Annotated in this window: 60 protein-coding genes, 4 tRNA genes and 5 pseudogenes (2 of these 69 cut by a window edge); 55 read left to right on the top strand and 14 right to left on the bottom strand. The window is 31.8% G+C overall.

Annotation, left to right across the window (positions count from 1 at the left end; genetic code table 11):
- Together nuoG and nuoH are read left to right on the top strand one after the other, a co-directional pair.
- A protein-coding gene (gene nuoG, locus WOVOC_RS02635; protein ID WP_025264230.1) for an NADH-quinone oxidoreductase subunit NuoG crosses the window boundary here: on the top strand, positions 1-695 show its final stretch. 1,357 nt of this gene lie to the left of the window's left edge; the window shows 695 of its 2,052 coding nt (coding positions 1,358-2,052); its start codon lies off the left edge, out of view; the stop codon is at positions 693-695.
- Positions 679-1,704, top strand: a complete 1,026-nt coding sequence (gene nuoH / locus WOVOC_RS02630) for an NADH-quinone oxidoreductase subunit NuoH (protein ID WP_025264229.1) — start codon at positions 679-681, stop codon at positions 1,702-1,704. The genes nuoG and nuoH overlap by 17 nt, the downstream gene beginning before the upstream one ends.
- Positions 1,705-2,249: 545 nt before the next feature.
- Here nuoH and WOVOC_RS02625 read toward each other — a convergent pair.
- Positions 2,250-2,321: transfer RNA gene (locus tag WOVOC_RS02625), tRNA-Asn, on the bottom strand.
- 167 nt (positions 2,322-2,488) lie between these two features.
- Between WOVOC_RS02625 and WOVOC_RS02620 the strand changes: the two genes are divergently transcribed.
- Positions 2,489-3,688 carry a ribonuclease D gene (locus WOVOC_RS02620; RefSeq protein WP_025264228.1) on the top strand — a complete coding sequence of 400 codons (1,200 nt, stop codon included), beginning with the start codon at positions 2,489-2,491 and terminating at the stop codon, positions 3,686-3,688.
- Here the strand turns inward: WOVOC_RS02620 and coaE are convergent.
- A pseudogene (coaE, locus tag WOVOC_RS04235) lies at positions 3,671-4,258 on the bottom strand (dephospho-CoA kinase). The gene WOVOC_RS02620 and the pseudogene coaE overlap by 18 nt on opposite strands.
- 167 nt (positions 4,259-4,425) lie before the next feature.
- Between coaE and WOVOC_RS02610 the strand changes: the two are divergent.
- The 8 genes and pseudogenes from WOVOC_RS02610 to gmk all read left to right on the top strand — a co-directional run bounded on the left by WOVOC_RS02610 (position 4,426) and on the right by gmk (position 13,062).
- Positions 4,426-5,829 (top strand): NAD(P)H-dependent flavin oxidoreductase, encoded by a 1,404-nt coding sequence (locus tag WOVOC_RS02610; protein ID WP_025264227.1) that lies wholly within the window; start codon positions 4,426-4,428, stop codon positions 5,827-5,829.
- Between the two features lie 1,667 nt (positions 5,830-7,496).
- Complete coding sequence (locus tag WOVOC_RS02605) at positions 7,497-7,976, top strand: demethoxyubiquinone hydroxylase family protein (RefSeq protein ID WP_029784318.1); 480 nt, start codon at positions 7,497-7,499, stop codon at positions 7,974-7,976.
- Between the two features lie 96 nt (positions 7,977-8,072).
- Positions 8,073-8,579 (top strand): inorganic diphosphatase, encoded by a 507-nt coding sequence (gene ppa, locus WOVOC_RS02600; RefSeq protein ID WP_014868687.1) that lies wholly within the window; start codon positions 8,073-8,075, stop codon positions 8,577-8,579.
- A 114-nt stretch (positions 8,580-8,693) separates the two neighbouring features.
- Positions 8,694-8,784 (top strand) — tRNA-Ser (locus tag WOVOC_RS02595).
- 348 nt (positions 8,785-9,132) lie between these two features.
- Positions 9,133-9,387 (top strand): hypothetical protein, encoded by a 255-nt coding sequence (locus WOVOC_RS02590; protein WP_025264225.1) that lies wholly within the window; start codon positions 9,133-9,135, stop codon positions 9,385-9,387.
- Positions 9,388-9,624: 237 nt separating this feature from the next.
- Positions 9,625-10,779, top strand: a complete 1,155-nt coding sequence (locus WOVOC_RS04230; protein WP_081730859.1) for an ankyrin repeat domain-containing protein — start codon at positions 9,625-9,627, stop codon at positions 10,777-10,779.
- Between the two features lie 80 nt (positions 10,780-10,859).
- Positions 10,860-12,445, top strand: a pseudogene (locus WOVOC_RS04225) (pentapeptide repeat-containing protein).
- A 26-nt stretch (positions 12,446-12,471) separates the two neighbouring features.
- Positions 12,472-13,062 (top strand): guanylate kinase, encoded by a 591-nt coding sequence (gmk, locus tag WOVOC_RS02570; protein WP_025264223.1) that lies wholly within the window; start codon positions 12,472-12,474, stop codon positions 13,060-13,062.
- A gap of 30 nt (positions 13,063-13,092) precedes the next feature.
- On the opposite strand, the gene WOVOC_RS02565 is transcribed toward gmk, so the two are convergent.
- Positions 13,093-13,476 (bottom strand): TraR/DksA family transcriptional regulator, encoded by a 384-nt coding sequence (locus tag WOVOC_RS02565; protein ID WP_014868681.1) that lies wholly within the window; start codon positions 13,474-13,476, stop codon positions 13,093-13,095.
- Positions 13,477-13,582: 106 nt separating this feature from the next.
- Here WOVOC_RS02565 and WOVOC_RS02560 point away from each other — a divergent pair, with 106 nt between their 5' ends.
- Positions 13,583-14,230: a heme exporter protein CcmB gene (locus WOVOC_RS02560; RefSeq protein ID WP_025264222.1), complete on the top strand. Its 648-nt coding sequence runs from the start codon at positions 13,583-13,585 to the stop codon at positions 14,228-14,230.
- Positions 14,231-14,241: 11 nt separating this feature from the next.
- On the opposite strand, the gene WOVOC_RS02555 is transcribed toward WOVOC_RS02560, so the two are convergent.
- Both WOVOC_RS02555 and WOVOC_RS02550 read right to left on the bottom strand, forming a co-directional pair.
- Complete coding sequence (locus WOVOC_RS02555; RefSeq protein WP_029784317.1) at positions 14,242-14,835, bottom strand: RlmE family RNA methyltransferase; 594 nt, start codon at positions 14,833-14,835, stop codon at positions 14,242-14,244.
- Between the two features lie 680 nt (positions 14,836-15,515).
- Positions 15,516-16,751 (bottom strand): TolC family protein, encoded by a 1,236-nt coding sequence (locus WOVOC_RS02550; RefSeq protein WP_025264220.1) that lies wholly within the window; start codon positions 16,749-16,751, stop codon positions 15,516-15,518.
- A gap of 130 nt (positions 16,752-16,881) precedes the next feature.
- Between WOVOC_RS02550 and rplM the strand changes: the two genes are divergently transcribed.
- From rplM to WOVOC_RS02535, 3 genes are all read left to right on the top strand, one after another.
- Positions 16,882-17,340 carry a 50S ribosomal protein L13 gene (rplM, locus tag WOVOC_RS02545; RefSeq protein ID WP_025264219.1) on the top strand — a complete coding sequence of 153 codons (459 nt, stop codon included), beginning with the start codon at positions 16,882-16,884 and terminating at the stop codon, positions 17,338-17,340.
- A 10-nt stretch (positions 17,341-17,350) separates the two neighbouring features.
- Positions 17,351-17,797, top strand: coding sequence for a 30S ribosomal protein S9 (gene rpsI, locus WOVOC_RS02540; RefSeq protein WP_044104092.1), 447 nt, complete (start codon positions 17,351-17,353; stop codon positions 17,795-17,797).
- A gap of 152 nt (positions 17,798-17,949) precedes the next feature.
- Positions 17,950-18,261 carry an HU family DNA-binding protein gene (locus WOVOC_RS02535; RefSeq protein ID WP_014868675.1) on the top strand — a complete coding sequence of 104 codons (312 nt, stop codon included), beginning with the start codon at positions 17,950-17,952 and terminating at the stop codon, positions 18,259-18,261.
- On the opposite strand, the pseudogene WOVOC_RS04350 reads toward WOVOC_RS02535, so the two are convergent.
- Positions 18,258-18,960 (bottom strand): annotated as a pseudogene (locus WOVOC_RS04350) (pyridoxine 5'-phosphate synthase). The gene WOVOC_RS02535 and the pseudogene WOVOC_RS04350 sit on opposite strands and share 4 nt — an antisense overlap.
- Before the next feature lie 677 nt (positions 18,961-19,637).
- Between WOVOC_RS04350 and WOVOC_RS02525 the strand changes: the two are divergent.
- From WOVOC_RS02525 to WOVOC_RS04950, 3 genes are all read left to right on the top strand, one after another.
- Positions 19,638-20,747 (top strand): outer membrane protein assembly factor BamB family protein, encoded by a 1,110-nt coding sequence (locus WOVOC_RS02525; RefSeq protein WP_025264217.1) that lies wholly within the window; start codon positions 19,638-19,640, stop codon positions 20,745-20,747.
- Complete coding sequence (lpdA, locus tag WOVOC_RS02520) at positions 20,740-22,128, top strand: dihydrolipoyl dehydrogenase (RefSeq protein WP_025264216.1); 1,389 nt, start codon at positions 20,740-20,742, stop codon at positions 22,126-22,128. The genes WOVOC_RS02525 and lpdA overlap by 8 nt, the downstream gene beginning before the upstream one ends.
- 169 nt (positions 22,129-22,297) lie before the next feature.
- Positions 22,298-22,459: a hypothetical protein gene (locus tag WOVOC_RS04950; RefSeq protein ID WP_369665128.1), complete on the top strand. Its 162-nt coding sequence runs from the start codon at positions 22,298-22,300 to the stop codon at positions 22,457-22,459.
- 2,246 nt (positions 22,460-24,705) lie between these two features.
- Here WOVOC_RS04950 and trxB read toward each other — a convergent pair.
- The 3 genes from trxB to dapE all read right to left on the bottom strand — a co-directional run bounded on the left by trxB (position 24,706) and on the right by dapE (position 27,585).
- The gene (gene trxB / locus WOVOC_RS02505; protein ID WP_025264214.1) at positions 24,706-25,662 is read right to left on the bottom strand and encodes a thioredoxin-disulfide reductase; all 957 of its coding nucleotides are present in this window, start codon (positions 25,660-25,662) and stop codon (positions 24,706-24,708) included.
- Entirely contained in the window at positions 25,663-26,262 is a 600-nt protein-coding gene (locus WOVOC_RS02500; RefSeq protein ID WP_014869318.1) for a peroxiredoxin, read from the bottom strand.
- Between the two features lie 117 nt (positions 26,263-26,379).
- The gene (dapE, locus tag WOVOC_RS02495; protein ID WP_025264213.1) at positions 26,380-27,585 is read right to left on the bottom strand and encodes a succinyl-diaminopimelate desuccinylase; all 1,206 of its coding nucleotides are present in this window, start codon (positions 27,583-27,585) and stop codon (positions 26,380-26,382) included.
- A 42-nt stretch (positions 27,586-27,627) separates the two neighbouring features.
- On the opposite strand from dapE, the pseudogene WOVOC_RS04990 reads away from it, so the two are divergent.
- Positions 27,628-28,967, top strand: a pseudogene (locus WOVOC_RS04990) (iron-containing alcohol dehydrogenase).
- Positions 28,968-30,173: 1,206 nt separating this feature from the next.
- Positions 30,174-30,548, top strand: coding sequence for a ferredoxin family protein (locus tag WOVOC_RS02475; protein WP_025264209.1), 375 nt, complete (start codon positions 30,174-30,176; stop codon positions 30,546-30,548).
- Between the two features lie 1,664 nt (positions 30,549-32,212).
- Here WOVOC_RS02475 and WOVOC_RS04655 read toward each other — a convergent pair.
- Positions 32,213-32,416, bottom strand: a complete 204-nt coding sequence (locus WOVOC_RS04655; protein ID WP_014869315.1) for a hypothetical protein — start codon at positions 32,414-32,416, stop codon at positions 32,213-32,215.
- Positions 32,417-34,975: 2,559 nt separating this feature from the next.
- Between WOVOC_RS04655 and WOVOC_RS04765 the strand changes: the two genes are divergently transcribed.
- From WOVOC_RS04765 to fmt, 4 genes are all read left to right on the top strand, one after another.
- On the top strand, positions 34,976-35,191 hold the full coding sequence (locus WOVOC_RS04765; protein WP_232500368.1) for a hypothetical protein: 216 nt from the start codon (positions 34,976-34,978) through the stop codon (positions 35,189-35,191).
- 148 nt (positions 35,192-35,339) lie between these two features.
- Positions 35,340-35,546, top strand: coding sequence for a 50S ribosomal protein L35 (gene rpmI, locus WOVOC_RS02450; RefSeq protein WP_014869314.1), 207 nt, complete (start codon positions 35,340-35,342; stop codon positions 35,544-35,546).
- Positions 35,547-35,566: 20 nt separating this feature from the next.
- Positions 35,567-35,932: a 50S ribosomal protein L20 gene (rplT, locus tag WOVOC_RS02445; protein ID WP_014869313.1), complete on the top strand. Its 366-nt coding sequence runs from the start codon at positions 35,567-35,569 to the stop codon at positions 35,930-35,932.
- 19 nt (positions 35,933-35,951) lie between these two features.
- Positions 35,952-36,860 carry a methionyl-tRNA formyltransferase gene (fmt, locus tag WOVOC_RS02440; protein WP_025264208.1) on the top strand — a complete coding sequence of 303 codons (909 nt, stop codon included), beginning with the start codon at positions 35,952-35,954 and terminating at the stop codon, positions 36,858-36,860.
- A gap of 97 nt (positions 36,861-36,957) precedes the next feature.
- Here the strand turns inward: fmt and WOVOC_RS02435 are convergent, their stop codons facing one another.
- Positions 36,958-37,446 (bottom strand): hypothetical protein, encoded by a 489-nt coding sequence (locus tag WOVOC_RS02435; protein ID WP_025264207.1) that lies wholly within the window; start codon positions 37,444-37,446, stop codon positions 36,958-36,960.
- 217 nt (positions 37,447-37,663) lie between these two features.
- Between WOVOC_RS02435 and carA the strand changes: the two genes are divergently transcribed.
- The 31 genes and pseudogenes from carA to WOVOC_RS02280 all read left to right on the top strand — a co-directional run bounded on the left by carA (position 37,664) and on the right by WOVOC_RS02280 (position 54,734).
- The gene (gene carA / locus WOVOC_RS02430) at positions 37,664-38,839 is read left to right on the top strand and encodes a glutamine-hydrolyzing carbamoyl-phosphate synthase small subunit (protein WP_025264206.1); all 1,176 of its coding nucleotides are present in this window, start codon (positions 37,664-37,666) and stop codon (positions 38,837-38,839) included.
- Between the two features lie 114 nt (positions 38,840-38,953).
- Positions 38,954-39,036: transfer RNA gene (locus WOVOC_RS02425), tRNA-Tyr, on the top strand.
- Positions 39,037-39,040: 4 nt separating this feature from the next.
- Positions 39,041-39,112, top strand: a tRNA-Gly gene (locus WOVOC_RS02420).
- A 78-nt stretch (positions 39,113-39,190) separates the two neighbouring features.
- Positions 39,191-40,363, top strand: a complete 1,173-nt coding sequence (gene tuf / locus WOVOC_RS02415) for an elongation factor Tu (RefSeq protein WP_025264205.1) — start codon at positions 39,191-39,193, stop codon at positions 40,361-40,363.
- 15 nt (positions 40,364-40,378) lie between these two features.
- Positions 40,379-40,735, top strand: a complete 357-nt coding sequence (gene rpsJ / locus WOVOC_RS02410) for a 30S ribosomal protein S10 (protein WP_014869308.1) — start codon at positions 40,379-40,381, stop codon at positions 40,733-40,735.
- A complete protein-coding gene (rplC, locus tag WOVOC_RS02405) occupies positions 40,732-41,457 on the top strand; it encodes a 50S ribosomal protein L3 (RefSeq protein ID WP_014869307.1) in 726 nt (241 codons plus the stop codon). Before rpsJ ends, rplC begins: the two co-directional genes overlap by 4 nt.
- Positions 41,458-41,459: 2 nt before the next feature.
- On the top strand, positions 41,460-42,074 hold the full coding sequence (rplD, locus tag WOVOC_RS02400; RefSeq protein WP_014869306.1) for a 50S ribosomal protein L4: 615 nt from the start codon (positions 41,460-41,462) through the stop codon (positions 42,072-42,074).
- Positions 42,071-42,358 carry a 50S ribosomal protein L23 gene (locus WOVOC_RS02395; RefSeq protein ID WP_014869305.1) on the top strand — a complete coding sequence of 96 codons (288 nt, stop codon included), beginning with the start codon at positions 42,071-42,073 and terminating at the stop codon, positions 42,356-42,358. Before rplD ends, WOVOC_RS02395 begins: the two co-directional genes overlap by 4 nt.
- Position 42,359: 1 nt before the next feature.
- Positions 42,360-43,184 (top strand): 50S ribosomal protein L2, encoded by an 825-nt coding sequence (gene rplB, locus WOVOC_RS02390; protein WP_014869304.1) that lies wholly within the window; start codon positions 42,360-42,362, stop codon positions 43,182-43,184.
- A 3-nt stretch (positions 43,185-43,187) separates the two neighbouring features.
- Positions 43,188-43,472 (top strand): 30S ribosomal protein S19, encoded by a 285-nt coding sequence (gene rpsS / locus WOVOC_RS02385; protein ID WP_014869303.1) that lies wholly within the window; start codon positions 43,188-43,190, stop codon positions 43,470-43,472.
- 5 nt (positions 43,473-43,477) lie between these two features.
- Complete coding sequence (rplV, locus tag WOVOC_RS02380; protein WP_014869302.1) at positions 43,478-43,828, top strand: 50S ribosomal protein L22; 351 nt, start codon at positions 43,478-43,480, stop codon at positions 43,826-43,828.
- Positions 43,829-43,867: 39 nt separating this feature from the next.
- The gene (rpsC, locus tag WOVOC_RS02375; RefSeq protein WP_014869301.1) at positions 43,868-44,488 is read left to right on the top strand and encodes a 30S ribosomal protein S3; all 621 of its coding nucleotides are present in this window, start codon (positions 43,868-43,870) and stop codon (positions 44,486-44,488) included.
- A gap of 11 nt (positions 44,489-44,499) precedes the next feature.
- Positions 44,500-44,913, top strand: coding sequence for a 50S ribosomal protein L16 (rplP, locus tag WOVOC_RS02370; protein ID WP_014869300.1), 414 nt, complete (start codon positions 44,500-44,502; stop codon positions 44,911-44,913).
- 11 nt (positions 44,914-44,924) lie between these two features.
- Positions 44,925-45,116, top strand: coding sequence for a 50S ribosomal protein L29 (rpmC, locus tag WOVOC_RS02365; RefSeq protein WP_014869299.1), 192 nt, complete (start codon positions 44,925-44,927; stop codon positions 45,114-45,116).
- A 4-nt stretch (positions 45,117-45,120) separates the two neighbouring features.
- The gene (gene rpsQ, locus WOVOC_RS02360; protein ID WP_025264202.1) at positions 45,121-45,354 is read left to right on the top strand and encodes a 30S ribosomal protein S17; all 234 of its coding nucleotides are present in this window, start codon (positions 45,121-45,123) and stop codon (positions 45,352-45,354) included.
- A 9-nt stretch (positions 45,355-45,363) separates the two neighbouring features.
- On the top strand, positions 45,364-45,723 hold the full coding sequence (rplN, locus tag WOVOC_RS02355) for a 50S ribosomal protein L14 (RefSeq protein WP_014869297.1): 360 nt from the start codon (positions 45,364-45,366) through the stop codon (positions 45,721-45,723).
- Positions 45,723-46,040, top strand: a complete 318-nt coding sequence (rplX, locus tag WOVOC_RS02350) for a 50S ribosomal protein L24 (RefSeq protein ID WP_014869296.1) — start codon at positions 45,723-45,725, stop codon at positions 46,038-46,040. Before rplN ends, rplX begins: the two co-directional genes overlap by 1 nt.
- 5 nt (positions 46,041-46,045) lie before the next feature.
- Positions 46,046-46,579: a 50S ribosomal protein L5 gene (rplE, locus tag WOVOC_RS02345; RefSeq protein WP_014869295.1), complete on the top strand. Its 534-nt coding sequence runs from the start codon at positions 46,046-46,048 to the stop codon at positions 46,577-46,579.
- A 17-nt stretch (positions 46,580-46,596) separates the two neighbouring features.
- Positions 46,597-46,905: a 30S ribosomal protein S14 gene (gene rpsN / locus WOVOC_RS02340; protein WP_014869294.1), complete on the top strand. Its 309-nt coding sequence runs from the start codon at positions 46,597-46,599 to the stop codon at positions 46,903-46,905.
- A gap of 20 nt (positions 46,906-46,925) precedes the next feature.
- Positions 46,926-47,321 (top strand): 30S ribosomal protein S8, encoded by a 396-nt coding sequence (gene rpsH, locus WOVOC_RS02335; protein WP_014869293.1) that lies wholly within the window; start codon positions 46,926-46,928, stop codon positions 47,319-47,321.
- A 16-nt stretch (positions 47,322-47,337) separates the two neighbouring features.
- Entirely contained in the window at positions 47,338-47,883 is a 546-nt protein-coding gene (gene rplF, locus WOVOC_RS02330) for a 50S ribosomal protein L6 (protein WP_025264201.1), read from the top strand.
- A 5-nt stretch (positions 47,884-47,888) separates the two neighbouring features.
- Positions 47,889-48,263: a 50S ribosomal protein L18 gene (rplR, locus tag WOVOC_RS02325; protein ID WP_025264200.1), complete on the top strand. Its 375-nt coding sequence runs from the start codon at positions 47,889-47,891 to the stop codon at positions 48,261-48,263.
- A gap of 12 nt (positions 48,264-48,275) precedes the next feature.
- The gene (gene rpsE, locus WOVOC_RS02320) at positions 48,276-48,788 is read left to right on the top strand and encodes a 30S ribosomal protein S5 (RefSeq protein ID WP_014869290.1); all 513 of its coding nucleotides are present in this window, start codon (positions 48,276-48,278) and stop codon (positions 48,786-48,788) included.
- A 3-nt stretch (positions 48,789-48,791) separates the two neighbouring features.
- Positions 48,792-49,262: a 50S ribosomal protein L15 gene (rplO, locus tag WOVOC_RS02315; protein ID WP_044104084.1), complete on the top strand. Its 471-nt coding sequence runs from the start codon at positions 48,792-48,794 to the stop codon at positions 49,260-49,262.
- A 3-nt stretch (positions 49,263-49,265) separates the two neighbouring features.
- A complete protein-coding gene (secY, locus tag WOVOC_RS02310) occupies positions 49,266-50,594 on the top strand; it encodes a preprotein translocase subunit SecY (protein WP_025264198.1) in 1,329 nt (442 codons plus the stop codon).
- Entirely contained in the window at positions 50,591-51,244 is a 654-nt protein-coding gene (locus tag WOVOC_RS02305) for an adenylate kinase family protein (RefSeq protein ID WP_025264197.1), read from the top strand. The genes secY and WOVOC_RS02305 overlap by 4 nt, the downstream gene beginning before the upstream one ends.
- Before the next feature lie 59 nt (positions 51,245-51,303).
- The gene (rpsM, locus tag WOVOC_RS02300; RefSeq protein ID WP_025264196.1) at positions 51,304-51,672 is read left to right on the top strand and encodes a 30S ribosomal protein S13; all 369 of its coding nucleotides are present in this window, start codon (positions 51,304-51,306) and stop codon (positions 51,670-51,672) included.
- 22 nt (positions 51,673-51,694) lie between these two features.
- Entirely contained in the window at positions 51,695-52,081 is a 387-nt protein-coding gene (gene rpsK / locus WOVOC_RS02295; protein WP_025264195.1) for a 30S ribosomal protein S11, read from the top strand.
- A gap of 21 nt (positions 52,082-52,102) precedes the next feature.
- Entirely contained in the window at positions 52,103-53,173 is a 1,071-nt protein-coding gene (locus WOVOC_RS02290; RefSeq protein WP_025264194.1) for a DNA-directed RNA polymerase subunit alpha, read from the top strand.
- Between the two features lie 7 nt (positions 53,174-53,180).
- Positions 53,181-53,637, top strand: a pseudogene (gene rplQ / locus WOVOC_RS02285) (50S ribosomal protein L17).
- 80 nt (positions 53,638-53,717) lie between these two features.
- On the top strand, positions 53,718-54,734 hold the full coding sequence (locus WOVOC_RS02280; protein WP_025264193.1) for a substrate-binding domain-containing protein: 1,017 nt from the start codon (positions 53,718-53,720) through the stop codon (positions 54,732-54,734).
- A gap of 882 nt (positions 54,735-55,616) precedes the next feature.
- Here the strand turns inward: WOVOC_RS02280 and WOVOC_RS02275 are convergent.
- The 3 genes from WOVOC_RS02275 to rlmB form a co-directional block, all read right to left on the bottom strand.
- Positions 55,617-56,153 carry a cytochrome c oxidase assembly protein gene (locus tag WOVOC_RS02275; protein WP_025264192.1) on the bottom strand — a complete coding sequence of 179 codons (537 nt, stop codon included), beginning with the start codon at positions 56,151-56,153 and terminating at the stop codon, positions 55,617-55,619.
- Positions 56,154-56,876, bottom strand: coding sequence for a Bax inhibitor-1/YccA family protein (locus WOVOC_RS02270; protein ID WP_025264191.1), 723 nt, complete (start codon positions 56,874-56,876; stop codon positions 56,154-56,156).
- Positions 56,877-56,944: 68 nt separating this feature from the next.
- Positions 56,945-57,072, bottom strand: partial view of a 23S rRNA (guanosine(2251)-2'-O)-methyltransferase RlmB gene (gene rlmB, locus WOVOC_RS02265; RefSeq protein WP_025264190.1) — the end only. Its footprint extends 643 nt past the window's final position; 128 of the gene's 771 nt are visible here — the last part of the coding sequence; the start codon falls outside the window, past its right edge — the gene reads right to left on this strand; its stop codon occupies positions 56,945-56,947.

The raw sequence follows: 57,072 nt of genomic DNA, 5'->3' as shown, positions 1-57,072 counted from the left end.
ATTCCGAGTCAATTTTAGCTTTAGCCATTTCAATTGCAGAAAAATTTAATATGGTTAAAGATGACTGGAATGGTTTTAATGTTTTACATAAAGCCGCAGCAAGAGTTGGTGGATTAGATATTGGATTTGTCCCTAAAAATGGTGGAAAAGACGTCAACCAAATATTAAAGCAAGCAGAGAGTGGTGAGATAGAAGTTGTTTATCTTCTTGGTGCGGATGAAATTGACACATCAAAGTTAGGGAATACATTTGTAATTTATCAAGGTCATCATGGCGATAGAGGAGCACATGTAGCAGATATTATTTTACCTGGGGCTGCGTACACAGAGAAATATGCAACTTACGTGAATACTGAAGGTCGAGCTCAAAGAACGAATTTGGCTGTACTTCCCCCTGGCGAAGCAAAGGAAGATTGGTTAATCATCAAGAATTTATCCCAATATTTGGGTTTCCCCTTGCCATATGATAGTTTATTTGATGTGAGAAAAAAATTAGATACTATCGGTCCACAGTTTAGGAATGCTGATCAAGTGGTAAAAAACAAGTTAATTTTAACTAATTGCAGTAAAAAAATAATCTTAAGCAGTAAACCTTTTACTTTAAAAGAGTGTAATTTTTATATGACAGATCCAATAAGTCGCGCTTCAAAAATAATGGCAGATTGTACTAAAGCCTTTTATGAGCACGCTAGTTAACATCTTATTCATTTTGGTGCAGCTACTGCTTTCGGTTGCGTATTTAGTGTATTTTGAGCGCAAAGTTATTGGTGCAATTCAACTACGACATGGTCCAAGTGTTGTTGGACCTTTTGGACTATTACAACCATTTGCAGATGCTATTAAGTTACTAACCAAAGAGCCAATAATACCGTCTAGAGCAAATACCATATTATTCATCATGGCTCCGATTCTTACCTTTGTTTTAGCATTAATTGCATGGGCAGTGGTACCATTTGGTGCTAAAGTAATTATAGAAAATGGGCAGCAAGTAGTAATTCCTAAGGCAATGGCAAATATTAATGTCGGAGTGCTCTATGTCCTAGCTATATCCTCCTTGGGAATATATGGTATCATTATTGCAGGCTGGTCTAGTAATTCTAATTATGCATTTTTAGGTAGCATAAGGTCAGCTGCTCAAATGATCTCATATGAAGTTTCAATAGGCCTTATAGCTGCTACAATTGTTATTATAACTGGTACAGTAAATCTCGGAGAAATGGTAGTGGTAAAGCATAATATGCCATTTTGGGTTGATATGTTGTTAATGCCTATAGCAATAGTGTTTTTTATTTCACTTCTTGCAGAAACTAATCGCCACCCTTTTGATTTACCGGAAGCTGAAGCAGAGCTTGTTTCTGGATATAACGTTGAGTATTCATCAATGCCTTTTGCTCTTTTCTTTCTTGGAGAATATGCTAACATGATTTTAGCAAGTGCTATGATGACAATATTTTTTCTAGGAGGGTGGTATCCTCCTATGAAATTTAATTTACTGTATAAAATACCAGGTTTAGTTTGGTTCGTTTTGAAGATAGTTTTACTATTATTCATATTTATTTGGGTTAGGGCAACTGTACCTCGTTATCGGTATGATCAACTAATGCGTCTTGGTTGGAAAGTGTTTCTACCAATATCGGTACTTTGGGTAATACTCACTTCAGGAGTACTTCTCTTTACTAAAAATTTACCAAGTTTAGAGTTATAAATATATTACTGATTTTGATATTGAATTTTTTTGATAAATCTTGTATTATAATATACAAGATTAAGGCTCTTGTGGTTATGGCTCCTTCTAAATTTTTTGATTTAAGGTTGTGATCAGCCTTTTAAAAAGAATTTTTGGTATATAAAAAGTAAAAGTGTTCTTCCTTGATATACGTTTAGTAAGTAATTCAAGTGTTGCTATAAAGAGCTAGGGCAGATTGTAGTTATACAATTCTTCTAATCTACAATTAGATAAATAATGGTGGCTAAAGTCTACTTTTTTCATATTAAATATTAAAAAATCTTAATTAGATTAACTATATTTATGCAGAAAACGGTTCTCCTAGCGTTGCAAAAATTCATTTATTTACTTTCCTCAAAATTGTAAAGAAGCACCTAATTTTCTGAGAAAAACAGTAGAAAATTAACAGATTGTGGAAAGAAGATGGAATTTTTAGCTAGTAATTAAAAGCAGAAGACTGTATGTATAAGCGATGAAAATAAGCTACCGTAACAAATTTATATTTTATTAAAGTTTTAGCATGACTCCCCGGGCCGGATTCGAACCAGCGGCCAATTGGTTAACAGCCAACTGCTCTACCACTGAGCTACCGAGGAATAAACTGTTTTTAATTTATCAGGTTAAGCTTTGATTGTAAATAGTTTTCATGTGCTTTAACTAAGACTTTTATGGGGGAATATAAGCGATAGAAAGTTCTACCAGAAGTCACTGGTTGCAAAAATTTAATTCAAGCGGTAAAATCGCATTATTAAATGAAAAATATATGCTAATTAGCACAATGTCGGATCTGAATAATATATGTAGGGAGCTAATAGCGAAAAAGCCAAAATTTATAGCTGTTGACACAGAGTTCGTTAGAAATAACTTAACCTATTATCCTAAATTGTCATTAATTCAAATTTCTTATAAGGAAAGGAGTTTTGTTATAGATGTGTTAGCGCCAGAGATTGATTTATCATTTGTTAAGAAAGTCATGCTTGATCGAGAAATAATTAAAGTATTTCACAGCTGTCGGCAAGACATAGAATCTTTATTTACTGTATTTAAGTGTATACCTGCTCCCATTTTTGATACCCAAGTTGCTGCTATGTTTTGTAATTATTACTATAATTTTATTGGTTACTCAAAAGTAGTGGAACAATATCAGGGAATAGTGCTGAATAAGGTTAAAGCTAAAAATTCAGACTGGTTGAAGCGTCCATTGTCCGAAGATCAGTTAAACTATGCAGTAAGTGATGTAGTTCATCTATATGATCTACATCAAATATTGCACGATAAGCTTGAAGAAAAGAATAGGATGGGCTGGTTTCGAGAAGAGATGGAATCAGTGGTTGATATAAATAAGTATTTGCAAAGTCCAAAAGATGCATGGAAGAGAATTAAGTTTAATCATGGAGTAAATCCGAGATTAACGTTAACTGTTAAAGCAGTTAGTGAATGGCAAGAGACCTTAGCACAGCGCTATAATACGAATCGTAATAAAATAATTAATTATTCTATAATAGCTGGGTTTATTGAGAGAAACGTAGAGCGTGTTGATGAGATTTTAGAAAATCTCAAGAAGAACGCAAAAAATGTAAAGGAGAAAGATTTGTTAGAATTTGTAGATATTTTCAATGAGAATGAAAAAGATTTTATACAACAAAATTATACTTCGTTAAACAGTCATGATAGGTCTGTGTTTGATATACTTTCAGTTATTCTAGAGAGCAAGTGTAAAGAAAATAACATATCAAGAAAATTGGTTTCTTCAAAGGATGAATTAGTTGGTTCGATATCTGGACAAATGGATAAACTATTTAAAGGGTGGAGGTATGACTTTTTCGGTAAGTCAGTTGAATCATTTTTGAATGCAAGCTCAAAGTTTGAAATCTCGGTAGTGAAATTTACGAATAATATAACTGAAATTCGGAGTAATTTGATAAATACAGGTTGTAAGTTGAAGTCAACTGCTGGAATTTAACAAATCCATTATATTTTTTCTTTGAAAAAGAACATACTCTTTGTTTGTACTGGTATTAATAGCAAAGTCACTTATCCTTCTTTTTTCTTAATGGATGATTGAATATTAGAAATCAGATTCAGGTTTTCTTTGTCTATGTTGTGTTGAATTAGCCTTTGAACTTGTATAATGTTGTCTGCATGGATAAGAACAATAGAGTCGCAATATAAACAAAGTTTTGTTTCTAACAAAAGAGGAATATCCAAAATTAAAAGCTTCTTATCAGTCTTCTTTTCCCGAGCAATAGAGAATCACAGTTCATTTTGCACAGTAGATGAACTAAAGATTGAAATTGCTTTCAATTTTCATCATAAGCTAGAAGATATTTAGATAGTACTGTTTTTTATCTATTTCACCATTTACTACCACTATAGGAAAATTTTCTTCTGTGTAACTTATTATGCCCTTATTTACTTTGTAAAGCTGGTATACGATAAAATTAGTGTCAAACACAACGGCACAAAATTTTTTAAAGCAATTAGCTACAAAACTCTTTCTTACTCCAATTTCACCTGCTAAACCTATAACCATATGCTAAAAATATATTAGTAAAGCTATATATCTACAGTAGTTGTTTTTTATATGTCCATTTAAAACTCAAATTTGTTTGCGTAGACTTTAATTATGTTAAGAGAAAATAAACAGCTATTGTTTTTTTAGTAATTAAGTAGAATAGAACGAAAAATTATGAGGAAGACTTGAAAAATAAGATAAAAAAAATAATGATTTCAGGACAGGAAGTATGGCCAATCATTGAGGGTGGTAAAGGTATTGCAATTAGTGACGGAAGATTAAGCGGGGCGTTTGCTGCGGCTGGTGCTGTTGGTACATTTTCTGGTGTAAATGCTAAGCTTATTGATGACAATGGTGAGTTGGTACCGCTAATTTATAAAGGCAAAACAAGAAATGAAAAACATGAAGAATTGATTGAATATAGCATTGAAGCTGGAATTAGTCAGGCAAAAATAGCGAATGAAATATCACAAGGCTGTGGAAGGGTACATATGAATGTGCTGTGGGAAATGGGGGCAGCAGAACGTGTACTTCATGGCATATTAGAAAAAGCGAGAGGTTTAGTGCATGGTATTACCTGTGGTGCTGGTATGCCTTACAGGCTTGGAGAAATTGCAGCCAAATATCAGGTCTATTATTACCCTATTATTTCATCGGTACGTGCTTTTAAAGCATTATGGAAGCGTGCTTACCAAAAAGTATCTTCTTTTTTGCTTGGTGGAGTGGTGTATGAGGATCCATGGCTTGCTGGGGGACATAATGGGCTTAGTAGTAGTGAAGACCCGATGCTACCACAAGCTCCGTTTGAAAGGGTTGCAGAACTTAGATCTTTTATGAGTGAGGTCGGTCTTTCTAAAGCGCCGATTGTTATGGCAGGAGGAGTATGGCATTTAAAAGATTGGGAACACTGGCTTGACAATTTGCAAATCGGACCAATAGCTTTTCAGTTTGGTACTCGTTCACTTTTGACTAAGGAAAGCCCAATTTCTTTGAAGTGGAAGAATAAGTTGTTAACTTTAGAAGAAGGTGACGTATTTTTAAATAAGTTTAGTCCAACAGGATTTTACTCATCTGCACTGAAAAATAATTTCATACGTGAATTGCAGGAGCGGAACTTACGTCAAGTGAAATTTTCAGAAAATGCCAGTGAAGAATTTAGTAGTGAATTTGTAGTTGGTGCAAGGGGTAGAAAGATCTATTTGACTGCAAAAGATAAAAAACTGGTAAATGCATGGACTGAAGCAGGATATACAAAAGCAATGAAAACTCCAGATACAACTGTTATTTTTGTAACACCAGATAAATTTGCGAAAATAAGACAAGATCAAATTAATTGTATGGGATGTTTGAGTCATTGTTTGTTTAGTAATTGGAAAGATCATGGTAATCATTCAACAGGTCGAAAGCCAGATCCACGAAGTTTCTGTATACAAAAGACACTGCAAAGCATTATGCATGACGGTGATATTGAAAATGAACTCATGTTTTCTGGGCATAATGTATACAGATTCAAGCAAGATCCATTTTATGAAAATGGTTACATACCAACAGTAAGAGAATTGGTGGAAAGAATGCTAACTGGATATTAAATTATATTCAAGTTGATAAAAGAATATTACTTTATTAAAGTAAGTATTTATTAATTTTAGAAAAAGTGTTTACGTTAGTGGATAATAGTACTTTAAAGATATGCGTTAGCTTATGTGAAAAAGTCAGATAGTAGCGATGATGTTCAAAGTTTTTATGGTTTCATGATACGCAAAAACATCCCAGATTGGGATGAGCAGAAAGTTTAGAGGGTTTATGTAAAAGAATTTGCTATGCAGGGCCTAAACTCAACTAATGGACACAGTCCAGGAAATAGAAATGATTAGTATAATGCAAAGAATAACAGGTAACTTGAAAATTTTTAAATTATACATGTATTTAGTGATGAAGATTTAGATTTTTGGAGTTTTTTGTCATTATGATATATTATATTAATTCTTTGTTTGGTAGATATGCTCACATTTTAATATGACAAATTTAACTATGATAATAACAACTATTAAAGTAAAAAAGACAAGAAAAAAGTTTCAAAAGACAGTAGAAAATTATTAGCTTTAGATATATAGCAAGTTGTAGTTAATGTGTTACTTTCGATGGTTTTATATGTATTATTTTCTATCATAGTAGTAAAGAAAAAGCTAGAAAACTAGATTAAGGTAGATTATCTGGATAATGAACTTAAAAGTGTTCAGGAATATAAAAATTGTAGTTGGTATTATTCCTTTACCAGCTCTGATAGATAGGTTGCGTTATTAATTCAGTTTCACTAAAGTGGAGTTTAGTCATTCTTGATGTTAACTCTTTTATATATTTAACTGGTAGCTTTGCTTTTAGAAAAAACGCGATAAAGAGTCTGAGGATATTGAGAAGGCTAAGGAAGTGGTAGAAAGCTATAGAAATTAAAGATCTGAGTTTAATTATGAGTCACTACTTTCTTCTTTCTTTGCCAGCTAAACGCTCTTTTTGTTGACAGTAGCTGAGTTTCTTCTGGTTAGTTTTATAGTTCTGATGTAATAGAACAAGGACTAAAAATTACATAAGGTAGACTTATCCTAAACCTAGAGCTGTAGAGAACATTTTGGTTTTAGTTTACAGGAAGCTACTATTTAGGCAGCAGATACTAAAATCCAGAAAAAAAAAGAAATATAGGTGTTCCAACATCATGCACTAAAATGACACCATTTGTTACGAAAACAAATGTTTTTTTATAATTGAATTGATAATAAATATTAAGGAGTCTACAAAGTAGAAAAAGGTAAAAGAAATTCTATGATCAATGGTTGTTCACTCTAATTATCTTATAAGTTGGTATTCTATAATGTCTTCGATGACTATAAGTGCGTTTTAGTTTGAGAATTTAGAGATCTTTAGGTAAAATTAATAAAGGTATGAGGTAAATATAATGTAAAAAATTATATATAAGATATCAACTGTATAGTATTCTCATCATCAACCTGTGCAGGTTAAAGGTAACTGTAAGCACCTTTAATCTCATGATGAGAGTGGTTGATAAAGATTGTTGAGTGGTTTTATGGACAGACTTGAATTTCTGAAAGTTACAATATTCATGCAGTTGTCACACATGAAATTTTATTTACTCTATAACACGTTTACTTATAATAGTGTTGATACAGAGATAAATAGAGTAAGTGTTGAAAAAAGAAAGTTCTAATATTAAGAAAATAAAAAAAAATTTTTAGAACAAGCAATTAGGGTAAACCATGCTGGCGAGTATGGAGCTATTTGTATTTATTCTGGTCAAAAATTTATTCTTAAAGAATCTTCTATAATCAATAAAATAATTAAAATGGAAGAACAAGAAAAGAAGCATTTTCGCTATTTTAGTGAGAAAATCAAAAAACAAAAAATTCGTCCTACCGTTTTATTGCCAATTTGGTGTGTGTTAGGAGTATCACTTGGTGTTGCAACGGCTATTATGGGTAAAAAAGCTGCTATGGCTTGTACTGCTGCGGTTGAAGAAGTGATCGAAGAGCACTATAAAGAGCAAATTTCACGTTTAGAAGATGGAGAATTAAGAGAAACTATAAGTAAATTTCGCGATGAAGAGCTGGAACACAGGGATATTGCAATTGGGCATAACGCTGAAAGCGCATTCGGTTATAATGTTTTATCTTTATTCATAAAAACAGGCTGCAAAGCTGCTATTTACTTATCTAAATTAATTTAATTGTTTTTTTCTAAGTAGTTTTTTGTTTGCAATGGTATAAATATAATAACTGGGAATATATATTGTATAATATTTATTCTTAGTAAGAGGTAGTTTATGAATTTGAGTAAAATTACTGTAACATCGGATATGATAAGTGTAATAATTGAAATAGGTGCAAATGCTGAACCTGTAAAGTATGAGTTTGATAAGGAATTAGGACTGTTACAAGTTGACAGGTTTCTATCTACTGCAATGGTTTATCCTTGTAATTATGGATTTGTACCAAATACCTGTGCAGGTGATGGTGATCCTGTAGATGTTTTGGTGTTAACCCAATATTCCTTAGTATCTGGTGTTTTAATATCGGTGCGTCCAATAGGTGCTTTGCTTACTAAGGATGAGAAAGGAGAAGATGAAAAGGTGTTAGCTGTACCTATTTCCAGTGTTGATAGTTATTATGATAATGTGAAAAATTATTCTGATCTACCTAAGAAACTGCTAGATAAAATTGCTCATTTCTTTTCACATTATAAAGACCTAGAGGAAGGAAAAACAGTAATAGTTGGAGAGTGGATTGGTGTAGAAGAAGCTAAAAAGATCATTAAGAGTGCTATTAAGTAAGGTTTTTAATATAACTGATTTCCTGTTGTTATTTAGTGTAAAAGTATCGCTATTGAAAGTGTTAGACAGGTTGTGAAGTCTTGGTATTATATGTAAACTTGAAACTTAGGGTTTGGAGAGATGGCCGAGTGGCTGAAGGCGACGGTTTGCTAAACCGTTATATGATTGAAAAGTCATATCGAGGGTTCGAATCCCTCTCTCTCCGTGTACTGTTGATATGATACATAATTAGTCATTTTAGACTATTTTGCTCTTATTTAGATATATAAGTTTACTTAACTTTATTGAAATTTTTGTAGTGCTAGTTTGTGATATTGCCATTGAGTTGTTTACTCTATTTTTATTGATCAAGTTGCAGTAGATTAAAGTGAATGTTAGTATTTTCACATAAAATATGAAAAATATGTGAATATTTTACTTTTTTGCTAAAATATGTGATAGTTAGGCTATATTATTTTTTAATAGAAGAGAATTATAGGATCAAGTAAGTTGAGAGGAGAGGAGATAATTAGCTTTAGCGAATGATAAAAGTAACTTAAATGGTAGTATGTAATTGGAAAAATTTAAACGAAGGATTTGGTTCTATATTAAAAGCGAGAGGAAGGTCAATTTGACGAAAATTACTTATTTACCGAATAGAATAGCTACTTTAGCATATATTGTGAAGAAATTATATATTATATTGTATGTGACTACTATAGTTAGCGCTACAAATTTGGTAAGATCTTTGTTAGAAGTAGAAGGGAATAGTGTTGATACTAAGTGCGGAAATGGAAAGATTGTAGTTATTGTGGATGACTTTAACTAACTACTTACAAGATCTTAAAAAAGCGAAACCTCAAAAGTCTAAGAATAAAAAGTCAAATAATATAACGTCTGATTGTGCTACTGTCTTTTATGTAAAGTATATATTCTACATACCTCAATACACTAAGGAGGTTATGTATATTGTGAAAGTTTCACTACCATCATGCTTGTTTTTTGTTATGGATTAATTATTTGATTATAGTATCATCTTAATTGAACTTATTGCTTAGGGATATTTATGAAGAGTATTTTATGCTTTACGTTGGTATTTATTGTGTTTGGCTCAATTGGTCTATTTGCTATGGAGCAACTTGAAGAAGAGAAATTTAGTTTAGATAGATCAATGGATTCTGTGAGTGAAGATATGGATATAAAGAAAGATCTAAAACAAGGTTTATCACAAAGCATAATCCAGCAGAGGAACAATCTAGAGTCTATCAAGAGCGAAGTTGATAAGTTAAATGTTGAAAAAGTACAAAATATTAAAACTGGAAAAGGAGAAAGTAAAGAAGAGCTACAACATGATAAGAATAAAACTTCTATATTAGAAAAGGCTATGAGTGAAATAGGGAGGAATAGTGAAGATTTGTCAGAACTTAGTGATGATCTGTTAAAGGAAAATAGAGGTGAGGGAGATGAAGTTACTCCGGATTTACCAAATGTGACTGATAAAGAAGTTAATGGAAACCTTATTTTTTCTCCAAGTGTTAGTTTAAGCGAAAATGTAACTGACCTGCAAAAAGATCTACAAGTTAATAAAAAGGTTGATGTAGAGAAGAATAAGCCTTCAGAAAATAATATAGATAAATTATTAGAAGGAAAAAAGTTAGAGGGCCAAGTTAGAAAAGAAAAGGTGAAAAAATTATCTAAAAGCCATAATATAGAAAAACCTATCCTTAAAAAGGATGAAAAAAGTAAACAGGAGAAAGAGAAAAATTTACAAAGGTTGGCAAAGTTAAACAATGAGTCAGTAAAAAAGTGGCATCATAGAAATACACAAGATGAGTTAATATATAAGCGGCAATATAGTAATCTTAATCAGCATCTTCCGGCAACTATATTTGTTGATGACTATAGTAAACGTCTTTTTTATTGTATTAAAAAGAACAACTTGGTTTGTTTGAGAGGGATAATAAATAAATTAGAAAAGCTTGGATTGACAGTTCAAGAGGTGCTTAAGTTTAGGAATAAACTTGGAGATACCCCTCTAATTTATGCAGTTAAGCAAGGTGGGATAGATATAGTGCGCTTTTTCTTATTACAAGGTGCTGATCCTAAAGTGGTCAATTATAATCTTCAGTCTCCCATTGATATAGCGATTGAAAGAGAGCGGGTTGATATGATAAATGCAATTGCTGAAATGATGCCATATTTTTTGGAGTATAAAAAATAATAGGTAATAAAGAAGATCTAGAAATATATAATTGGGTCTGAGGACAAAAGAAGATAGTGAATTGCGGTGTAATAAAGAAAATGATTAGGTTTTTGATATTGATTTTAGTTGGTCATTTGTGTTATGGAGATGAAGTAAATAAAAGAAAAGATCTGGTCAGTGATTTTTTGAACACTTTGCATAAAGTAAAATATGTCTTTTATGACAAAGAAGACTTTGCTAAGTTTCTGGTGAAATGCCACAAAGAAGGTGTGCCAGAAGATTTTGGAAAAGGTTTTGGCCCTAATTTGAATGGAGCTGATTTTAGTCGATTGTACCTAAATGGATCCATTTTTGATGGAGTCAGTCTAATTGGTGCTGACTTTTCTTATACTGACTTGTCAGGTGTATCTTTTATTAATGCTGATTTACGTGGGGCTAATTTTTCTAATGCTAATTTACGGGATATAAGAATAGAAAGTACAAATTTAAGTTTTACAAAATTTGTTTCTGCAAATTTGATGGATATTATGCTTAGCCAGTCTGATGTTAGCCATGCTGAGTTTATTAATTCTGATCTTAAGAAAGTGAGGATGCACAACATGACCGGGTTATATACTAACTTCTCAAATGTAAAAATGAATCTTTCTAGTTTGTTAAGCTCGAATGTTGATTATGTCAACTTTAGCGATAGTGAAATAAGTAATACTGTTGTGCAAAGAAGCAATCTTGATAATGCAAATTTTTTTGGAGTGGATTCATATAAGTTAAAAGTACAATTTTCCTCATTGGAGAATGCTAATATATATGGTGCAGAAATAAAGGAATCAGATTTTACGGGTAGTAATCTTTCTAATGTTTGTCTTAATTCTTCTGCTATAATTAGTAGTAACTTTAATATGGCTAATTTAAGTAATACGCAAATTTCCTATGTAAGTAGTGATAGTTCAAGCTTTGTTCAGTCTATACTGAATAGTTCTAAAGTAAAACACTCGTATGTTTCTGATATAACTCTTCAGGATGCTGACTTATCTAACATTGATTTTAGTTTTAGCGAACTACATCAAGTTAATGTTTCTGATTCTGATATTCGTCATGGGAAGTTTGATAATACTAAAGTTGCAAATTCTAATATAAATGGCTCGTTTTTTGACTACTCATTATTTACTTCTGCAGAAATAAAAAATACAGACCTTTCTACAGTTTCAATGTACAAGGTTAAAGTACAGGGTTCTCAAATTTGTAATAGTAAACTACTTTGTCATAGCATTGATTCTAGTGAAATAGAAAACTCAATGTTTTTTGATTTGATAGCGGATAGCTCAAACTGGTCTAATCTAAAAGTAACTAATTCGAATTTTGTTAAGAATAGTTTCAAGTCTTCTTTGCTTCACGATAATACCTTTAAGAAAACAGGCTTTTTTCTCAGCAATTTCAGTAATTCAGCAATTGATAATACGTCTTTCTATTCTTCAAGAATATATTATGCTATAACCTCGATTAAAGGTTTGCAAGAAGAAATATCGCAGAATAAAAGATCTGATGCAAATTATGCTTACTTTGAATTTAAGGACATGAATCTAGAAAATGCTGATTTTTCTGGTTCAGTGTTGAGTAGAAAAAGTTTGTAAGTGTTAATTTAAATAAGGCAGCTTTTGAAAAAAGTGATTTACGCTATGCTATATAATGTTCTCTTGTTGAGTTATTTTTTTTATGATCACAAGAGGTGAGGGTGTATTGTTAGTTTTATCTTCTCCTTCTGGAGCTGGAAAAACTACTATATTAGAGAGGCTACTTGATCAATCAACTGACCTAGTTAAGTCTGTTTCTGTAACTACGCGTAAACCTCGTTTTGGTGAAATAAATGGAAAAGACTATTTTTTCGTTACCGAAGAGAGATTTCACGAGTTATGCAGAACTGACCAGATGCTTGAGTACGCTAAGGTTTTTGAAAATTTCTATGGTATACCAAAAGATTTTATAAAACAGAATCTAAGTAGTGGAGTAAGTGTTTTGCTTAGTATAGATTGGCAAGGAGCATTTCATTTATTTAAGCTCATGAGGAAAAAAGTTGTAAGCATTTTTATCCTTCCTCCTTCAATGGAAGAGCTTAGGCTGCGTTTGCAAAAACGTAATACTGATAGTGCAAGCGAAATAGAATGTAGGTTGGCTGAAGCTCAAAAGGAGATAAGTAAACGAAATAAATATGATTATATAATTATCAATGATAATATTGATAAAAGTGTCGAAGAGATAAGCTCTATATTAAAAAAAGAAAAGCTTAAAAGATTTAAAAAAAAATAAGTTAACAGTTTTATTAAACATATTTTAAAGTTAATCTTCGATGTTATATGCATTTTTTTCTTTTTCTAATCTCTCTTGCTCTTCAATGCAATATGTAGCAAGCGGATTGGCTTTAAGCCTTTCGGTTCCTATTTCTTCTCCTGTTCTTTCACAATAGCCGTAGGTGCCTAATTTTATTTTTTTTAATGCCTCCTTGATTTTTTCTTTTCTTTCTTTTCTGCGCCTAATTAGTTTTTCATTTCCACTATCTTCATCAGAATAGTATGCGCTGTCTTCTAATTCTTGCTTCTCCATTTCAACAAGCATTGATTGCAATTTTAAGCTAAAGTATTCCAATTGCTTCACGTTCATGTATTCTTCATCCTCTGAAGGAGTATAATCTTCTGGTAATTTTATTTTTGGTAACTCTTTCATAATTGCATTACTTGTTAAATAATAAAACCTGTGTAATTTATGAATAAGAAATTACACTATCTCAAAGTAAACACTATAATTTATAATAAATATTTAAAAGCCTAATATGATCAGCTCAATAAAAAAATTAGTGATAAGTAATAGTGATTTTACCTATATAATATGTATCTTTATTGTAATGTTAAGCTTATCTTCGTTTACACTTGGAAATAACAGTGAACGAGAAATTATGTTAGCATTAATATGGATATGTGCTACTTTTGTTCTGCAAATTTCTACAAGTGATCTATTTTCTTCTGATTATCGTGACGGAATATTAGAGCAAATCTTCATACAGCCACTTTCCTCTAAATTTATAATTGCTTATAAAATTCTTGCTCACTGGATATTATTCGGTTTACCAATTTCAGCAATTTCTTCCATATTCAGCTTTGTAGTTCTGGGCAGTGATATTAAATACTCAATAGTAGCTGGCTTGTCTTTGTTACTCAATATGCTGATAGTAACTAATATTTCAGCTACTGGAAGTGCATTAATGATTGGTCGAAATAACTTAGCATCAGGAATACCACAAATTCTTGTTTTACCAATCATAATGCCAACCTTTGTGTATTTTAAATTACTGATTCAGTTTGAAAGTTTATCTTTGAATATTCATATATTGCTTATTACTGTTTTAGTTTTTGCTATTTTGCTGATTAATAGTACTATAGCTACCCACATAGTATTGAAATTTGCTGTAGAGCAGGACTAGAAAGCTTACCATTACTTTACATAAGATCTGCTGCCGGTAAAGCCTAAACTTACTAAATATATTTCTGTAGATTCAGGTCTACTTGATCTTGGTTTAAAATATTTTGCTGTTTTGAACGTTTTTTTTAGCTCGTTGCAAAAATCTTTGTCAAATTCTCCTTGAAAGATTTTTACTACAAACTTTCCATTATAATTTAGGAAGTGCTTTGCAAGATTTAGTGCTGCTTTACATAGAAACATGATTCTGATATGGTCTAACGACTTTATACCACAAGATTCTGGAGCCATATCAGATAAAATTACGTCAAACTTTTGATCTTTAAACCTTTCCTTTAAAGTTTCAAGTTCATTTATAATATCGCATTGCATATGTTGTACTCCATTAATCGAGTTTACTGGCTTTATGTCAATTGCAACTATATTAGCTCCTTTTTGAGATGCAACTTGTGACCATCCACCAGGGAAAGCACCAAGATCAATGATTTTTTGCCCTTTTTGGAGTAATTTAAATTTATTATCTATCTCTATCAACTTATACGCCGAGCGCGATCTGTAGCCATCTTTATTAGTTTTTTGTACATACTTGTCATTTAGATGACGGTACAACCACTTGGTTGAAGATAATTTTCTGCCTTTAGCTGTTTTTACTCTAGTTTTTATTGTTGGTACCTGTATGTAATCATACTATTGATTATATCTTTTAGCTTTTTTTTGACTACTTCTTTTACTAGTGTATATAAGTATTTGTTAGCCATTCTGATAGCTGGGGTTTTAAAAAAGATGTAACTAACTCTTCAATACTAGTAGTAAGGTTTGCTTTTTTTTATTGCTTATGTTGCAATTAGTTTTTCACCTTTTTAAGAACCTTTTAATCTACTCTATATTTTTCCTTTGAGAACAACTGATCATTATTTTTTGCTTGTGAATTACTATTATCTACTTTGTTATTACTAATTTGAGTATTGTACTTGTAGGTAAACATCTTTTTCCCTTTTTAAATCATGATTGTAGCCGTTAAGTTCATAGTATTATTTTTGAAAACATTTATTTGCTTTGATTATCATTGTTAATATCTTTCTTCTTATTATTCTCCTCTTTACTAGCTTCTTCTAAATTTTCTAAATATTCTTCTTGAAGGTATAGAACATTGTTATCTTCTTTTTCCTTTTCTATTTCTACTTTTTATCATTACTTACATTTTTAGTACTACTTTTATATCTTCTAGAATATCTTTTACGATTGATTATTTTTGTTTTTAGCACTCATAATTGCTAATACCATTAAATTTAGAAATTTATGCTGTTTATTGTAAAAAGCAACTTATAAGCACTGATTGCATAGTTGCTTTTTGCTTCAACTAAATCTGAACGTGCTTTAAATAATGCATCTTCAGTGTTTAAAAGTTCGGTTGTGCTTTTTAAATTTAAGTTAACTTCTTGCTTGACTCCTTCTAATGCTAGAGCTGCTGCTTTTTCAGCCTTTTGACTTGCTTTAATAATAGCTTTTGCTGTCATAACGTTATTCCAAGCGTTCATAACCTCTCTTTCTATGTTTTTTACTGTCTCATAATAATCATAGGCGGATTTTTTTGCATACATTCTAGCTCTATTTATATCAAAAGTATTAATTCCTCTTTTAAAGATTGGAATATCAAGAGTAAAAGTAATATTAGTAGTGCCTAAAAGCGTATCAAGACTAACGCTTTCATTTAAACTTTTACTCGCACTGAGATTTAAAGAAGGTAGCCACTTAGAAGTTTCAGCAATCACTGCCATTCCATCTGCCTTTTTTTTATAAACTGCTGCTTTTAAGGACAAGTTGTTGGTTCTTGCTAGCTGTAAGCATTCGTTTAGATCTGGGATATAGGGTAATTTATCATTAACTTCGGAGAGCTCATCAGGATCTTCGCCAATTAAGTGAAAGTAAGCAACGTTTGCTAATTTTAGTTTACCTTCAGCATCGACTCTTTCCAGCCTTGAAGATGAAAATTTTGCTTTCGCCAGTGAAACTTCAGCATTGGTAACCTCTCCAAGGGAAAGGCGCTTCTTCATTGCAGACAAGTTCTCCAAAGAAACATGTTCTTTGTGTTCTCTCAATTTTAATATTGCTGTCCTTCTTAGAACATCAACGTATACTTTCACAGCGTCAAGTGCAACCTCTTGCTTTGATTGTTGAAAGTGCATCTTTTCTGCTTTGAGAAGATGACTTGATCGGTTGAATGTAGCAAAAGCACTGCCGCCATCTATTATTCTCTGACTTAATGTAACGCATTTTCCAGGTAAGTTATGTTTGTCATTATAAAGATTAAAATTACTATCAAAGTTATATTGTAAATTAATATCTGGCAAAAATCCACTTAATCCTGAAGATTTCAGTTGTTTTTCTGTGCTTTTATACTGATAAAATTGAGATTTTAACTTTAAACTATTTTTTATGGCTTTACTTATAGCTTGTTCGAGATCGATTGCATAGCAACTTATACTACTAAACACGACCATGAACGTAATGATCAATTGAAACACTTTATTCCTATATGTATCAGGATATGCAACTAAATTATTAGTACAAATTGCTTTAATAATCAATAACTAATATTGTTGACTTTGTTTAGAGGTTGGGTGTATCATGACCTACTATTGCGTAGTTAAAATTATGAAGACTTTTTTCTTGAAAGAAAAACAAATCAATAAAAGATGGTTTATTATAGATGCGGATGGGTTAACAGTAGGAAGGCTTTCAGCATTTGTGGCAACTTTATTGCGTGGAAAGCATAAACCTGAGTATACACCTCATATGGATTGTGGTGATAATGTAATTATTATTAACGCAGAAAAGGTGCATTTTACTGGAAAGAAACTTAAAGAAAAAATTTACTATAAACATACAGGTTATCCCGGTGGTTTAAAAAAAACTACTCCAGATAATATCTTGAATAGTAAATTTCCTGAGCGTGTAATAAAAATGGCAGTAAAAAGGATGCTTGATGATGGTCCTATGGCACGTAAACGTTTTGGAAATTTATACGTTTACTCTGGTTCAAAACATAAGCATCAGGGACAGCAACCTAAGGAAATAGATTTTGCTTCTTTGAATCGAAAAAACAAAAAATAATGGAGTGAAGATGGAAAATTATATAATAAATCAATCAGAAATGGTAACTAAGCCAGTAGTTGATTTATTAGGTCGTTTATATGCTACGGGTCGGAGAAAGGAATCTATAGCAAGAGTATGGATAAAGCCAGGCAATGGAAAGTTTAGTATTAATCAGCAAGATAAGTTATTCTCTTACTTTAAAAGAGAATCAGTATGTCAAATGGTAAGGATGCCACTTATTATAACATCTGTGCTAGATAAATATGATGTGTTTGCAACTGTAAGAGGTGGAGGGTTATCTAGTCAAGCTGGTGCTTTAGCCCATGGGATAAGTAGAGCTTTAAGTAAGATAAGTCAAGGCTTGCATTCTGTGCTACGCAATAAGGGATTCCTGACGCGAGATTCACGTGTTGTTGAGCGTAAGAAGTATGGTCAGCATAAAGCTCGTAAAAAATGTCAATTTTCTAAGAGATAGTTATTTTTTAGTGATGCTTTTTGTAGGCGTGATACAAATGTTTAAAGGGTATATAGTTATGGTATATCCTAATTTTCACGGTAAATTTAGTTGACTATCGGTGTGAACTGAATATGCTGTTTGTGTAATTTTTTTCAATATTAAGGTAATTTATGAGTAAAGAAAGTATAGTAAAACAAATGCACGAAGATTTGTCTAATCAGGGTATAGACATAACAATGTTGAATTTGGGCAAAATCCATGATGCGTGGATAAAAAGAATAAAAGGTGATTTGAAGAGGATAGGTAAAGTACGTCTGCATAGATTAGGTACATTGTCTACTGCTGTAAGTCGGAAGAAACAGTGTCGTAATCCTCAAAATGGTAAGATTATGACTGTTCCTGAAAAGATAAGAGTAAGATTTAAAGCAAGCCAGAATCTTTTGGGTCTTTTAAATAAAGAGGAGGAAGAAGTAGTTAGTTAGGATATTATCATTTTCATTGTTTTTACTGTGTTGTGCAAGCTGTAAAATATAGCTTCGCTGATTAAAAGTGACCTACATTAAGAGCTAAGATATGAGATATCTCTTTTATTTTTTTAGCGTGTGTACAGGTTATGCTATGTCCTGCGTGGTACTCTATTTTTAGCTTATTTATGCACTCTATAGCATTAGTAATTAGTTTGAATTTTTTCTCTGATGGACTATTGCAGTAATCTCCCGTGTGAATTTCTATTATGTCAGGCTTTTTTTCTAGTTTCTCAAGATATTTTAGTTGATTGGTGCTTGGATTAATAAACAGTGAAACCTTTATGCCAGTGCTATGCATTTCTTCTATTATGCTAGAAAGTTTATTGTACGTGTTAATTATGTCTAAACCACTTTCTGTTGTTAATTCTTTTCTTTTTTCTGGCACAATACTAATCGAATAGGGTTTTACCTTTTTTGCTATTTTGAGCATTTCTTCTGTGGCTGCAATTTCAAGATTGAGCTCAGTTTCAATGTTTTTTTTAGATTAAACACATCTCCATCCTTGATGTGTTTTCTGTCTTCCCGTAAGTGAACGGTGATAAAATCTTCTCCAGCTTCAATAGCTATTTTTGCTGCTTTTAATAGATTTGGGTAAGAAATTCCCCATGCATTGCGAAGAGTTACAATATGGTCAATGTTAACACCTAATTTCATACCACTCAAAAATCATTTATAGATTATACATGGTATTAGTCTTTTTACATAGTTATTATCTGACTAATCAGTGCAATAAATAAGTAACCGAAAGATGATACTGAAAATTACTTAATAAGTCTTGTTAATTTTCTTATTATAATAATAAAACTATTTAGTAATCTATATGTAGGTTGTGTGATACAAGTATTACATAGTTAATGTTTTATGTATAGTTTTTTGCACTATGTTTACTTCATGTCTTTACTAATTTTATCTATAGGCTTCTAAGCTTTTTAAGCTGAAACGCGCTATGAAAGATGGTATAAGATGTGGTTTAGGGTTAGAAGGTAAATAATTATTTACCGCGGAGGTTTTTTACTTTTATCTTTTTTCACTTAGTAAACTTCTTGATACTTGAATCAAAGGTTAGTTGTAAGAGATCTAATGGATATTTTTACCACTAAAGTGGAACATTATTTTTATTTTTTAGCTTTTTTGAAAATAACGTAAATTAAAGTGGCTGAATTTATCAATGACTTTTAATCAGTTGTTATTCTGGCATGTTAGAAGTGTTTTTACATAACAATATAATTTTCTTTTATAAATGAATGCCTACAATATACAATAAAAATATTTTCGTTGTGGTTGAGATTTCTGATATGTATATTATTAATAAGTCTTGTATTTAACAAGCAATGAAAGTAATGGTTGTTATGATAGTGTTGTTGTGTAGTAGTTGCACAATAGCAAGTGAGTGGATAAACATAGTGGATAAAAAATTATCTCAAGGATATGTGGCTCCAGTTCTTGTAGAAAATAGTGTTATTTTAGTAGACAAGCACGGTACCTTATATTCCGTTGATGTTGATAATTTAAAGGTTATGAATTGGAAATTGCACCTTTCGCACAAAAAAAAAATTGGTAATATGAGTCTATCACCTCATGGAGGAAATGTTTTTTTTATAGCAAATAATATTCTATATGCGATAGATGTAAAAACTGGTGAGATTCAATGGGAAAAGGAACTGAGAGCTCCAATAAGAGGAAAAGCAGTAGTAATATATAATAAATTGGTAGTATTAACTATTGATAATTTTCTATATGCCCTTAATATAAAAGACGGTAGCCCAATTTGGGCTCACCAAAATGGAGTTAGTGAAGTACGAGGTTTATATTCCATATCACCTGTAGTTTCTGATAATAAAATAATAGCGCCATTTTCAAATGGTGAACTAATAGCTTTTGATGAAGGTGGTGAAAAATTATGGAGTCAAAAATTGGCTATAAGCCTTTTAGATACACAGATTACAGATATAACTACTACACCAAGAGTACTCGATAATATTTTAGTTGTTACAAACAGTTCTTATGTTTATGGTATCGATGTAAAGTCAGGGAACATTCTATGGTCAAAACCACTGCAAACAAAAAGTGTATCAAACATTGTGCCATATTATAATTCTTCTATTCTTACAAAAGAGCAAAGAGCCGGTGGTAGAATTTTTTTAATTACTAGAGATAATAAAATAGTTGGCATTGATGTACGAAATGGAAAAACAATCTGGACATCTGATTCAATAGAAAATACGCAGTTGTTTACTTTAATTATGCATGCCAATACGTTATGGATAACAAGCAATAAAGGTTTAATGTTTGCTTTTTCTGAATCTGAAAATGCATGGAAAGCAATCAAAATATCAGGTAATGTGTTTCACACTCCAGTGTTCATTCGTGATAAGATATATATAACGACTGAAGGGAATGGTGCTTTTTATTTAGAAAATAGGTTTATTTTTTATGACTGATCATGATCTGATTATTATAGGCGGTGGTTCAGGTGGTTATAAATGTGCTGTTTTAGCTGCAAAGCTTGGGATGAAGGTTACTTGCATAGATAAGAATAGCATTCTTGGTGGGACATGTTTGCGAGTTGGGTGTATACCTTCTAAAACGTTACTTCACTCTTCTTATGAATATATCCATACGAAAAACGATCTATCAAAACTTGGTATAAAAGTTAAGGATGCAAGTTTTAATCTAAAAGAAATGCTAGAATATAAGGACGCCAAAGTTAAAGAATTGGGACAAGGAATAGAGTATCTCTTTGACCTTCATAAGATTACTAGGATTACTGGACTTGGGAAAATTACTTCTTTTGATCAAGGTAATCTTGAAGTTTCGGTTGAAGGTAAGACGCTGAAAACAAAAAATATAGTAATCGCAACCGGTTCTGATGTCATCTCCTTACCAAGAGTTAATATTGATGAGAAAAACATTATTTCATCCACCGGCGCGTTATCTCTAACTGAAGTACCAAGAAGACTTGTTGTAATTGGAGCTGGAGCAATAGGACTTGAAATGTCTTCTATATGGAAAAGGTTAGGGTCTGAAGTTACTGTAGTAGAGTTTCTCGATAGAATCGCTACAACAATGGATGTAGAATTGAGTAAGTCTTTATTTTCCAGTTTGCAAAAACAAGGAATAAAACTTTTACTTAGCACTAAAGTTGAGGAAATAAAACAAAATAGTGATTTTTTAAGTGTAAAAGTTTGCTCTGTTCAAGGCAGCCAAGTAAATACTATAGAGGCAGATAAAGTGCTCATTGCAGTAGGTCGTAAACCATATACTGATGGTCTTGACATTGATGGCAAAATAGAAAGAGATAGCCGTGGCTTTATTCAAGTTGACAATAAGTATGAGACCAATATAAAAAGAATATTTGCTATTGGTGATTCAATCGGTGGGGCAATGCTTGCTCATAAGGCGGAAGAAGAAGGAGTGGCAGTTGCAGAAATAATAGCAGGGCAGTCACCTCATATTAATTATGAAATTATGCCATTTGTTATTTATACCCATCCTGCGGTTTCTTCAATTGGCAAAACTGAAGAGGAACTCAGAAATGCTGGTTGGAAGTATAAAGTTGGTAAATGTCAGTTTGCTGCAAATGGTAGGGCAAAAATTATTGATGATGCTGAAGGATTTGTAAAAGTACTAACTTGTAGCAAGACAGATACAATACTAGGTGTGCATATCATAGGGGCATATGCTGATACGCTAATTAATGAAGCAGCAGTTGCAATGGCATATGGTGCAGCAGCAGAGGATATATATAGAATTTGTCACTCTCATCCTGATGTAAATGAAACCTTCCGTGATGCATGCACTGATGCATTCTTTAAAAAGTAACTATTGAACTTAGGTTCAATTATTGAAAGTTGATATGAATAGTGAGGTACAAGTCTTGTTTGCTCAACACTTTGTAAAATGATATATGAGAGACCTAAAAGACATGATAAGTTTTCTTAGTACTCACATTGTATGAGAAGTAGGTATTTTCTCTTTGGAAAGATTGAGCGTGCGCGAGCTTAGAAGTTGGCTTACCTTTTGTTATACAAGAGGTGTAAATGTGGGATCGAATACTCGTGCATTGTCAGTAATTAGAAATTTTTTCAAGTATATAAAAAGCAATTGTGAAATAAACAATGAGACTATATTTTCCTTATCTAGGCCAATTTAGAGAAGAACTTTACCAAGAGCATTAATCAATATCTGATGTAAGAACTTTAATGAAAGAATGAAACTGTCTGACCTAGGTGAACCTTGGGTGATAAAAAAAGGAATTGCGATTATTATTCTACTTATATGGCACAGGGTTAAGGATCGGTGAGAAGCATTTAAGGTTAGTAATAATTAATAATGGAAGTTTAACAGTCATAGTAAGGGGGGGGACAAAGTGAAGGCAGGTGTGTTGTTTTTCTCAGTAGTAAAAAAGTGCATGCAAGAGTACGTAAAAGCTTTTCTTTACCTTAGCGTTAATAATGAAGTACGATATCTATTTATGAAACTAAGAGGAAATTGAAAAGAACTTATGTTGTTAATCGTCTAGAAAAAGTAAAGAAAATGTTAAATTTGTCAGAAATCTTATCCACGCATGTATTACGTCATAGTTTTGTTACTCATTTGCTTTAAAAAAACATTGATATAAGCTTAATACAGCGACCTGCTTAGCTATTTAAGGTTTTGAAACTGCTTAAATCTACACTCATTTGAATTATTAAGATGTTTTCAATATGTATAAAGATACTTAATGGAGTTTTAAAAAGAAATAGAAACCTTTGTAACTCTAAAAGAGTCGGTGGTACCATTAAGTTCTACTTCTTTGTTCATTTTTTTATACAAAAAAAGCATCCTGCTTCTAAAATGCCCAATGCAAATACAACAAGAAAAGTGCTTATCGCTTATCTCTAGTATAATTATTCATTATTAAATATACACCTTCAAACAATACAAAAAATGTAGAAGTGAAGTACCTTACACTGGAGCTCTATCTCTGAAGATCTTGGTTTTTTTTTAATCTTGGTTTTGAGCTTAAAGTGGAGTGTTTTTCATTAACGAGTTGAACTTCCCTGATCAGGGGAATTGATCATTGTTTACTGATTTAATTTTTCTTTTTTTATATATTTCTAACTTTTTCCCTTGCAAGTTGAATATCTTTCTCCTTTAAATTCACCTAAAAGGTTCTATGCAAATAGTTCATTATTTGTCTTTCTAGGAAATTTTTTACTTAAGCGTTTTTAATAGTGCTTAATCAGATCGTTAATGTTCCTCAACATAACAGCAATAACTGCATAATTTATGAAACAGCTATCTTTCACCAATTTTTTCATATTACTTAAACCTCTTTACTATAGAAGAAGTTAATTGTTTCTTAATAGCAAGTTTAACTAATTTATCTTAATCGTATGTTTTATTGCTCTATTGTAGGCGTTGATTTTATTTGATAATCTAGATTTTATGTTTTTAAAAGTTTAGTCAATACTTCTTTTTTTATTTTCTATTCTTTCTTCTAATGAGGTCGGAATAGCTTGTGCTTCTTTTGTTTGCACCTCTTTTCCAGAGAGCAGTTAGAGTTAAATGTTTGCTCAGTAAACCCTTACTAGCCAGATATTTGTTTCACAAATCTTGTGCGCTAGATTTAGTACTCCTTGACTCGTCAAAGCTCAGTGTCGACTAAGATTTTCTTAATAAACTTCTGCTCAATAAATTTTCCTTCTTGTGCTTTTAAAGATTTTAATTATATTATATACTTAAACTTTCTTACAGCATGACCTTAGGGCCTTTATTCTTACAATTTCTAATATCAATTTTAATATCTAAGATATACAAGTAATTTTTCCACTATCTCTAGCTCTAATTTGGCAGACAATACATAAAAACTGCATACTAGCTATTTGTGTCTAAGTCCTAAAAATGCAGCACCGCGAAAAGCATTAGTGTACCGTAATTGCTCTCCTCATGTGTAACTTGCTTATTCTGAGTATTAATATTGAATATCATTTTTTCTTAATGTAATTTATCAATTACTACTGGCAGTAATAGATGTTAGAAATAGATACATCAAAAAGCGTCATACCTTTACCTTCTTAGTCAAACGTACCAACATCCGTACTTTTTTTCAGAGGTTGTTGTTTTAAACCTTCCAAGGTCTTCATCATCAATAGCCTAAAATAACTTTTTTATTGGCATATTAAGTGGTTTTTGAAGTTTTTTAATTAAATGTTTGCTATTATATTGTTTACTATCTTAGCAACATTTACTTGCTCTTTCTATATGGTTTTCTGCCTACTGATTAAAAAGATATTCTCTATATTAAACATGTTAAAAATGTTCTTAATGACTTACCATTATTGTGCAACAAAAAAAGAAAATAATAATAAAACTCTCTCTTCTTTTATCGGAGGTACTTCGTATATTTTCTGTTTTTTAACTCTTTACGCTTGTACACCTTAGAAATTTTTCTGCATCAAGCGCAGCCATGCACCCTGTGCCCGCTGCAACTACTGCCTGCCGGTACACCTTATCTTGAACATCGCCTGCAGCAAACACTCCTGTCCTACTGGTTAGAGTTGTACCAGGCCTTGTAACTACGTAACCTTGCTGATCCATTTCAACAAATCCTTTTAAAATACCTGTATTTGGTGTATGCCCAATTGCAATAAATACTCCATCCACTTTCATTTTTTGGATTTTATTAGTCTCTGTTGATTTAATTATAATACCAGTAACTTTTTTCGGATTTTCTTCTCCAAGAATTTGCTCTACAGTATGATTCCATATTACTTTTATCTTATCTTTTCTAAAGAGCCTATCTTGTATTATCTTTTCTGCTCTTAATTTATTGCGCCTGTGTATCAGTATAACTTCTTTGGCAAATCGAGTTAAAAACATTGCCTCTTCAGCAGAGGTATTTCCACCACCAACTACAGCTACGACTTTATTTTTAAAAAATGCACCGTCACAAGTTGCACAAGCTGAAACTCCATAACCTTGAAATTCTTTTTCACTCTTGAGACCAAGCCATTTTGCTTGTGCACCAGATGCAATTATAATTGCATCTGAATAGTAATTATTAGTCTTACCAAAAGACTTGAACCTATATTCATTAGAACCTTTAAGGTGTTCAATACTTGTTATTTCATCGTCTACTATTTTTGCACCAAATTTCTTTGCATGCAACTTCTTTTGTTCCATGAGCTCTGAGCCTTGTATTGAAATGAAACCAGGATAATTTTCAACATCTGTAGTAATCATAAGTTGACCACCAGGTTGCATTCCAGTTACTACAATTGGCTCTAAATTTGCACGCGCTGCATATATAGCAGCAGCGTAACCAGCTACCCCAGAACCAATAATAAGAACTTTTGTACTAAATAGCCCCATCTACAATTCTTCACTATATGAATTTAAGTAATCGGCTATCCCTTCGTTGCTTGCTTGTATTGCTGGTTTACCTTTTTTCCATCCTGCTGGACATACTTCACCATACTCTTTGTTATGCTTAATCGCATCAACAATCCTAATAAACTCATCAATATTGCGTCCTAGAGGTAAATCATTTATTGACTGATGACGTATGATAAATTTATCATCAATAACAAAAGTAGCTCTTAGTGCAATTGAGTTATCATATAATACTTCATAGTCTTTTGATATAGACTTTTTGATATCAGACACCAAAGTATAGCTAACCTCTCCAATACCTCCATCATTGACTGGAGTCTCTCGCCACTTATAATGTGAGAATTTTGAGTCTACACTTACTCCTATGACTTCAACGCCACGTTTTGAAAAATCTTCTATTTTATTACTAAACGATATCAATTCAGTTGGACAGACAAAAGTAAAATCTAGTGGATAGAAAAAAAGGACAGCATATTTATCTTTTATGTGTTTGCTTAAACAGAAGTCATCAACTATTTCTCCATCAGAAAGAACAGCAGGGGCAGTGAAATCAATAGCAGGCTTTGTCACAAGATTCATAACTAACCTCTTCATTTTAAAACAATTATAATTTTACAATATAATGAATTTACATGCAAGTTTTCTTTTTTCTTCAGGAATTTTTCCAGTTAACTTTCTACTAGCATGAAATACGCCTTAAGCTAGCAATGGACCATCAGGCATATTGCTAATTACATTAATCTGATTTACTATCTTGTTAGTGGGGTAAAAATAATTTTTTATAAATTCCTTATATATAGTTGTTAATTTATGTATATCATCTACTAACACGCATTCATTTACTTGGTGTGTGGTTTTGTTGACCATACCAAATTCAACCACTGGGCAAACATTTTTGATAAATGCAGCATCAGACGTGCCACCACTCGTGCTCATTACAGCATCAATATTGGTAACTTTGTTTATTGCATCAAGCATAATATCAATATTCTTATCAGGAATAGAAAGAAAGGCACCTCTATTGTTGTAAATAGAAAGCTTATAATTGTTAGTTACGCTGGAGCATATCTCATTGACTAACTTAAATAAAGTATCAGGCGTTTGTATATCATTATACCGAATGTTGAAATTTGCAACTATTAAATCGGGTATTAGGTTGTCAGTATTATTTCCAACATCAATAGTAGTAACCTCACAATTTGAAGGCTGAAAATATTTATTACCATTATCAAGAGTAGTATTTCTTATCTTACTCAATATTGATATCATCTTATATATTGGATTGTCAGCTAAATCTGGGTAGGCAACATGTCCTTGTTTTCCATGGCAAGTTAATTTGAATGTTGCAGATCCTCTTCTGCCTATTTTTATAGTGTCGCCTAGTTTTTCATTGCTGGTTGGTTCAGCAATTACACAATAGTCCATCTTTTTTTGTTTACTTTCCATCCACTCTAAAATTGCTTTTGTTCCATATTCTTCCATGCTTTCTTCAGCACTGGTAATCAATGCACTTATCGAACCGTTAAACTGAGATTTTCCTGCAACAAAGTTTACCATAGCAGCAATAAATGCAGCTACTCCACTTTTCATATCAGCTGCTCCTCTTCCATACAATATTCCATCTCTAACTTTTGGATTAAATGGATCAGATGTCCAGTTTTTTAATTGACCTGGTGGCACAACATCAACATGTCCAGCAAAACATAAATTTGGCACTCCATTTATATATTTTGCATAGAGATTTTTAACTTTAGCTTCGCTATCACCGAACTCTAAAATCTTACACTTAAAGCCACTTTTCTTAAGAATTGTTGCTATATGTTCTATTGCTCCATCATCTTTTGGTGTTATGCTCTTAAAAGAAATCAACTTCTTAGTTAGCTCTACAGGATCAATCTTCATGTCAATCTTGAAATACTGATACTATTATAATATAAACATACTATGCATTATTTAAAACAAATATTACACCAAGCTAAGCAAACTTTTATAAGTGAAATAATAGTAGATCATCATCTTGTTGATAGTATACATAAAATATGTACTAAATATGGGAATAATATTTTGCTGGTTGCAGATGAAAATACGGCAGAGTTTTTGAGCAAAAACATATTTAATAAAATTTCTCACTTCATTATTCCTAGTAATATCATTAGCTCTCTTGCAAGACCTTATGTTGTTTTGAATGCTTCTAAAATTTAGTCATCTCAGTGCTCCGACATTAGGATCCAGAAAAAAAGAGTATGGGTTCCAGTGTTAAGCACTGGAATAATGCCAACTAAGGAAACGATGGTAAACAGAGTTACTTCTCTTGAAACCGTTAATCTAGTTAGAAGTAGGGCAAAGGATAGTGATTTAATAGTTGCACTTAGTAGTGGTACTGTTAACGATATCTGTAAGTACGCGAGCTATCTCGAAGGTAAAAACTACATATCCTTTCCAACAGCTGCTTCTATGAATAGGTATACCTCTTCAAACGCTTCTATCTTAGTAGATGGATATAAAAAATTTTTAGTAGCACACCTTCCAAGGGCAATATATATATTGATACCAATATAATTACCAATGCACCATTGCGCCTAACATTGAGTGGATTGCGGATTTTATCTGCCGTTCAACAGTGCAAGCTGATTGGCTATATCTCATCTACTACTTGGCACGGAATATAATGAATTGCCTTTTATACTTCTTTGTGATCTGGAGGAAGTTTTACTCAGAGAGTATTTGGCACTTGCAGAAAAAAGCAAAAAGGTAGTTTTATTACTTATGGAAGCTCTACTGATTTCAGGACTTGGGATGGTAATATCAAAAGGCAGCTATTCTGCAAGTCAAGGAGAGCATATGATAGCTCACACAATGGAGATGGTAACAAAAGATTATTCTTCTTCATTACATGGAGAAAAAATTGCTGTTACAATGATCACTATGGCTAATTTACAGGAAGAGAATCAGTGTCATGCTGCTTCGATGATAGAGGGCTTAACAGAATGCTTTGGTAATACCGAATTTATAGAAATCCTAAAGCAGAAGCAAATTATGCAGCAAAAAATTAAAGAGATTATTCATAAGAATGGAATGATATTTCCAGCTTAATTAAGCAAAACCTATTACCTGTAAAACTTCTGCAGAAAATGTTTGAAGATTTGTCAATTCCACACTTACCAGAACATCTCTGTTGGAATAAAGAGCAATATTGCAAAGTGGTTAGCCTTATGTTTACAGCAAGAGATAGATTCACCTTTCTTGACCTAGCTCACTGTATGGGGGAAAGTAAAATGTTGTAGCTAAAAATAATTTAAAAAATTGTTAATGCTTTATTTCTTGATAATCGCTCTATTTTACTTTCTAACTCTAGTTTTAAAAGAACAATTAAAACTAGGTTTATGGACAAACACGCTTTATCAATGTAGGCTTATCATCTTATTAAGAGATATAGAGTTGATATGACTAACTATGATTGACTTTGTTTGCTATAATTTTCTCGTGCTTTTAGTTAACAGTACAGCACTCAACATCGAATAAGCTTTTTTGCTGAGTAGGTGAACTGAACTTAATATTCTTTATTATGTCATTAGCGGATTTAATAAGTTTAGCATTGCTTTTGATCAGATAATTGCTTCCACTGCAGTGGGAGCTGGAGAAAATCTAAAAACCTTAAATGCTTTTATTTCCTGGTCTAAAGGAAAATTTGCTGTTGTTAGAAAATTAGGCTTTTAATGTTAAAATTGCTATAAAACTTAGCAAAAGACTAGATATAATTTGATTCTTTTGAGGAAAATACTAAGGTTCTGACTTAGTAGCAAACGGAAGCTCAGTAATTTTTCTGTATAAATTAAAATTTTCCCTTATGCGAACTACATCAATCCTTTTTTTATAGCAATGATTAGATAATTTCTATATATCAAATTGTTTGCTGCAATGCTTATTTCTTTTGCAAGTTCGGAAACTACCATAACCAGCTTCGCTTAAATTATGTGCTAGCTTATTGACAAGATTTTTCCTATTTGCTGAAGAATTACACTCATTGATTATTACAATTATCTAATGAATTAATGATGACATATCATCAGGTATAGTTATTATAAGTAGATAATCTCGTATACTTCTTAAAAAGTTAGGACACACATGGATTGCATGTAGGCATGACTTTATCTCTAATTTTCTCTGCATTGTTGATTTCTTTCACGTATTTTGAACACTGCATATCTTTTTGTTGTTAATGAAAACCCATTCAGGTATTTTAGTTCTTTGCCTAATGACTTACATACTTTCTTCCGCACGAAAAATTTTATTGACCCTAAAGGCTTCTAGTCAAGCTTGACTATATCTCTAATTCTCTATTACTCAATTTATTTATTCTCATGAAGGAATTTTCTTCCACTTACTTGGAAGTAACCTAATAATATTTATTAACATTTAATCTATAATGAAAAGATTTGAATTTCTTATCAGTTTAGTGTACTCAAAATGTATAAATATACGCTACTTATATGACACATTTTATTACCGATAAATGCATAAAATGTAAATATACAGATTGTGTAGAGGTGTGTCCTGTTGACTGCTTTTATGAGGGTAAAAACATGCTTGTAATTAATCCAGATGAGTGTATTGATTGTGGAGTGTGTATACCTGAATGTCCAGTAGATGCAATTGTAACTGATGATTCTATAAAAGACATTTTAGAATTAGATGAAGAGTTGCTGAGCAGAGAACAAAGAAATTTCAAGTTGTTTTACAATATCAATGTAGAATATTCACAGAAATGGCCAAATATTACAGCTAAAAAGCAACCTTTGAGCACTGCAGAAGAGTATAAGGAAAAAAAAGACAAAACAGCTTATTTTGTTGAGAATCTAGAGTAACTCTGTTAAAGAAAAAGAAAACTTTTCTTAATATCTTGTGCTGGTTGTTTTTGATCGCTGGAAGTGCTTATTTTGTTTGTATTTAATACTAGCTAGTTGACTTAGAAATAAATTAATCCAGATAGTAACACAGACAGTTTTATTGCTGTTTAACTATTAATAAGTGGATGAAACAGCGATATAGAGGACGGAACATGAATATTAAAGTTAAAGCAAACTGTGTGCAAAAACTACTAAATGTGTTTCAGTGTATTTGGTTAACCTAATTATATTTTTAGTTTGTCATTTATTATTTTGTTTATTAATTTTATTCATTTTCTCAGAAGAACCTATTGCTAATATTTTTCATATCTTCTCTAATGCTGATATAGCCATTGGAAATTATTGATAAATTAAGGGATATGGGTAGTAGTATATGGCGATAAAGTAGTGAGTGAGAAATGAGGAAAGATATCTAATAGATTTAAGTAGAACGGAAGAATATTTCAGAGTCTTATATAAAGAAGTAAGGAGATTATTAAAATACAACGGAAGACAGATATTAAATGCGATTTTGCAGATATTATGATATTATGTAGAGGATATCAATGTAGGTACTTATTATTCAATTTTCTGTTGTGAAAAGCGGTGAATCCTTGAAAAATTGAATTATGAATTCTTGAACATATTTAAGAGAGAGATAAGAAGAGATAAACAGCTAAGCCTCGTATAAGTTAAAGTCAATCTGTCAAAACAGTAGGAAAAGGGGGAGTTAAAAACTACGGTGAGGGTAGAAAAGTAAAAGGTAAGAAAAAAGGCATAGTAGACTTTAGATACACAGAGATACCCTAACTAGGTTGCTATCAACAAGAAAGTAAGGATTTAAAAATACGGCTAAGAAAGCGGGTTGCAAAAAGGGCTTCTGCTTGGATCAACAGGAACAGAGGGCTATCAAAGAATAAGATTTATTTACAATATCTAGTAAAAATTTTATATATCTTGCTGTAATTAAGGTTATGGTAAAAAGTAATTTTTTTCAATTTTACTAATTTATGAAAAACTTCTAAGACAATTAACACCTCGGTAACAAGCCATCCTGTTTCTTAAGAGCACCTTTAGTGGCAAATTTTATACTTTGTATTCTAAGTATTTGAATTACTACTTTTATTGCAAACTTGAATGCTTCTTATACTGATTGAACTATTTTCGTTATAATATCAGCAAGTGATCTAAAGTCTTTTTTTTACTCTGCTACCTTAAACAACTTTCTATGTTACTTTCTTGAATGTTTTTATTTTTTTTTAAATTTTTGTACAGAGGTAACAAATTTCTTATCGTTTACGTGTGATGACTATAAAACTCTTGGCAATAAGATCTTCAAGGATGTCATTTTGGTTATTATTACATAAATGTTAGTCTCATTGTTCTATAAGGAGCTTTATCAAATCGGGAAGTTGTTCTTTAAAGTTTGCTCTTTATCTGATATCATAAACGTTTAATGGGTAAGCTGATGTAAAAAGGTATTGGTGTTTCTATATTAAGACTTTCACCAGAATAACAGCATACTATAAATAGTAAAGTTTCTGAATTATGAGCATTATCATATCCATTACATTTTGTCTGCTCCTGTGTCTAATAATAACTTTGCTACTTCTTTGCTCTTACCTTTTTTGATATAAATAATACTATGGGTTTTCGCTATAGCTATCTTTCATATTAACGTTAGCTATCTTTTTTAATAAATATTTGATTAGTAGCACACGTGCAGCTTCTTTTTCTTTGTACTTAATTATGTTACTCAGTAGCGTTTTTTCTGTGATATTATTGCAACTATTATATAACTTGAGCATTAAACTTGAATTGAACCGACAGTTCTTTTTACCATTCATATATGGCGCTAAAATTTTTCTTTAACTAATTTTTTGTTTCCTCGTAAATTCAGTATAACTAACCTTACAGAATCAATGTTATTATTTATTCTTGCAAATGTATTGCTCAAATTTTTGAATTGAGACTCATTTTGTTGTGCTATATTACTAAGATGAAAATTGTTTAATAATATAATAAATCTAAAAGGTTAAGAGTTCTTGTCTTTAACACTTATATCTATCACCATGCAACATGGTTACATATAGTTTTGAAAAAGAGTTGGTGTTAAGTTATCAATGAACTACTTATAAAAACAAGTTTTATGGAAAGTAGAGTTAAAGCTTAGTCTATTTGGCTGATTAATAACCCAGTTGTTATAATCAATAACATGCAGATAATCTACACTTTATGTAAGTGTGAGTTTTGAAAAAGAACTTAGTCCTATAATCGTGCAAATTGCACTGGCTGATTCAGCATATACTTGAATTTTTGCCATCTTATAGTTTTTTCAGTAGAGCGATATTTAATATTTTCTTAGTGAAAAAAATTACTTTTTTCTTATTATTAATTATGGTTCTTAGGTTTTTATTCCTATTAATAGTGAAAATATTTCTCATTAAATTTTATCTCAAGTATTAACTGCAATTGGAGCATCGTTTGGTTTTATTGTGGCTACTTATGTAAGCAGCACTTATTTTTTCCTTGTTCGGTTTGAATTGACGTTTTCACTAATGTAGACAATTCTAAGCTTTTCTGCACTAATAGTTCAAGTATTGTTCTCTAGCTTTCTTGCTAAGGTACATATTAGAAAGTCCGATTTATGCATGATGCTATTTTAGTATTTATGTTTTTTATCTAAACATACTTTCGGAAAGCGGCTTTTAAAAAACATGTAATAAAGAGCTCCATAAAAATGGTAATATGCTTTGTGTTTGTGGTACTTGAAACCAAGGAGATATCTCTTAGATATAACCTCGATAGTCGATGGATGCTATTACTTCTAGAATATTTCTAGTGCTTAATACCTTGATGGGCTTTAAGATTATTGAGCAACTTAGTATTTAATACAATAGAGTCAGTATAGCAAGCTGCAATATTGTATAGTTTAGTCTTGTAATTGGTGCTTTAATTACAAATTGAATCTTGAATTTACTTGAAAATAGAAGATATGTCATTTCTGCTTCTACTCTGTTACAAGGTGTTTCAATTATTGTTTTACTATACAGTTATTTAAAAGTTAATATCATATGTTTTGAGTGTTGACGTTTGTTTTTTTTTGCAGAGTATATGTGCATGTTTTGTTGGAGGCGAAATTGTAAAACGAGGGACATTAGTACATCGTCATCTATTATTTCAATAGGTTTGTGTTTACTATGGAGGTAGAAGAGCCATAGCATCAATTTTAACCACCTCTTGCAGATCATTAAATAGCGTTTTTATAATATTTAAAACGTTGGTAGTTACCAGTTAATATTTTTAATTTTATTATAGAAGAGATGTATCATGAAAATAAAGTAGCTGAATCTCGAGTTGATCATTGTATTTCATATTTATATATTATAATAAATTGTAAATTATGTTACGGTAAAAGATGTAACAGTAACTAAAGCAATAATAGTTGAAGGTATAAATCAAGAAATCTAATTGTTGAAAGAAAACTCTGCTGTAATAATAGGCGATATATTGGATGAAGTAAAGGTAAGCTTATGAAATATTCTTGGTCAAAAAAAAGAAGGAAAGACCAGGAAATATATCGAAAACATCAAAAAAGTGATAATTTAAGCAAAAATTCAGTCTTTTTAAAATTCTTAAAAGTAATAAAAATTAATTAGTGGGTAGGAAAAATTTACTCTACGCTATTGGAAAAGTTACTGAAGAACTATACTTGAAACAACGTGTTTTAAAATTCTGTGAGAGTCAATTCTGTCAAATAAAACCTGTAAAACACAAAGGAAGGAGACTATATGATTATAAATGTATAGAAGGATTATAAGGAAGATAAAGCACATGCTATATGATAAAAAGTATATAATAGAAAGAGTACAAAAAGAATTTAATAATGGTATAAAAGTCAATCGTAGTTCGAATAATTTTATTATAAGAATTTACTGAATTAAGAGATTATTTAATCAGTAAAATAAATAGTGAGGAAAGTAGTGATGAATAGATATAGGTGTAGAGATGTAAATTTTGTGTTCATAGCCAAAAAGCTAACTGAAAAAGTGTGGACTTACGTTAAAAGCATCTGTATCACTTAAATAGTAGAGTAAAAATTTAATTAATAAGTACCTTTGCGATTAAGAAAAAATCAATTATTCACAATAAATTTAGCTTATATCTATGTTTTGTATGTGAATGTTAGAATGGAATTTTACATATGTGAAGAAAGAAGAATAGCAAATGTAGTGACTCAGTACTGGAATGAGACAAAAGGATCAGATAAGAAGCTGGCCGGAAAGGCACAATACAGACATCGCTGAAATAATGGAATCTTTGGCAGCATTATTTTATTATCGAGGTTATATTTGTGAAAACGTAAGAGGAAAGGCTGTTCAATTCTATGGGTTTAAAAAAAAAATATGCGTATTGATAGTAAATATACAATTGATGCATTATTTTTGCAGTTATATAAAGTAGATGTAATCATTGATAAATTTGACTTTGTAGTAGATAGTGAGTGCTTGATCAATGAAAAGGAAGAAAGTGAAAGTATTAAAGTGAAGCAGATGTTGTTACCATTCGGAGATAAAAATATAACACATATACTGGGCTTGGTTACATCTAAGCTTCTTTAATATACAATTTTAGCTTGTGCTGTAGCTTTTAGATTGCATATTATAGCATTATAAGTTACAATGCTGTTTTATTCTTTAGTAAAGTTATTTATGCTATATTAGCTACTTTTCATAAAAAGCAGTTTAGTGATAATGTTTGTGAGTTTATATGAAGAAAATGAAATTAAAAACTAAATCTTCTGTTAAAAAACGTTTTAATCTTACAGCTAAAGGTAAAGTTATTTCTACTCAATCAGGCAAAAGACATGGTATGGTGAAAAGGAGTAAATCTAGCATTCGTAATCAGCGCGGTACGATAATTCTTGGTAAGTCTGACTCACGTATAGTTAAGCTTTATATACCTTATGGTGTCTAATAAAATGGAGGTAAAATAGAATGGTTAGAGTAAAACGTGGAGTTACTACTCACGCTCGTCATAAAAAAATATTAAAATTAGCAAAGGGATACAGGGGACGTGCAAAAAATTGTTACAGAATTGCTCTGCAAAAGGTTGAAAAAGCATTGCTGTACTCTTACAGGGATAGAAAAAATCGCAAGCGTGATTTTCGCAGTTTGTGGATAATACGTATTAATGCAGCAGTAAGAGAACATGGGCTTACTTATAGTAGGTTTATACATGGGCTTATGCTTGCTGGAATTGATTTAAATAGAAAAATTCTTGCTGAAATGGCTGTTAATTATAAAGATGATTTCACAAAATTAGTAGAAGCTGTTAGCAGCAAGTTAGTAGAAAATTCTTAAATCTCCTAAGCGAAGTAGAATGAGAGTTGTTTTTATGGGGTCGCCTGAATTTGCTGTTGGCACACTAAACCTATTATTAAAGTCAGAAAATGAGGTAATAGCAATATATACTAAGGCTCCAAAACCATCAGGGCGTGGGCAAAGGCTAACAAAATCTCCTGTACATGCTATCGCTGAAGAAAATGATATAGAGGTATGTACTCCTACGTCTCTAAAGACTTTAATAGAGCAAGAAAAGCTTAGAAATTTTAAACCAGATATTGTAGTTGTTGTCTCATATGGATTGATTCTTCCAAAAGAAATTTTGAATGTTCCCAAATACGGTTGTATTAATATTCATCCTTCATTGTTGCCTAGATGGCGCGGTGCAGCTCCTATACAACGTGCAATTCTAGCAGGAGACCAAGAAACTGGGGTTAGCATTATACAGTTGAATGAAGGGTTGGATTCTGGTCCTATTTTAAAGCAGAAAAAGTTTATTATTGGAAAAAATGATAATTACAAGACGTTGTATGATAGATTATCTATATTAGGCAGTAATTTGCTGATGGAGATATTGAATAAAATTGAAAAACAGGTTCCTTTAGAACAGAGAGATGATAATGTATGTTACGCTGATAAAGTGGAAGATTATAGAATATATGCAAGTAATGCTTGTGAAGTTGCCTATAGGAAAGTTAAAGCGTTTTATCCTAAGGCGTTTGTCAAAATAGAAAACAAACGTCTCAGAATACTTGATGCTGATTTTAAAGTAAATCTATCTTTAACTTCAGCACAAGGTGAGATTATTAATGATGATATGCACATAAGCTTAAAAAGCGGCATTTTAATTCCTAAAGTGGTGCAAATGGAAGGAAGAAATCCTTGCACGGTTGCAGATTTTATCCGTGGTTTGAAATCAAGCATGATGAAAAAATTTATAGAGTAAGTGGACTCTACGTATATTCAATTTATGTTAGTAGGAGAAATGCAAACGAATTATACAATTTACTTGATTAATGTACTAAAGCAAACATCAAAGCAGGCTATACCTGGCAGCTTTGTGGTGAAATAAATTTCTCGACACTACTAATAACAAAATGAGTTGTACCATTAACTGCATTATCTAGTTTTTCATCTATGCTTTTGCCTATTTTCTCGCCTTTAAAAGGTTCATATAGAGCTAAAGCAGCTATGGCTGCACATGCTGAAGTTAAACCAGTTTGTACTAAAATAAGCAGTGATAATCCTCCTGCAAATATAGACATTAGCCCAATAGCTAAATTTGTGATTTTATTTTGTGTAGTTTTTTGCGTTACTTGATTTTGATCTGCCTGTTTATCCTTTAAGACATTCGATACTGCTTTAGAGATAATTTTTGTCGCTGTTGCTATAATTGAAGCTATAGCTAGCCCTATAACCATTTTTGCTAAAAGAAAAATTGATGATAGCGTTACTACGAGTAATAATAAACTAGCTGCTATAATGTGCCGCTTTTTATTTATTCTCTTAGATTGATCTTCATTATTGTACATCGCAAGCTCTTTATTCTGCTTAAAAAATAACTTATTTAAATTAACATGAAGTGTGAAAGTGGTCAAGACATGTTTTATGTAAGAGTATATTGAAAGTGTTTCTCATGTTATTCTTTACCCATTTACAATTACGATTTAAAATTTTAGAAGGAGTTTTTTACCTATTGTATTGTTAAAAACTCTTATATACTACCTTGAATCAATTAGAGAGAATTAAGTGCAGGAAGCGGTTTTAGTTTTACAAAGTGGTAAATGCTTTTTGGGAAAGTCAATAGGTAAAAAGGGCAAGTGTGTAGGTGAGATCTGTTTTACTACTGGTGCTACTGGTTACCAGCACACTATAACTGATCCTTCTTTTGCTGATCAAATTATAATGTTTACTTTCCCTCATATTGGTAATATTGGGATAAACAGCAAAGATAATGAAGGAAAAAAAATTTTTGCAAGCGGTGTAATTATGCGTGAACTTTCTCCTGCATCTCATCCTTCTTCATATATTAGTTTAAATGATTGGTTAGAGAGAAATGATGTAGTTGGAATATCAGGAGTTGATACTAGAGCCTTAACGAGACACTTAAGGAAGTATGGGTATCAAAATGGAATAATATGTTCATTAACCTATCCTTCAGGGTGTAATGCTGGTGCCTATAGTGATCGCACTATTCAAGTGATAGAAGATCTATCAAACGAATTGGGTGAATATAAACCTATAAATGGAATGGAAATAATTGATGTAGTCAGTTTAAACAATGATATTAGTAAGTCTTCTGTTGTCCAAGTTACTGACACCGGAGCTCAAAATATTGAAAAGTATAAAGTCATAATAGTTGATTTTGGCGTGAAATCTAGTATAGTTTCACGCTTAATAGAACTTGGCTGCATAATTAAACTAATTAAGCCAAATAAAGGGTTTTCTCAAAGAATATTAAATATGTGTCCGGATGGCATAGTGCTTTCAAACGGTCCTGGTGATCCACAAGAAATAGGAGAGACCGTAACTCCAGAAATAAATGTCATTATAAAGTCCAAAATACCAATTCTTGGAATATGTATGGGTCATCAGTTACTTGCGATTGCCTTGGGAGCAAAAACTATTAAGATGAATATTGGTCACCGAGGGAGCAATCATCCAGTTTATAATATAAATAGCAGAAAAGTTGAGATCACTAGCCAAAATCATGGCTTTGTTGTTGATCCGTTTTTCTTACCAAGAAACGTAGAGATTACTCACATTTCTCTATTCGATAACAGTATAGAAGGAATAATGATGAAAAATTATCCAGTTTTCTCTGTGCAATACCATCCAGAAGAAGCGCCAGGTACTCATGATTCACATTATTTGTTTAGGTACTTTATTAACAATATTAAATTATATAAAATAAAGTCTGCATAATTAAAATTATTAAAGGTTTTACTGCTTGATTTTTTAATTTTAGGCATTTATTATTAAATATAATGAAGGATTAGGTTGAAATACTGGGACAATACTTTTTTAACAGGTTTTTATGGAGGGGTGACCGAGTGGTTAAAGGTAACAGACTGTAAATCTGTCCGCGAAAGCGTACATAGGTTCGAATCCTATCTCCTCCATTGTGCGGGTATAGCTTAATTGGTAGAGCTCTAGCCTTCCAAGCTAGTGAAGTGGGTTCGAATCCCACTATCCGCTCTTTTTTTTTGTTGTATTTTTATAAAATCAATATATTACTGTTGATGTATTTACATTTTAGGTAGAAGAATTTAGATTATGGCACGAATAGTAGAGGCATTTGGTAAGCCGCATGTAAATGTGGGAACAATAGGACATGTGGATCATGGAAAAACAACGTTAACAGCTGCGATAACGAAGTATTATGGAAATTTCGTAGCATATGATCAAATAGATAAAGCACCTGAAGAGAGAAAAAGGGGAATAACGATAGCAACAGCACATGTTGAGTATGAAACAGATAAGAGACACTATGCACATGTTGACTGTCCTGGGCATGCTGATTATGTGAAAAATATGATAGTAGGTGCAGCACAGATGGATGCAGCTATATTAGTAGTGTCTGGAGTTGATGGATCAATGCCGCAAACAAGAGAACACATATTACTTGCAAAGCAAGTTGGTGTTAAGTATATCGTTGTGTATATAAATAAAGCTGATGTGGCTGATCACGATATGATTGGTTTGGTAGAAATGGAAGTTAGAGAATTGCTGAGTAAGTATGAATTTCCTGGTAACGATGTTCCTGTGGTGATTGGGTCTGCATTAAAAGCTCTGGAAAATGGAGATAGTGAATATGGAAAGAAGTCAATAGAGAAACTAATGGAAAAGTTAGATGAATATGTGGCAGTTCCATCAAGGCCTGTGGATTTACCATTTTTAATGCCAATTGAGGATGTATTTTCAATACTGGGACGTGGAACAGTAGTAACAGGGAGGATAGAAAGGGGAGAAATAAGAACGGGCGAAGAGGTAGAGATAGTAGGTTTAAAAGCAACACGAAAGACGATATGTACAGGAGTAGAAATGTTTAAGAAGTGTCTAGATAAGGGATCTGCTGGATTAAATGTAGGGGTATTGCTAAGAGGAACGAAAAGAGAAGAAGTAGAAAGGGGTCAAGTGTTGGCAAAGCCAAATTCAATAACACCGCACAAGAAGTTTAAGGCAGAGGTATATATATTAAAAAAAGAAGAGGGAGGAAGACATACACCATTTTTTGAAAATTATCAGCCGCAATTTTATATAAGAACTACAGATGTAACAGGAAGTATAAGATTGTTAAAAGGGAAAGAAATGGTAATGCCAGGAGATAATTTAAGTGTAGAAGTAGAATTGCAGGCAACGGTAGCAATGGATAAGGGATTGCGTTTTGCAATAAGAGAAGGTGGTAGAACCGTTGGTTCTGGTGTTGTTTCCGAAATTTTAGAATAAGTGGTGGTAACTAAGATGGAGCAAGAAATACACATTAAAATAGAAGCTTTTGATTGTTCAAGATTGGAAGAATATGTTAGAAAGTTTGTGCGTGAATTTAAGGATAAGTTAAAACATTCTGGCACAAGATTATCCGGTCCGGTTGCTTTACCAAGGAGCAATCTTAAATTTAATGTTAATAGATCTCCTCATGTTGATAAAAAATCTCGTGAACAACTTGAACGGAGGACTTCTAAGCGTTTGATTGTTTTATATAATCCTACTCCTACTATAGTACAAATGCTTGGAAGTTCATCTTTCCCTTCTCCTCTTCCTGGAGTAGAAGTTAATTCAAAAATTAAGAAGGTTATAAAGTTTAGGAAGAGGGAATGAAAAGAATAAGTTCACTGAAAAGAATTGGTTTGTTAATGAAAAATGTTGGTCATACTGCTATATATTATAATAGTGGTCATGTCGCTGTAACTTTATTATATCTCAATGAAACTTATATTGTTGATGTAAAAGAGCAGGATAAGTGTGGGTATAATTCAGTTATTTTAGGTACTGGAGATTTTAAAAATATTGCAAGGCCTCAGTTAGAATATTTGAAGAAAAGAGGAATAAAAAGTAGATGCAGGTTATATGAAAGTAGATTAAATAACCTCTCAGGGATAAGATGTGGTAAGAAAGTAGATGTTAGCCATTTTATAGTTGGTCAATATCTTGATATTACAGGATATTCGATTGGTAAAGGATTTGCTGGTGTAATAAAGCGGCATAATTTCAGTGGACTTAGAGCGTCTCATGGTGTTTCTATTGCTCATAGGTCGCAAGGTTCTACAGGTCAGTGTCAGGATCCTGGTAGAGTCTTTAAAGGAAAGAAAATGGCTGGTCATTTAGGTAGTAGTAGGGTAACTGTACAGAATATGAAAGTATTATTTATTGATCATGAAAATAGTATTATTGCTATAAAAGGCAATAATGTTCCTGGATTTAGAAATTCTTACGTTTTTGTAAGGGACGCAGTTAAGAAGCCTTTACATAAAAATGCTCTTTTTTCAGTAAGTTTGCTGTTAGATACAAATGATGTTAATACTAGTAATTTGGTAAGTTAGTTATGGAATGTAAATTAGTTAGTTTGTCTAGTGGTGATGTAGGTGTTGTTCAGCTTAACCCTTTGATATTTTTTGTTAAACAAAAATTGAGTATTTTGCACGATATAGTTACATGGCAATTAGCAAAAAGAAGAGCTGGTACTCATAAAACAAGAGGTATCAGTGATATTTCTGGTACAACAGCTAAGCCTTATAGTCAAAAACGTACTGGTAGGGCAAGACAAGGTAGCTTACGATCTCCTCAATTTAGAGGTGGGGAAATTGTTTTTGGTCCTGTTGTGAGAAGTCATGCCTATTCTCTTAATAAAAAAGTGCGTAAGCTTGGTTTAAAAATCGCTTTATCTTTAAAATATTTTAATAATCAAATAATTGTTCTTGATAGTTTAGATATTAATATGGAGAAAACATCTGAAGTATGTAAATTTATTAAAAATTTTAAATTTTCTTCCTTTTTGATGGTTGGTGACTATGGAGATAATTTATTGCGGATTACTAGAAATTTGCATCATATAAACTTGATCAAGCCTATCGGATTAAACGTTTTTGATATATTAAATCATGAGTGCGTGATGCTAACAAATGATGCTTTAAAAGACCTTGAAGACAGGTTATTATGATAAAATATAATAATATAATTAAATGTCCTATAGTTACAGAGAAAGCTTCTTTTTTGAAAGAGAAATTTAATAAATATTCTTTGTATGTTTTTGTGAATGTAAATAAGCATAAAATAAAGTTGGCAATAGAATCTCTATTTAGAGTTAAAGTTTCCTCTATAAATGTTGTTATAGTTAGGCCTAAACGTAGGCGTTTTAAAGGTGTGTCTGGTTATGAAAAACAAAAAAAGAAGGTTTATTTTTCTTTAATAGATGGTCAAAAATTAAATATAATGAGTGTTTAATATGGGCGTAAAATTTCTTAATCCTGTTACTCCGTCTTCTCGTGGAACTGTGTTGATAAGTAGAGTTGGGTTGTCAAAAGGTAAGCCAGAGAAATCTCTTACATTTGGTAAAAAGTCTAGCGGTGGAAGGAATAATTGTGGTAGGATTACAACTTCTCATAAAGGTAGTGGCCATAAAAAAAAGTATAGAATTGTAGATTTTAAACGCAATAGAGGTGATCAAGGTATAGTTGAAAAAATAGAGTATGATCCGAATAGGAGTGGTTTTTTAGCGTTAATATTATATGGAAGTAGTAATACTAAATCTTATATATTAGCTCCTCAAAATGTAAAGCCTGGTGATTATGTGATGTCAAGTGATAGTGCTGATATAGTAGCAGGTAATTGTTTACCGTTAAAATGTATACCTATTGGTTCTTTTGTTCACGGTGTTGAATTGAAGCCAGGTAATGGTGCTGTAATTGCTCGAGCTGCTGGTTGTTATGCACAAATTGTCGGTCATGATGGTAACTATGTATTATTACGGTTAAGGTCTGGTCAAGTTAGATTGGTTTTATCTTCTTGTAAGGCTACTATTGGTGCAGTATCTAATCCTGATCGTAAGAATAGAAAACTGGGTAAAGCAGGGAGAAGTAGATGGTTGGGGATTAGACCTACTGTTCGTGGAGTTGCTATGAACCCAGTTGATCATCCTCATGGAGGTGGAGAAGGAAAAACCTCTGGTGGACGTCATCCTGTTACTCCTTGGGGTGTTGCAACAAAAGGAAAAAAAACTCGAAAGAAAAATAAATTTAGTAACAAGTATATAAAACAGTTGAAAGGTTAGTTTATGAGTAGATCTGTATGGAAACCACCTTTTTGTCATCCTTCTGTATTAAAATTGGTGAATAGGGTTTTAAAAGAGGGTACTATTAATAAAGTAATAAAGATTCACTCTAGAGCTTCTATAATTCTTCCTAATTGTTTAGGTTTAAAATTTGCTGTTTATAACGGTAAAGATTATGTTCCCGTTAGTGTTAATGATCAAAATATGGTAGGTCATAAGTTTGGTGAATTTTCACCTACCCGTAAATTTAATGGTCATAGTGGTGATAAAAAAGCGGTAAGAAGGTAATTGGTATGAAAAGTAGATTTGCAGTAATTAAAGCTAGTTCTGGAGTTTTAAAATCAACTCCTCGTAAATTGAGTTTGGTTGCCAATTTAGTACGTAATAAAAAGGTTTCTTTTGCTAATGTCCAGTTGAAGTTTTGTGAAAAGAGAGCTGCTGGTCTTATAGCGAAAGTATTAGATTCTGCAGTTGCCAATGCTCAACATAATTATGGGTTAGATATTGACAGTCTATATATAAAGGAAATCTTGGTAGGCAAGTCTTTTACTTTGCGTAGAATATATCCAAAGGCTATGGGTAGGGCTAATAGGGTTAATAAGTATTACAGCAATTTAACTATAAAGCTAGAGGAAATTGTATAATTCGTAAAAATATAAAATTAGTGAGGAAAAGTATAAAATATGGGACAAAAGGTTAATCCTATAGGATTAAGGTTGAAGATAAATGCTAATACCTGGGATTCCATTTGGTATGCTAATAAAGATTATAAAGAAAAATTGCACCAGGATTTGTTTATTCGTAGTTACATAAATAAATCTTTTAAGCATGCAGGTCTTTCCAGAATAATTATAGAGCGTAAAGGTGATTTGATGTCTGTAACAATACACTCTTCTAGACCTGGAGTGATAATAGGTAAGAAAGGCTTGGATATTGAGAAGGTAAAACAAAAAATAATTCAAAAAGTAAAAGATAATGTAGAAGTGAATGTGGTAGGAGTAAAGAGGCCTGAAATAGATGCAGCCTTGATATCAAACAGCATAGCACAGCAGTTAGAAAAACGGGTTTCATTCAGAAGAGCGATGAAAAAAGCTATTCAAAGTTGTTTGAGGATGGGAGGAGGAGGTATTAAGATAAGTTGTTCTGGACGTCTTGGTGGGGCTGAAATAGCTCGTACCGAATGGTATAAGGAAGGTCGTTTACCTTTACACACTTTACGTGCTAATATAGATTATGCTTTATGTGAAGCAAAGACTGTATATGGTATTATAGGAGTTAGAGTTTGGGTTTATATTATTAATTAAGGTATATTGGAATGTTTGTCCCTAAAAAAAGTAAATATAGAAAGGTGTTTAAAGGGAGAATTAAGGGTAGTACAAAAGCTGGTAGTACATTGTCTTTTGGAGATTATGGCTTAAAAGCTATAGAAGCAGGTAGGATTCAGTCTAAGCATATTGAAGCTGTAAGACGTGTGATATCTAGAACATTGAAACGCTCTGGTAAAGTGTGGATAAGAATTTTTCCTGATATTCCTGTTAGTAAAAAACCTGCTGATGTGCGGATGGGTAAAGGGAAAGGTAGTGTTGAATTTTGGATATTTAAAACTAAGCCTGGTAGGGTGTTATTTGAAATTAGTGGTAGTGTTTCCATGCATTTGGCAAAATTAGCACTTGAAAAAGCAATTGCCAAGCTTCCTATAAAATGTAAATTTGTATCTAATTATAGTTGAGTAAAATTACGATGGGTATAATTGAGATTAGATCGAAATCCTCGCAAGAGTTGTATGAAGTTCTTATAAATTTAAGGAAAGAGTTTGTTAATTTGGTTTTTCAAAAAAAATTGGGACAGTGTAGCAATGTTACGCGTTTTAGTTTGATAAGGAAAAATATAGCTCGTATTTTAACTGTGTTAAATGAAAGAACGATAGAGTAAAAGAATGCCTAAGAAAATTTTGTGTGGTGTTGTAATTAAAGCTGAGTGTGATAAAACTGTAAAGGTTTTAGTACTGCAGGTATATAAGGATAGGCTATATAAAAAAGTCATAAAAAAATATAGAAAGTATACAGCACATAGTGAAAATAATACTTGCAAAGCAGGGGATAAAGTTTTTATACAAGAACATAAACCTATTTCTGCCACTAAAAAGTGGATTGTTGTTCAAGTTGGGTAAGATGTTCATATGATTCAAAAAAATACATTGTTAGAAGTGGCTGATAATTCTGGTGCACGTAAAGTGCTTTGTATTGGCTTGTTGGGTGGCAGGAAGTTTGCATCTGTAGGTGATACAGTTATTGTATCTGCTAAATCTATCAACCCGAAGGGGAAAGTTGAAAAGGGAAAAGTATATAGAGCAGTTGTTGTTAGAGTGAAAAGTCGTATTAGAAAGTCTGATAACTCTGTAATTCGTTTTTCTAGTAATGCTGTAGTTTTAATTAATAATCAAGGTGAACCGCTTGGTACTCGAGTATTTGGTCCGGTGAAAAAATTGTTGTCTGGTTCTTTTATGAAAATAATGTCACTGGCTGTTGAGGTTTTATAATGAGTGCGAAAATAAGAAGTGGCGATGACGTTATAGTTTTAGCTGGCAGGGATAAAGGCAAAATTGGCAAGGTAGTTAAAATTTTAATGCATAATGCTAAAAAGAGGGCAATTGTTTCTGGAGTAAATGTGTATAAAAGGCATACCAAGCCAAAAGCAGGTGATAGTGGTGGTATATTAGGTAAAGAATTGGCTATTGATATATCTAACATTGCAATGTTGGATCCTAAATATAAAGCTCCAACTAGAATAGGGTTTAAGGTTATAGATGGTAAAAAGGTACGTTTTGCGAAAGTTTCTGAGGAAGTAATAGATTAGGTAATATGTTTAAAGAATTGTATAAAGGTAGCATAATAAAATCCTTGAAAGATAAGTTTAACTATAGCAATATAATGCAAGTGCCTAAGCTTGTTAAGGTATGTATTAATATGGGTGTTGGTGATGCTGCTGTAGATAGTAAAGCAATAAATGAGCCGTTTGGCTGTCTACATTTAATTACAGGGCAAAAACCTATTTTAACTTCCGCAAAAAAATCTATTTCTGGGTTCAAGATAAGAAAAGATGCTACAGTAGGTTGTAAGGTAACTTTACGTAGAGATAAAATGTATGAATTTTTAGAAAGATTGATATATATCACTTTGCCACGGGAAAAGGATTTTAGAGGATTTAGTGTAAAACAATTTGATGGTAATGGTAATTTTTCCTTTGGAATAAAGGAACATATCTCATTTTTAGAAGTAGATTATGATAAAGTAAGTAAGATTAGAGGTATGGATGTAAATATTATAACAAGTGCAAGTAGTGATGAAGAAGCAAAACAGTTATTACTAGCTTTTAGATTTCCCTTTTTTGATTGATTAAAGAGGATAAATATATGGCAAAAAAATCTATGATACAAAGGAATCTTCGTAGAGTGAAGTTGTGTGATCAATATAAGGAAAAAAGAAGGGAATTAAAATCTATAGTAAACAATAAAGATATGCCTATGAATGAAAGATTTGCTGCTCAAAATAAGTTAATTAAAAAATTGCCTAGAGATTCTTCTAAAATCAGAATTAGAAATAGGTGTATTTTAACTGGTAGGCCAAGGGGAGTGTATAGGAAATTTGGTTTGTGTAGGATTGTTTTGCGTGATTTATGTGCTTTTGGAAAAATCCCAGGAGTTACAAAATCTAGTTGGTGAATAAATATAAGGAGTATATTATGGCTTTATCTGATAGTATTGGGGATTTTTTAACAAGGATACGTAACGCTCAATTAGCAATGCATAGGACAACGAGAGTTTTGTTCTCTAGAGTAAATTCTTCTATACTGAAGATTTTGAAAGATGAAGGATATATTCTTAATTATCAGAAGGAGGTTACAGGTAATGTGCCGTTTTTTGTTATAAAATTGAAGTATTACGAGAGGTTGCCTGTAATTACTGACATAGTTAGAGTATCAAAACCGGGTTGTCGTCGTTATTCTAGGTATAAGGATATTGCTAAAGCATATAATGGGCTTGGTGTTTTTATTATATCTACGTCTAAAGGGGTAATGACGGACTACAATGCGCGTAAGTTAAAAGTTGGTGGGGAAATTTTGTGTCGTGTATTTTAAGTGATAGGAGAAGTTTATGTCTCGTGTAGGTGCCGCACCTGTAAATATTCCTGTTGGTGTTTCAGTTGAGTATGATGATGGTGAGATATTGATAAAAAGTGTTAAAGCAGAAAAAAGGCTTAGATTAAACAGTAGTATTGTGTGTTGTGTTGTTGATAATCAGTTGCTGCTTTCTATTAATCAAGGCAAGGGTGATTATGATGAGATAAAGCCTATGTGGGGTACTTATAGAAGTAATATTAATAATATTATTAATGGTATGATTAATGATTTTTCTGTTGATCTTGAGGTTAATGGTGTAGGATATAAAGCAGAGTGTAATGGTAAATATTTGACTTTGTATCTTGGTTATAGTCATAATGTTAAGTATAAAGTGCCCAAAGATATTAAAATCAAGTGTATAAAACCAATTCACTTGGTAGTTAGTGGTATGGACAAGCAGAAAGTCTATATGATAGCATCTGATATATGTAAAATTAGAAAATATGACCCTTATAAAGGTAAGGGTATTATAATGAAAGGTAAGTTTATGTTGCGTAAAGTTGTAAGTAAAAAAAATTAATTAAGATGAGAAGGTTATATAATTTTCTGAGTAATTTTGAAAAAAGGAAGTTGCGTAATAGAAAAAAGCTTAGTTATGGTGATAAGAAACGTTTACGTATATCCATATTTAAGTCTAATAAGCATTTTTACGTTCAATTAATCAATGATGAAAAGGGAGTAACTCTCGTTTCTGCTTCTACTTTGGATGCTAAAATTAGGAATGCATGTAAAAGTAAGGTTAACGCTAAAACTATAAAACAAGTTTCTTCTTTAATGGTTGAGCGGTTATCTAATATGAAGTTAGAACAAAAATTGGTATTTGATCGCGGACCATATAAGTACACAGGGTTAATTTCTCAATTTGCTGATTCTTTAAGAAATTCTGGGTTTAAGTTTTAAGAAGTTTTGGATATGGCTGTAAAGAATTTACAAGGTAATGATGATTTATCAGAGCTTTTAGTTTCAGTACGGAGAGTGACAACAGTTACAAAAGGTGGTAGAAGATTTTCATTTTCAATTTTAGTTGTTGTTGGAGATGAGAAAGGTAGAGTAGGGTGTGGAATGGGTAAACATGCAGAAGTTGCTGAAGCAAGAGTAAAGGCTGTAAATGCTGCAAAAAAATCGATGATTAGAGTATACTTGCGTGAAGGTAGAACTCTACATCATGATATTAAAGCTAAGTTTTGTTCTGGTGAGATAGTTTTAAGGGCAGCTAGAGCTGGAACAGGTATTATTGCTGGTGGGGCGATTAGGGCAGTTTTTGAAGTGCTAGGTATAAAAGATGTAGTAGCTAAGTCTATGAGATCGAATAATCCTCATAACGTTATTTATGCAGTATTTGAGGCTTTTAGTAGTATGTTATCTCCTCGTCAAGTTGCGAGCAAAAGAGGTAAAAAAATTAGTGAGATAGTTGAAAATAGGTAAAATATGAATAGTGCTATAAAATTAAACTCTATATTTAATAAGTTATCAAAGAAAAAAAAGTCTAAGTTACTAGGTAGGGGTATTGGTTGTGGTAGAGGTAAAACATCTGGTAGAGGTCATAAAGGGCAGAAGGCTAGGAGTGGTGTTTCTATAAATGGATTTGAAGGTGGACAACAGTCTATATATACTCGTTTACCTAAAAGAGGTTTTAATCCTGTACGTAGAAATATATGCTCAATAATTAATGTTGGTGATGTGCAGCGTTTAATAGAGGCTAAAAGGATAGTAAAAGGTTCTGTTGTAAATAAGGAAATACTATGTAAATTAGGTTTTATAAAGTCTGTTAAGAACAAAATCAAGCTTCTTAATAAAGGTAAGTTGAGTGAGAAATGTGTGTTTTATGTTGACTTTGCATCGGAAGCTGCAAAAAAATCTGTGGTTTTAGTTGGTGGTAGTGTAGAAGTACTATCATAAATAATGAACAGTAAGTCCGCATTTAATAATTTGGATACTGCATTATTGTATAAAGGTGATTTATTGAAGCGTATATTTTTTACGCTAATCGCTTTAATTTTTTATCGTTTGGGTACTTATGTGCCTATTCCTGGAATTAATCTTGATATAATTAATGATATCTTTCCTAAAGAAGGTTCTGGTGTCTTTGGAGTATTTAATCTGTTTTCTGGTGGTGCATTAGCTAGAATGACAATTTTGGCACTAAGTGTTATGCCGTACATAGTTGCATCTATAGTTATGCAGTTATTATCTTCTGCAATCAAAGGAATTAGTGAAGTTAAGAACGATGGAGAATTGGGACGTCGAAAGATGAGTTCTTACATATATTATATGACTATAGTATTTTGTCTATTTCAATCAGTTGCTATTTTAATAGGATTAGAAAGAATGAATAAGGAAGGAGTACTGATTGTAGTCGAACCTGGTTTTATGTTTCGTACAGTAGGGGCCTTTAGCCTTTTAGGTGGAACGATATTTCTAATATGGCTTGGTGAACAAATTAGTGCTAGTGGTGTAGGTAACGGCATCTCATTAATCATTTTTACAGGTATAATATCAGAATTATATAGTGCTTTTTCGTCACTGTTGACATTGAATAAAAATGGTAGTATATCGTTGCTTATTATACTTTTTATTTTAATAGTATTTTTCTTGCTGTTGCTTTTGGTTATTTTTACAGAGTCTTCTTATAGAAAAGTCATTGTTCAGTATCCTAGAAAGCAGTTTAAAAAGTTACATAATGACGATTTTACTTATATACCGTTAAAGATTAATTTATCTGGTGTAATACCAACTATTTTTGCCAATGCAGTTTTATTGACCCCTATTTCAATTGCAAATTTTTATAGGGGTTATGCTTTTTCTGATTTTATTTTAAATTGCTTTGTAGTAAATAAAGTAATTTATATTATAGCTTATTTAGCACTTATAGTATTTTTCAACTTTTTCTACACCAATTTTATATTTAATTCAGAAGAAAATGCTAATTTTCTTAAAAGAAATGGTGGTTTTATACCTGGTAGAAGGCCGGGAAAACATACTTCTGATTACCTTCAAGAAATAGTTCTAAAGTTAACATTTATTGGCTCTGTATATCTAGTGGTTATATGTGCTGTGCCTGAAGTTATAAGATATTATTATAGTATACCGTTTATTTTTGGTGGAACAAGCTTATTGATTATAGTCAATGTTGTTACTGATACTATTATGCAAATACAATCTTACATTTTTTCGAATAGGTATGATAGTTGGATAAAGAAGTATGAGTCTAGAACAAGAAAATTAAGATGATTATTATAATCTTTGGTCTTCCTGGTTCCGGTAAAGGTACTCAGTCAAGTTTTCTAGTAGCAAAGTATAACTTAAAGTTAATTTCAGTAGGGAATATATTGAGAAGTATTATATCTAGCAATAGTGAGTTAGGTAAAGAAATAAAGAATACTGTAGAGTCTGGTAATTTAATTCAAGATGAGGTCATATTTGAATTATTATGCAATCAGCTTGCATTGATAGGTGATGATAATTTTTTATTAGATGGTTTTCCGAGAAATCTAAATCAAGCTCATTTTCTAACTCAAATTTTGCAAGAGAAATATAATAGAAATGTGAATATTGTTATTGAGTTAGAGATTGATGATAAGATTGCAATTGATAGATTAAGAAATCGACTTGTATGTCTGGATTGTAAGAACACATATAGTGTATCTTTTTTTAAGAAGAACGATAATCTTGTTTGTATAAAATGTAAAAGGACAAGGCTGAAAAGAAGAATTGATGATTCTGACTTATCTATAATTAGTAAAAGAATAAGCGAGTACTATGTACAAATAGGTGGTTTACGTGAATATTATAAAGATAAATTGTTAACAGTTAATGCTAATCTCAATATTGTTCAGGTGAAACAAAAGATTGAGAGCAAAATTTCTTGTAATTTGATTTGATTCTAAGTTATTTTATGGTATAAGTTAAAAATTATTACTAGTGGAGTATTGGAGTATTAGTGGTACGCGTTGCAGGTGTAAATGTTCCAGTAAAGAAATGTGTTCCTTTTGCATTAACTTATATATATGGTATAGGTATCGCTACTGCAAATACAATTTGCCGTGCTTGTGAAATTAATAAAGGTAAACGTATTTCAGAGTTGCAAGATAAGGATATAGAAAGGATCGGTAATTTCATTAGACAAAATTATACCATAGAAGGTGAACTTAGGAAAGAAGTGGCTATGAATATAAAGTCTTTAGTAGAAATGGGTTGCTATAAAGGAGTGAGGCACAGAAAAGGTTTGCCTGTAAGAGGACAAAGGACTCATACCAATGCTAAGACTCGTAAGGGTAGGTCTCACTTATCTATTGCTGGAAAGAAATAAAATTTGTAGTTATTATGAATTTATGAAGAAGTTCAGAACAGTTAGTAAAAGTACAAAGAAGTTTGTCACTGGAATTGTTCATATTCGTGCAACTTTTAACAATACTTTTATAAATGTAACTGATGTTCAAGGTAACACTTTGTACCAAACTTCTGTTGGTGCACATGGTTTCTCAGGTTCAAGAAAATCTACACCTTATGCTGCGGGGAAAGCTTCAGAATCTGCTGCAAGGATTGCGGTAGAAAAATTTGGTATGAAGGTTGTTTCCGTGATAATATGTGGTCCTGGTTTTGGGGCTGAAGCTGCGGTTAAAGCACTCCAAGGCTGTGGGTTAACAGTAACCTCAATTGCAGATAAAACTGCAATTCCTCATAATGGATGTAGGTTGAGAAAAAAAAGAAGAGTATAGAATATTTAAGAAGGGTATTTTATGTATCGTAATGACAATGTTACTGTTTTTAGTAGTTTAAGTAAATTGACTAGGCCTAATTCAATCAAGATATTACCAGGTAATTCAAATGAAAAAGGTGATATAGTATTAGAACCATTGGAGAGTGGTTTTGCTTTGACACTTGGTAATGCATTGAGGCGTGTGATGTTATCTTCTCTTATAGGTAGTGCTGTTTATGGAATAAAAATTGAAGGTGTAACTCATGAGTTTACTTCAATTCAAGGGATAAGAGAAGATGTAACTGATATAGTATTGAATGTGGGTATGTTGAGGTGTAAATTGAATGGTACTCTTAATAAGAGCTTAAATTTGAGTGCTAAAGGGCCTTGTCAAGTAGTGGCTGGAATGATAGAAGCTGATGATCAGTGTTCTATTGTTAATAAGAATTTGCTAATATGTACCCTCGGGCAGAATGTGGAGCTCAATATGACTATATATGTAGCTAGTGGAAAAGGCTACCTTCCTGTTACTAAATATAAAGAAAACGAGCTTTTGAAGCTTATTAGTGAACGGGATTTAAAGGGGTTCATCCCAGTTAATGCTTTGTATAGTCCTATTAACAAGGTTTCGTATAAAGCAGAGAATAGTCGTGTTGGTCAAGTTACTGATAAGGATAAGTTGATATTGTCGATTGAAACTGATGGTACAATTTCTCCAAGTCAAGCTGTTGATTCTGCTGCAAGGATATTACAAGAGCAACTGCAGCCCTTTATTAACTCTGATGCGAGTCATAAAAAATCGTCACAAGTCTCTTCGTCTAGTAGTTATAGAGATTTAGGTTATGATCCTATCTTATTACGTAAGGTAGATGAAATGGAGTTGTCTGTTAGGTCACATAATTGTTTGAAAAATGAAAATGTTACTTATATAGGTGATCTTGTTCAGAGAACGGAGAGTGAAATGTTGAGGACTGCTAATTTTGGCAGAAAGTCTTTGAATGAGATCAAGGCAGTTTTAAATAATTTTGGTTTATCTTTAGGTATGAATGTCCCAGATTGGCCACCTAAGAATATAGATGAATTAGCTAGACAACATACTGATGAAGATTAAATGATATATGAAACATAGAATAAAAAAGCGTAAACTCTCTCGTCGAACTAAGCACAGATTATCGATGCTGAAGAACCTTTCTATTTCCTTAATAAACCATGAGCAGATTATAACTACTTTGCCGAAGGCTAAGGAGCTTCGCCCGTATGTGGAAAAATTTATTACAATTGCTAAGAATAAAAATACTTTATATGGCAGAAGGCTTTTACTTTCACGCCTTCATAATAATAAGTTAGCAGTTGATAAATTACTGGCTTTAGCTAGCCGTTATCAAGATCGTAAAGGTGGGTATTCTAGAATAATAAAGTTTAACACCCGAAAGGGTGATTGTGCTTCAATGGCGGTGGTAGAACTTGTTGATAGGGAGTACTGTAGCAAAAGGTAAAGTTAATAATAAAAAAAAAGAAGAAAGTAAAGTAGTTATAAAAATTAATTATTATTATAATAATCTATTTTTATGGTAAATAGTTTGTACCTTAATTAGAATTTTTTAATTTGATCTTTTGTTATAATAATTATAGATTTATATCTTTAATGAAAAATAATGTCTAGGAGCTTTCTCTTAATTTTTATATTTGTAGTGTTTATGCCGCTATCAAATGTTGATGCAAGAAAATATATTAGAATTGTTGGATCTTCGACAGTTTTTCCTTTTATCTCATTTATAGCTGAAGACTTCAGTCGTGTATTTTCTTTTAGAACTCCAGTTGTAGAGTCGATAGGAAGTGGCCAAGGATTCAAGATGTTTTGTTCAGGTGTAGGAAAGAACACGCCAGATATCGCTGCTTCATCTCGTCCTATAAAGGAGGCGGAGAGAGAGTTATGTAAAAGAAATAAGGTTAATGAAGTGGTAGAAATCATTATTGGATATGACGGAGTTGTAATTGCAAATTCGAATCAAAGTTATAAGTTTGATTTTACAAAAAAAGATTTGTTCGAAACTTTATCCGCGTATTCCGAAGAAAATGGTAAACTGGTTAGAAATAATAAGAAGTTTTGGTTTGATATAAATCATGTTTTACCAAAAACAGAAATTGAAATTTATGGTCCACATCAAAATACAGGTACGTACAATACTTTGATTAATTTCATTATGCTTGATCAATACTCATGCATGAATTCAAGAGTTTTTAAAGAGAGCTATAAGGATCCAGAAGAAAGAAAGAAAGCATGCAGTAGTATAAGAGATGATGGAAGATACATAGAAGTTGGAAGTAATGAAAATATAATAATTCAAAAATTGAAAAGTAATAGAAATGCCTTAGGGATATTTAGTTTTAGCTTTTTAGTGAGGAACCAAGATAAAGTACAAGGGAGCACAATTGCAGGAATTGAACCAACTTATGAAAATATATCGTCAGGAAAATATATATTAGCAAGGCCTTTGTATATCTACATAAAAAAAGAGCACTTAAATATCACTGATGGATTAAAAGAGTTCATTAGAGAAGTGATAGATTCAATCAGTGCTAAGAATGAGTACTTATCTAGGCTTGGTCTGATTCCGCTTTCGAATGATGATATAAAGAAAGTTTTAGCAAAAGTTTATAATATAGTGTAATATCTTTTGTTTTAGAAAATAGATCTATAGAAAGTTACTAATGTTTGCAGGTCTTATATTCAATTATGTTTATTACTGAAATATTTCTATTGTTGTTCAGCTTAATGATGGTTATTATTGTTATTACTGATAAGTATTTGTACTACGGATGAAAAATTTTCCTAGCTCGTTTATATAATTACCTGCACATCTAGTTCAACTTTTTTTACTGGGTAAAGTTAAGTAGGTTGCATAGAATATTAGCAGTTTTTGCGGTTATCAGTTATATTTGGATTGTTTTTATTCCTGTTTGTAGTTATTCTATTCTGGATAGTCTTGAGTTATATTAATGTATTGATTGAAGTAGCATCTGTCTTTTTTTGTTTAGTTATGTTGAAATAGGCTGTTTCTAGAAAATTCTGCTATAGAGAGCAATGCTACATACTGCATAGAAGATTTTGGTATAATTAATTGTTATATAGTGATTGCAGTTTTTTTCTAGATTCTTAAAGTTCTAATTCTTAAATAATTTACTTTATTCTAAGTACTCAAATACTACGAAAAGAAGATTACTAAACACACGAAGTGGTGAATCGTTATAGCCTGATTTCTTGATATACATATTTTTTCTTATTATTTTGGCTGATATTTCATTATTTAACACAAATTTTATGATTTATAATCATATCTTTACTACGTTCATTATAAGAAAAAACTAATCTTGATACTTTGAATAGTAGAAGGTTGCTGACGCACTTATCACATGCATAAATGTTGTCTGGATTGCTATTGCAAATGTTACAGTAGTGTTTAGTTAATTAAAAAAGTTTTTTTTGCTGCGTTTACGACTCATATATGTACTTGGAAACATGAAGATATTTACAGCCTTTCTCCCATTTTCTACTATTTAAGCTTGAAAAACGTATATGATAGTGTTATTTCACTTAAATCTTTTGTGCTATTATCATGCATGATCTCAGGGTCTATGTAAAAGGAAACTGGCATGGCTACTTTTTGTTTCGGCAATAGCGTTTGTTCTTCAAAGCAAAAGCATGCAACTTTGTTAAAATACTTACCTGCTTTAAAAGGTGTGACGTTGTATACTGCCATTCCAAACGAAAGCTGATCAGATAAATTTTTTGCGTAATAGAAAGCTAAATTTTGTTCTCCTATGTTCACATCAATGTAGCTAGTTTCTGGGTAAAATTTCCATAATAAATCTGGCATTATATCAGCGTTAAAATAGACTCTAATTTTTTGATTAGTTATATTTGTTGTTGTGTTGATTACTTTTCTCGTTGTGCCGCCATACCCGGTAACTTTACAAAAGGTACTATATAGTGGTACCGAAATGTATGTAAGACATAGCATTAATACCACTAAGGATATCAAAAAAAAAGCTATAGAACCTTTACTATTTCCTCTTAAGAAGGAAAACATCTAGTCTCTATTATTAAATAAGTTAAGTAACCTAAGTAAATTGAGGAAGATATTGATAAAGTCGAAATAAAGATTAGTTGCACCAAGTATAGCTAGTTTAGTGGCTGCGAGTTCTGATCCATCGTTGTACCTATAATAGATATCTTTTATCCTTTGAGCATCGTATGCAGTAATTAGAGTAAAAATTATTACTGATATGAACGATATTGCAAAATAGAGAGAACTGCTTCCAAGAAATGAATTAACTATGGACGTAATGATTAATCCCCAGATTCCCATAATTAGAAAAGAACCCATGCTAGTCAGATCTTTTTTTGTAGTATTACCATATAAAGCCATGGAGCCAAACATAAACGATGTAATAAAAAATGCTCTTGCTATATTTTTTGCTATGTAAACTATGAAGATATGGGATAAGGAAAGCCCCATTAAGACTGAGAATAAGAGAAATACAATAACTGTAGACTGAGAGCTCAGATATTGAAGCCTAAAAGACATATAAAATACTAGTGCAACTGGAGAAAGCGTTACTATAAGTGACAGAACTGGACTGGAATAAATTACCTGAAAAAGGCCAGAAAACACCGTCAAAAACGCAATAAGTCCAGTGATACCTAAAGCTAGAGCCATGTAATTATATACTTTAGTTAGGTAACTCCTAAGTCCAGCGCTATAATAAATACCTTGAGAGCAAACACCTCGCTCGTTTCTCATGTAAGACATAAATATGACTCCTTTTTATTCCTTAGTATTATTGTAGTACGAAACTGTATCTTTATCAAGCAAAAAAATCACTTTATTATTATATGCGGTGTTTTACTGTATATAGAGTATAATACTATTGCTGCTGCATTTGAAACATTTAAGCTATCAATTGCATTTGACATTGGGATTTTTAAAAGATAGTCACAATTTTCTT

The sequence above is a fragment of the Wolbachia endosymbiont of Onchocerca volvulus str. Cameroon genome (genome assembly GCF_000530755.1).
GTDB lineage: Bacteria > Pseudomonadota > Alphaproteobacteria > Rickettsiales > Anaplasmataceae > Wolbachia.
Note: the sequence above shows the minus strand (reverse complement) of the source record. Positions and strands in the feature narration are given on the sequence as shown.

What these genes read in the sequence shown, in the direction of transcription:
- WOVOC_RS02535 (WP_014868675.1), top strand. Translation starts at nt 17,950, where the DNA reads ATGAGTAAAGAAAGTATAGTAAAACAAATGCACGAAGATTTGTCTAAT.
- rplF (WP_025264201.1), top strand. Translation starts at nt 47,338, where the DNA reads ATGTCTCGTGTAGGTGCCGCACCTGTAAATATTCCTGTTGGTGTTTCA.
- WOVOC_RS02280 (WP_025264193.1), top strand. Translation starts at nt 53,718, where the DNA reads ATGTCTAGGAGCTTTCTCTTAATTTTTATATTTGTAGTGTTTATGCCG.
- WOVOC_RS02395 (WP_014869305.1), top strand. Translation starts at nt 42,071, where the DNA reads ATGATAAAATATAATAATATAATTAAATGTCCTATAGTTACAGAGAAA.
- WOVOC_RS04655 (WP_014869315.1), bottom strand. Translation starts at nt 32,416, where the DNA reads ATGAATGGTAAAAAGAACTGTCGGTTCAATTCAAGTTTAATGCTCAAG.
- WOVOC_RS04230 (WP_081730859.1), top strand. Translation starts at nt 9,625, where the DNA reads ATGAAGAGTATTTTATGCTTTACGTTGGTATTTATTGTGTTTGGCTCA.
- WOVOC_RS02620 (WP_025264228.1), top strand. Translation starts at nt 2,489, where the DNA reads ATGCTAATTAGCACAATGTCGGATCTGAATAATATATGTAGGGAGCTA.
- fmt (WP_025264208.1), top strand. Translation starts at nt 35,952, where the DNA reads ATGAGAGTTGTTTTTATGGGGTCGCCTGAATTTGCTGTTGGCACACTA.
- rpsS (WP_014869303.1), top strand. Translation starts at nt 43,188, where the DNA reads ATGAGTAGATCTGTATGGAAACCACCTTTTTGTCATCCTTCTGTATTA.
- rpmI (WP_014869314.1), top strand. Translation starts at nt 35,340, where the DNA reads ATGAAGAAAATGAAATTAAAAACTAAATCTTCTGTTAAAAAACGTTTT.
- rplD (WP_014869306.1), top strand. Translation starts at nt 41,460, where the DNA reads ATGGAATGTAAATTAGTTAGTTTGTCTAGTGGTGATGTAGGTGTTGTT.
- rpmC (WP_014869299.1), top strand. Translation starts at nt 44,925, where the DNA reads ATGGGTATAATTGAGATTAGATCGAAATCCTCGCAAGAGTTGTATGAA.
- WOVOC_RS02305 (WP_025264197.1), top strand. Translation starts at nt 50,591, where the DNA reads ATGATTATTATAATCTTTGGTCTTCCTGGTTCCGGTAAAGGTACTCAG.
- nuoH (WP_025264229.1), top strand. Translation starts at nt 679, where the DNA reads ATGAGCACGCTAGTTAACATCTTATTCATTTTGGTGCAGCTACTGCTT.
- gmk (WP_025264223.1), top strand. Translation starts at nt 12,472, where the DNA reads ATGATCACAAGAGGTGAGGGTGTATTGTTAGTTTTATCTTCTCCTTCT.
- rpsE (WP_014869290.1), top strand. Translation starts at nt 48,276, where the DNA reads ATGGCTGTAAAGAATTTACAAGGTAATGATGATTTATCAGAGCTTTTA.
- WOVOC_RS04765 (WP_232500368.1), top strand. Translation starts at nt 34,976, where the DNA reads ATGCGTATTGATAGTAAATATACAATTGATGCATTATTTTTGCAGTTA.
- WOVOC_RS02270 (WP_025264191.1), bottom strand. Translation starts at nt 56,876, where the DNA reads ATGTCTTACATGAGAAACGAGCGAGGTGTTTGCTCTCAAGGTATTTAT.
- rpsK (WP_025264195.1), top strand. Translation starts at nt 51,695, where the DNA reads ATGAAGAAGTTCAGAACAGTTAGTAAAAGTACAAAGAAGTTTGTCACT.
- rpsH (WP_014869293.1), top strand. Translation starts at nt 46,926, where the DNA reads ATGGCTTTATCTGATAGTATTGGGGATTTTTTAACAAGGATACGTAAC.
- rpsJ (WP_014869308.1), top strand. Translation starts at nt 40,379, where the DNA reads ATGGAGCAAGAAATACACATTAAAATAGAAGCTTTTGATTGTTCAAGA.
- rplT (WP_014869313.1), top strand. Translation starts at nt 35,567, where the DNA reads ATGGTTAGAGTAAAACGTGGAGTTACTACTCACGCTCGTCATAAAAAA.
- rplO (WP_044104084.1), top strand. Translation starts at nt 48,792, where the DNA reads ATGAATAGTGCTATAAAATTAAACTCTATATTTAATAAGTTATCAAAG.
- rplB (WP_014869304.1), top strand. Translation starts at nt 42,360, where the DNA reads ATGGGCGTAAAATTTCTTAATCCTGTTACTCCGTCTTCTCGTGGAACT.
- WOVOC_RS02560 (WP_025264222.1), top strand. Translation starts at nt 13,583, where the DNA reads ATGATCAGCTCAATAAAAAAATTAGTGATAAGTAATAGTGATTTTACC.
- rplR (WP_025264200.1), top strand. Translation starts at nt 47,889, where the DNA reads ATGAGAAGGTTATATAATTTTCTGAGTAATTTTGAAAAAAGGAAGTTG.
- rplE (WP_014869295.1), top strand. Translation starts at nt 46,046, where the DNA reads ATGTTTAAAGAATTGTATAAAGGTAGCATAATAAAATCCTTGAAAGAT.
- rpsQ (WP_025264202.1), top strand. Translation starts at nt 45,121, where the DNA reads ATGCCTAAGAAAATTTTGTGTGGTGTTGTAATTAAAGCTGAGTGTGAT.
- WOVOC_RS02565 (WP_014868681.1), bottom strand. Translation starts at nt 13,476, where the DNA reads ATGAAAGAGTTACCAAAAATAAAATTACCAGAAGATTATACTCCTTCA.
- WOVOC_RS02500 (WP_014869318.1), bottom strand. Translation starts at nt 26,262, where the DNA reads ATGAATCTTGTGACAAAGCCTGCTATTGATTTCACTGCCCCTGCTGTT.
- WOVOC_RS02475 (WP_025264209.1), top strand. Translation starts at nt 30,174, where the DNA reads ATGACACATTTTATTACCGATAAATGCATAAAATGTAAATATACAGAT.
- secY (WP_025264198.1), top strand. Translation starts at nt 49,266, where the DNA reads ATGAACAGTAAGTCCGCATTTAATAATTTGGATACTGCATTATTGTAT.
- WOVOC_RS02290 (WP_025264194.1), top strand. Translation starts at nt 52,103, where the DNA reads ATGTATCGTAATGACAATGTTACTGTTTTTAGTAGTTTAAGTAAATTG.
- rplX (WP_014869296.1), top strand. Translation starts at nt 45,723, where the DNA reads ATGAGTGCGAAAATAAGAAGTGGCGATGACGTTATAGTTTTAGCTGGC.
- WOVOC_RS02525 (WP_025264217.1), top strand. Translation starts at nt 19,638, where the DNA reads ATGAAAGTAATGGTTGTTATGATAGTGTTGTTGTGTAGTAGTTGCACA.
- rplP (WP_014869300.1), top strand. Translation starts at nt 44,500, where the DNA reads ATGTTTGTCCCTAAAAAAAGTAAATATAGAAAGGTGTTTAAAGGGAGA.
- rpsI (WP_044104092.1), top strand. Translation starts at nt 17,351, where the DNA reads ATGGAAAATTATATAATAAATCAATCAGAAATGGTAACTAAGCCAGTA.
- WOVOC_RS02435 (WP_025264207.1), bottom strand. Translation starts at nt 37,446, where the DNA reads ATGTACAATAATGAAGATCAATCTAAGAGAATAAATAAAAAGCGGCAC.
- rplC (WP_014869307.1), top strand. Translation starts at nt 40,732, where the DNA reads ATGAAAAGAATAAGTTCACTGAAAAGAATTGGTTTGTTAATGAAAAAT.
- tuf (WP_025264205.1), top strand. Translation starts at nt 39,191, where the DNA reads ATGGCACGAATAGTAGAGGCATTTGGTAAGCCGCATGTAAATGTGGGA.
- lpdA (WP_025264216.1), top strand. Translation starts at nt 20,740, where the DNA reads ATGACTGATCATGATCTGATTATTATAGGCGGTGGTTCAGGTGGTTAT.
- rplM (WP_025264219.1), top strand. Translation starts at nt 16,882, where the DNA reads ATGAAGACTTTTTTCTTGAAAGAAAAACAAATCAATAAAAGATGGTTT.
- rplN (WP_014869297.1), top strand. Translation starts at nt 45,364, where the DNA reads ATGATTCAAAAAAATACATTGTTAGAAGTGGCTGATAATTCTGGTGCA.
- trxB (WP_025264214.1), bottom strand. Translation starts at nt 25,662, where the DNA reads ATGGGGCTATTTAGTACAAAAGTTCTTATTATTGGTTCTGGGGTAGCT.
- rplV (WP_014869302.1), top strand. Translation starts at nt 43,478, where the DNA reads ATGAAAAGTAGATTTGCAGTAATTAAAGCTAGTTCTGGAGTTTTAAAA.
- rpsN (WP_014869294.1), top strand. Translation starts at nt 46,597, where the DNA reads ATGGCAAAAAAATCTATGATACAAAGGAATCTTCGTAGAGTGAAGTTG.
- dapE (WP_025264213.1), bottom strand. Translation starts at nt 27,585, where the DNA reads ATGAAGATTGATCCTGTAGAGCTAACTAAGAAGTTGATTTCTTTTAAG.
- rpsC (WP_014869301.1), top strand. Translation starts at nt 43,868, where the DNA reads ATGGGACAAAAGGTTAATCCTATAGGATTAAGGTTGAAGATAAATGCT.
- WOVOC_RS02275 (WP_025264192.1), bottom strand. Translation starts at nt 56,153, where the DNA reads ATGTTTTCCTTCTTAAGAGGAAATAGTAAAGGTTCTATAGCTTTTTTT.
- ppa (WP_014868687.1), top strand. Translation starts at nt 8,073, where the DNA reads ATGAATTTGAGTAAAATTACTGTAACATCGGATATGATAAGTGTAATA.